We start from the raw sequence: 55977 nt of genomic DNA, 5'->3' as shown, positions 1-55977 counted from the left end.
TCCGGGCCTCCTCCTGCGTCTGACGGTAAGACTTGTCCTGCTCCTTCTGAGCCTGGAGGGCCTGGTCGTAGGCAAGCTGCGCACGCTCGCGCTGGAGATCGGTGGCTTTCGGGTCGGCCAGGACGCGGTTCAATTCGTCCTGCGCCTCCGCGACCCTGAGGACGGAGTCACGCTGGTTGAGCTTGCCGTCCGCGAGCTTGTCGTCGAGGGCGGCGAGTTGGTCGGCAGCGTCCTTCCGAGCCCGGGTGAGGGCCTCTTCAGCGTCAGTCGACTGACGCTTGGCGTCGGCGAGGGAGCGCTCTGCCCGCTCGACGTTCTGCGCGGACTGCACCCGCTGATCAGCGGCACGCTGCGCGGCTTGCGCGACGGCACGCTCAGCGTCCTCCACCTGTCGGTTGGCCTGAGCGATGGACTGCGCGGCGTTGCGATGGGCGGCCGTGAGTGCCTGTTGTGCACCGGCCATCTGAAGGGCGTTCTGTGCGGCGCGGACGTTGGCGGCAGCGCTGTTGTCCGTCGAGGAAGCGGCTTCCTTCTCCGCTGCTGTCTTCGCCTGAATGACGCTCGTGACGCCCTTGATGGCCGGAATGGCCACGAGGGCCAGGGCCCCGACTCCTGCGCCGGCAGTTACGGCCGCCGATGCGATAGCGCCGATGCCGGCGGCTGCGATCGGGACGAGCGGCAGGGCTGCGACGGCACCGATTGCGCCACCGAGCGACCTCAGCGCGGACAGCGCGCCGGCCGTATCCGCCTTCACTCGGATGGTTACTGACCTTCAAAGCGTGGTGTCGTCAGGGCTGACGTCTCATGATCCCTGCGGTATGCCGACTGCATGAGGTATGCACAAGGGGGCGGACTGACCGACGAACGGCGGTTCTTCCGCGAGAAGTTGAGGATGGAGGCGGCCGAGCGGTTCCGGCAGGGCGACGAGAACCCGATCATCGCTCACGACCTGCGGGTCAGCGTCCGGTCGGTACAGCGGTGGCGCAGGGCCTGGTCGCAGGACGGTCCGAGAGCCCTGACCTCGAGGGGCCCGGCATCGCTGCCGCTGCTCAGCGACGAACTGTTCGCCGTGCTGGAGAGGGAACTGGCCAAAGGGCCGGTGGCACACGGCTGGCCGGACCAGACCTGGACCCTGTCGCGGATTAGGACGCTGATCGGGCGCCGCTTCCACAAGAGCTACACGTGGCAGGGGGTGGCCGCCCTGCTCAAGCGGCACGGCTGGAGCTGCCAGGTCCCCGCCCGGCGGGCGATCGAGCGGGACGAGACCGCGGTGGCCGGCTGGGTGAAGGAGACCTGGCCGAGCGTGGAAGGACCGTGGCGGCGCTCGACGCCTGGCTCGTCTTCGAGGACGAAGCCGGCTTCTCGATGACGCCGCCGACCACCCGCACCTGGTCCCGCCGCGGCCACACCCCCGTGATCCGCGTGCGGGGCCGCTCCCGCCGCCGCTTATCGGTGGCCGCCCTGGCCTGCTACAAAACCGGCGAACCCTCACGACTGATCTACCGGCCCTGCCCGGACGCCCGGCCCGACGGGCGCAAAAGCTTCTCCTGGAAGGACTACCGCGACCTGATCCAGACCGCCCACCAACAGCTCGGCGGCCCCATCGTGCTGGTCTGGGACAACCTCAACACCCACCTCACCGCCGGCATGCGCCGCTACATCGCCGACCGCGACTGGCTCACCGTCTTCCAACTGCCGCCCTACTCACCCGACCTCAACCCGGTCGAAGGCATCTGGTCTGTCCTGCGACGCACCACCACAGCCAACCGCGCCTTCGCCGACCCCGACGACCTGATCACCGCCGTCCGACGCGGCCTCCGCCAGCTCCAGTACCGCCCCGACGTCCTGGACGGCTGCCTCACCGGCACCGGCCTCCGGCGCCAGCCACCATGACGACATCACGCATTGAAGGTCAGTAGGTCGATTTCTGAGCAGAAAAATGGCTCCCCGCCCGGGAGTAGCGAACGCGGAACATCAACGGCCCACAGAGGGGGAGCCGGTGCTCTACGCGCCCCTTGCGGAGCCGGGCGGGGAGCCTTCAAGCGTGCCGCCGGAGGAGAGGGCAACGGCACGCGGTTCGGGAGGCTTCAACGGCCATTGCGGTGCCGGAGTCTCCACGAAGGGCAGTAGGAGAGGGGCGACTCGTCGCGGATACGCCCCTCTCCATAGTTAATACAAAGGCGCACACATCACGCGCCGTCGGAGCCCCTCAGTCGTCGCATACGGTCCCGCAGTCGGGCCCGTGCCCATTCCGCAGAGCACACGTCGCCACAGAGGGTCCGCCAACGTCGACGCTGCGAGGCAGGGCGACGCTGCTCGAAGGGCTTCGAGCACTGAGCGCAAGAGCCCCGCCAGGTCTTCTCTGGACCCTCCACCGTCACGACGCCCCCCGCGGATTCGTACGTGAGCGTGAGCACTGCCTCCGCCTGGCGGGCCGCATAGGCGGCTGCTATCTCCGGGTCTACGCGGACCGTCACTGCGGACGTGACCGGCGGCACTATGTCTACCGTGCGGCCCGACGGCCGGCGTCGGATCGGGCGCTCCTCGTCGACCTCCCCGGCGTCATGCCAGGTATGCCACAGGCGCTCGTTGAACTCCTCGTCCGTCTCGACGTCGAGCGGATCACTGCCCGAAAATCCAAGCCAGTGCGTCCGCGTCGGCGAGACGTACGCCCCGCATTCCTCCAGCTCCATCCCGAGATAGCGAAGCTCCTCCAGCTCCCCCGTGTATCGAGTGCGCCGGCGTGCCGAAGTCCCGTACTCGTCCTCGTACATGGCTTTCCCCTCCGTCGTAGGCGGCGCCACACGCGAGGTGTGCGCCTTACTACACACGTAATGGGGGAAATGGAGCCGGATGTTTGGTCCGGGATCGAAGATCTTCCAAGACGCCAACACCCTGTGTAACAATGGCTGGGACGGCCCCGTATGGCTTTAAGACGCGAACGGGGCCCGGTTGGCACTCTACCGCCTGCCGCACCTGTAGGCGCTTAGAAGGTCGCACAGGGGCCCTCTCGGGCATCCTCCGCCTCGTCAGCCTCCGTCGGGGCCGGCTCGGCGTCCTCCGGGGCGGACTGGTGTCCAAAGTGTCAAACTGAACGGTGTTCTCAAGAGCCCCTAAGACGTGTTAAGGGGAACCTGGAACATACCTCTAATTTGACCAATCTGACCTAAGAAGAAGTAGTAATGGCCAGTTGACCTGCTACTTTGCGGCGAACGAGCAGGATCACGGTTTGACCCAAGTCTGGCCAACTTTGACACCGGACGAGGGTGGAGGCCGGTCGATGTAAGGAGCACACACCCTCTTGGTGCTTACCTTCCCGGAATGGCACTCTCCGGTTGCTGGTCGATCTTCCCCCTCCGACGCACGAAAGCCCGTCGCCGGCTAGAGCCAGAGACGGGCTTTCGTTACGAGGAGTGACTGACTGTCGGAGGCGTCAGACGGCGACGGGGAGGACGCCGACGAGACCCCCGCAGGCGTGCGCCTCGACGCAGGAGGGGCAGACCGACGTCGTCCAACGTCCGTCGAGCCACACCGGGGCCGCCTCCGGGTCGACGTCGCCGCAGTGTCCGCAGCGGATGGTGATCGGGTGCTCGTAGACGTCGCTCGCCAGCATGACGCACATGTCCTCGCACAGCGCCTCGCACCCCAGTGCGGCCGACTCGAAGGACGTCTCCCAGCCGTCGGCCAGGACGACGCCTTCGTACTGTGTCAGGTCATGGTCACGGCCGACGGCGACGACGGCGGGGAGGCGAAGGCGGTCAGCCACGTCACAGGCGAAGGCACGGACGTCGGCGTAGCTGTCGGGGGTGGTGGTATTTCCGACGACGAGGGTTGGACGGTGTGCGAGCATTGTGCTTCTCCTCTTGGAGAGGTGGGAGGCTCGTCGTCCGCCAAAGACATTTGGGCGAGCCTCCCACGCCAGTTGCGTCGGGGGGTGGTTAACCACCTCGATAGTGGCACAGGGTCGACAGGTGGTCCGTGCGCGCATGGATGGATTACTTCCTGCACCGAACAGACGAACTCCCAGAGCGTCCGCCGGCCGGACCGTGGAGCGCGCCGCCCACGGAATGACGAAGGCCCCCGTCGGTACACGACGGGGGCTCCTTTGTGTGCGGCTACTCTTCCGCGGGTGTGGCCCACTCGATGATGCATCGGGCGTCACCGTCGAACGGGGCGCCCCGTCGCGCCGCCTGCGTCACGGTGATCTTCTCGATAGCGACGCGGAGGAGGTCACGGCGCATAGGCAAGTCGGCCGCCTCCCACGCCTCTTCGAGGAGTTCGGCGTCATCGAACATCGTCAGGTCGACGTTCCCGCCAGTTAGCCCGTTAGCGCGTGCCTGTGCTTCCTTCAGTGTCTCCTCTGCCTCCGCGACGAGGCGGGGGAAGTACTTGCCCATGGCGCCGTCATACAGCCCCTTCGCACGGTCGTTGGCGAGTCGCTCGACGGCCGCCTCCGCAGCCTTGACGGCGCCTAGCGCTTCCTGCGCTTCCTCTGTCTCCTCTGGAGCTACGAGAGCCGCCCACCGCTCCGCAACAGCGATCATCAGCGGGTCGCCTGCGTCTACGTCGGCAGCGCTGACGGCCCCGACCCACGCCCGGTAGACGTACTCCTCGACGCGAGCGCGCATGGCCGACGCAGGCGCCGGGCACGGCTTGCCCATGGCGTGACCGTTGCAGACGTAGGAGCGCCCGCTCGTCGGCATCTTCGCCCCACAGCCAGCGCACCGGAGTAGGTCCGTCAGGAGATGCGTCGCCTTGCCGACGCGCGGTCCTAGTGCTCCGCGCTGGTGGCCGGCGTGCACTCGCCTTGCCTTCGCGACGAGATCCGCAGGGACCGGGTCGACACCGTCAGCAAACACACGGACCCGCTCTCCAGCCTCGTTGCGATACGCCACGGGCCACGTGTGCTTGCGGGACAGCGCAACGACTTGCCATCCCTCGTACACAGGGTTGTAGACAATGCGCCGGACCGTCGACGCGTTCCAGGGTCCGCCCTTCGGGGAGGCTTTGCGGTCACTCGTCAGCCGCCGGGCGACGACGCGGGGCGCGTACCCGTCGGCAACGTCCGTGATGACGCGGAGGACTGTGTCCCAGTGCGCGCCATGGTGCAGCTTCCCTTTCTTGTCCTTGCTCAGCCCAAATGGGGCGGCTCCCAACCACTCACCCCGCCGTCGCTGTCCCTGCTTCGTGTCGCGCACACGGTGCGACAGGAGATCTGACACGGTCTTGGCGCGTTCGGCGTCGTTGATGATGCGCTCTCGGTCACGTGGGACTGCGCTGTCGAGCCGCTCGTAGTCGAAGATGATCCGGGCGCCCGCGTCGAGTAGCTGAATGACAGAGCCGGCCCCCTGGCGGTCGAACCGGTCCACCGCGTAACACCACAGTGCGGGCACTTCTTTACGCCTGAGCGCTCCCAGTGCCTTCGTGAAATCGGGACGCTTGACGTCCGTCCATGCGCTGAGGTTGTCCTTCCACACCTTGCGTACTCGGTAATTATGCTGGTCTGCCCACGCTCGCCCGCGTTCCTCCTGTGTCGTGAAGGTCAGAGCCTCCACGCCTTCCCGTGTGATCTTGCTTCGACGTAGATACAAGTCGATCTCGTCCACGGTCCCGCCCCTCTGCTACCGAGCTACCAATATGACAGGGTGCGCAAACCACGTAGTCGGCGTGCCCGGGCATGTCGACATGGGCGTAGTGCCGGGTGTCGGTCTCGTACTCGACGTGCGTGAGGTTGATGGCGATGCCGCGGGCGGCCTCCTCGGGCGCGCGGTCGATGCGGTCGAACGGCACGAAGGTGCCGGTGCCGCGCTCGGCGAGGACCTTGGTGATGGCGGCGGTCAGGGTGGTCTTGCCGTGGTCGACGTGACCCATGGTGCCGATGTTCAGGTGCGGTTTGGTGCGCACGTAGGCCGTTCTGGACATGGCTGTACCTCGGAGCCTCTCAGCCGGGATGACAACGCGGGGACCCCTGGGACCCGCCGACCCTCCCCCTGCGGGGTCCGCCGGACTGTCCGGAGAGGGTCAGCTTCGGGCGCCGCCGGGAGCGGCCACGAGGAGCGCGACGGCAGCCTTCGGTGCGTCCGCGACGGCGGATGCTGCGAGGAGGAAGGCGAACCGGGACATGCCGTCCATCATCACCGACGGTTTGTCCGGCGTCGAACCCTTTTCCACGGTGGGCGAGTTCGGACCATACAGCGATCACACACGCCCGTCGGTTAGTGTCACCAGATGCTCGATGCCAACCGCTCTGGCACCGCCGCGGCCTCTCCCCGGGCCGCCGGCACGGAGCTCGCCGTCCCCCTGACCGCCCCCACGGCCGCGGCCGTCACCGCGGGTGCCCCCATGGCCACGCCCGTCCCACCGCTGCCCCGTTCGAGATTCGCCGCCCGCTGCGCCCGTGTGCTGCGGTCCCCCCACGCCCGGCTCTCGCTGCTGTTCGCCCTGCTCGCGGGCGGCGTGGTGGCCGTGGTGCTGTTCGAGCCGCAGCGGCTGCTGACGCACGGCTGGCCGCCGCAGCTCGGCGGGGTCGCGGCAGCCGTCGTCTTCTCGGCGGCGTACGGGCTGTGCACCGTGGCGTTCGTCCCGCGCCCCCTGCTGAACCTGGCCGCGGGCGCGCTGTTCGGCTCGCAGCTCGGGCTGTCGACGGCGCTCGCCGGCACCGTGCTGGGTGCCGGGGTGGCGTTCGGGCTGGGCCGGCTGCTCGGGCAGGACGCACTGCGCCCGCTGCTGCGGGGCCGCTGGCTGAAGGCGGCCGACGGGCAACTGAGCCGGCACGGGTTCCGGTCCATGCTGATCGCCCGGCTGTTCCCGGGGGTGCCGTTCTGGGCCGCGAACTACTGCGCGGCCGTCTCCCGCATGCGCTGGCTGCCCTTCCTGCTGGCGACGGCCCTGGGCTCGGTCCCGAACACGGCCGCCTACGCCGTCGCCGGCGCCCGCGCCTCGACGCCCACGTCCCCCGCCTTCCTGATCGCGATGGGCTGCATCGCCCTACCGGCGCTGGCCGGGTCGGTGGTGGCCTGGCGCAAGCGCCACCAGCTCCGCGGCCGGTGAGCCGTACCGGCGGCCGGGGAGTCGGCTCAGCCGATCGCCGCGGCCGGCCGGGGAGGACGACCCAGCCGAGGAGGATGTCCCGATGTGACCCAGCATCATCGCCGTCGTCGGCACGCTGCTCGGTGGCGCGCTCACCGGGCTGATGCAGTCCAGGCACGAGCGGGCCGCCCGCGCCGACCGCAGGGCGGATGCGCTGCGGTCGGCGCTGGGCGAGCTGGTGGCCGCGCTGGGCGACCACCGGCGGGCCATGTGGCACCGTGAGGACCTGCGGCTGAGCGGCGCGAGCGCGGAGACCGTCGCGGCGGCCCGGGCCGCGTCCCACGCCACCCGGTCCGCCGTCACCGCTCCCCTCGTCTCGGTCTCGGTGCTGGAACCGTCCCTGGCCGAACCCGCCCGCAGGGCCGCGCTGGCGGCGTTCGGCATCCGCGACGTGACCGACCACACCCTGCTGGCCGCCCGCCGTGAGGCCGCCATCGCGGCGACCGACGACCTGGTCGCCGCCGCGGGTCGTGCCCTGGCCTGACGGCCGGACGGCGCTGCGGGCGGCACCGGCGCTGCGGGAGGCGCCGACGTTGCGGGGGGATTCCCGGCTCAGACTCCTTCCAGGATCATCGCGTTGGCGAGACCGCCCGCCTCGCACATGGTCTGGAGGCCGTACCGGGCGCCGCGTCGGCGCATCGCGTGCACCAGGGTGGTGGTCAGCCGGGTGCCGCTGGCGCCGAGCGGGTGGCCGAGGGCGATCGCGCCGCCGTGCACGTTGACCCTGTCGAGGCCGGCACCGGTCTCCTGCTGCCAGGCCAGCACTACGGCGGCGAACGCCTCGTTGACCTCGAACAGGTCGATGTCGGCCATGCTCAGGCCGGCCCTGCGCAGCACCTTCTCCGTCGCCGGGACGACACCGGTGAGCATCAGCAGTGGGTCGGAGCCGGTCACGGCGAAGCTGTGCAGGCGGGCGAGCGGGCGCAGGCCGAGCCGGGCGGCGGTGTCACCGGAGGTGATCAGGACGGCGGAGGCGCCGTCGTTGACGGGGCTGGCGTTGCCCGCGGTGACGTTCCACTCGATCTGCGGGAAGCGCTCGGCGAAGCCGGGGTCGTGATAGGCGGGCCTGAGGCCGGCGAGGATCTCCGGGGTGCTGTCCGGGCGGACGCACTCGTCGCGGGCCACGCCGTCCAGCGGCGCGATCTCGTCGTCGAACAGTCCGTCCCGCCACGCGGCGGCGGCCTTGCGGTGGGAGGAGACGGCGAACTCGTCCATCCGCGCCCGCGTGAGGGAGTGCTTGGCGGCGATGAGTTCGGCGCTGATGCCCTGCGGGACGAGGCCCTCCGGGTAGCGCTCGGCGACACCGGGCCCGAACGGGTCCGCGCCGGCGGGCACGTTGGACCACATCGGCACCCGGCTCATCGACTCCACACCGCAGGCGACGACGAGGTCGTACGCGCCCGAGATGACGCCCTGCGCGGCGAAGTGCACGGCCTGCTGGGACGAGCCGCACTGGCGGTCCACCGTGGTCGCCGGCACGGACTCGGGGAAGCCGGCGGCGAGAACGGCGTACCGGGTGGTGTTCATGGCCTGTTCGCCGACCTGGTCGACGGTGCCGCCGATCACGTCGTCGATCAGCGCGGGGTCGACGCCGGAGCGCTCGACCAGGGTGCGCAGGGTGTGGGCGAGGAGCTGTACGGGGTGGACGTGGGCGAGGGAGCCGTTCGGCTTGCCCTTGCCGATGGGGGTGCGTACGGCTTCGACGATGACGGCGTCGCGCATGGGGCCGGCCTCCTGCGGTGATCGGACGGGCTACCGGTGAGTAGGAAATCCGGACTCACCCTAACTCGGTAAGTTGGAAATTCCAACCCTCCTCTAGACTGGCCTCATGGCCGCCACGAAGGACCCGCGCCCCTGCTCCATCGCCGACGCCCTCGCACTGGTCGGCGAGAAGTACTCGCTGCTCGTCCTGCGGGAGGTGTGCCTGGGCAACGGCCGTTTCGACCAGCTCGTGCGCAACATCGGCGCCCCACGCGACATCCTGGCCACCCGGCTGCGCCGGCTCGTGGAGGCCGGCATCCTCACCAAGCGCCTCTACAGCGAACGCCCCCAGCGCTTCGAGTACCGGCCCACACAGGCGGGACTGGAGCTGGAGCCGGTCCTGATGACCCTCAAGGAGTGGGGGGACCGCCACCTCCGCAAGGGCGCCGACCTGCCGATGGCCGTCGAGCACGTCTGCGGCAGCGAACTGGTGCCGGTGGTCACCTGCCAGGCGTGCGGCGACCCCGTGCGCCACGAGGACCTGACGGCCCATCCGCAGGCCCCGGGCTGGACCGTGGCCGGGCCGACGGCCGCCTGAGGGCGCCGTCCGGCCCCTGTTTCCGCACTGCCATCCGGGCCCGCTACGCTTCGGTCGTCACATGATCACCTTTTCTCCCCAGCGCTTGGACGCCGTACCCCCATGTCTTGGTTCGAATCCCTCGTCCTCGGACTCGTCCAGGGACTGACCGAGTTCCTGCCCGTCTCCTCCAGCGCGCATCTGCGGCTGACCGCGGCGTTCTCGGGCTGGGAGGATCCCGGGGCGGCCTTCACGGCGATCACGCAGATCGGCACGGAGGCGGCGGTACTGATCTACTTCCGCAAGGACATCGGCCGGATCATCGCGGCCTGGTTCCGGTCACTGTCCGACCGCGCCATGCGCCGCGACCACGACGCGCAGATGGGCTGGCTGGTGATCGTGGGCTCCATACCCATCGGCGTGCTGGGCGTGACCCTGAAGGACCAGATCGAGGGGCCGTTCCGCGATCTGCGGATCACCGCCACCATGCTCGTCGTCGTCGGCGTGGTCATCGGCGTCGCCGACCGGCTGGCGGCCCGTGACGAGACGGGCGGCCGGCACCGCGCCCCCAAGCAGCGCAAGACACTGGACGACCTGGGCGTCAAGGACGGCCTCGTCTTCGGCCTCTGCCAGGCCTGCGCCCTGATCCCCGGCGTGTCCCGTTCCGGCGCGACCATCAGCGGCGGCCTGTTCATGGGCTACCGGCGCGAGGCCGCGGCCCGCTACTCCTTCCTGCTCGCCGTCCCGGCCGTCCTCGCCTCCGGCGCGTTCGAGGTGAAGGACTCGCTCGGCGAGGGTGAGGTGGCCTGGGGACCGACCCTGTTCGCCACGGTGATCGCGTTCGCTTCGGGATACGCGGTGATCGCGTGGTTCATGAAGTGGATCTCCAACAAGAGCTTCATGCCCTTCGTGATCTACCGGATCCTCCTGGGCATCCTGCTGTTCGTGCTGGTGGGAGCCGGTGTGCTCAGCCCGCACGCGGGCGAATCCGGCGGCTGAACCAGGGCCGCACAGGTAGCGCTATCTAGCATTTCCTAGCGCCTGATTGCAGCACCCCGCCATGATCATCTCCCACTTGTCTCCCACTCATCTCCCACCGGGGAGGCGGGATACGCCCCACTAGGGCGTGTGCGTCCGCAAAGTAGGGGATGACGCGGAAGGGCCCGCACTGCCGTGCGGGCCCTTCCGTACAGAGGGTGGAGCGGGTCAGCTGGGGTTCATGTCCGGCCTAGGCCGCGACCCTCGCCACGAGGAAACGCAGCCGCGTATCCACCGTGTCCCAGGCATCGCCGGTGAGGTCGTCCAGTGCGGCGGCGGCAGTGAGGATGAGCAGGCCGAGGCGCGCCTCCACGTCCTCCCACGGGAACCAGCCGCACCGCCCGAAGCCCTCACCCAGATCTACGGTCGCACTTGGATCAGCGCGTGGGTACCGCTCGTACGCCAGGCGGCCCCATCCAGTTCGAGAGCATCCACGGTCTCCTGCTCCAGGCCGACGATGACATCGGACTTCAATGTCCGGAGCACCGCGACGGCCCCGGGGAAGTACTGGGTGCGATCGGCGAAGGGTGTCGTGGGGTGCCACAGCTGGTCGCCCACCAGACGGCGGTAGTTGAGGTCGCCCTTCAGGATGGTGAGCGTGGCGCTCTCGAACTCGACGCGAAGGTCCTCGGGCATCTCCTCGTACGGCAGCGGAGCACAGAAGAACGGGTGGGTACGGACCTCCAGGGTTCCGACCGCCATGGCCTTCCAGAGGCGGCCGCCGATGCGGCTGGCTTCGCCGGGCGCCTGGGTGAGCACAGAGGTCACGGCGTCAGTCGTTCCCGGCTCCCCCGCCGAGAGGCTGAAGCCGAGGTCCGCGCGGTTGCCCCAAAGCGACGCGTGAAGCAGCGCCGTTGCCCGCTCGTGGGGCGGAGCGTCGGCGAGCGCGTCCAGGGCCCGCAGCTCCTCCTCCACCGCCTCGCCTCGCAGTTCGGCCTGCTTGAACGGCGCGAACGGATCCACTCCCTGCCACGGCCCGGCGCCGAAGTACCCGACCACGCCGAGGAGCCTGCGGTAGAAGTAGCTCTCCGCCCACAGGAACGGGGCGTCGTACCACGAGCGCCCGAAGTACTCCCGCCTCCAGTCCGCCCAGCGCTCGTTGTCGCGCTCCAAGGGGCCAAGCGGCTCGATCACACCGTTGGTGATCTCGTCCAGCAGGGCGTCGAGGGCCTCGCGCTGTCGGCGGCCGTACGGGAAGGCGTCTCGTACCTGCTGGATGAGGGCAGGGTGGCGCTTGGCCAGCACGCCCCAGGCGAACGAGCCAGGCTCGTTGCTCAGGATGGCTGGAGCACCCATAGGGCCGACGTCGCGACTGGCCTCTTCGTCCGAGGCGCGGGAGGTCTTCTCTGTCATGGTGTCCAAGCCCTTCGCATGTCGCTCACGTGGCGGTGATCCCCAGGGATGTGCTCGCTGTCAGTCCAGCCCGCCGGTGACTTCGAGATGAGCGAGGAAGGTGGCCACGAGGCGGGGGCGGGGTACTTGGGGGACGAGAGCGTCGGGCAGGCCGGCTTCCAGGCCCCACTCCGTGTTGAAGGTGATGCTGCTGCCGTCCGGGACGATGCTGCCCCACAGCCACTTGACGAACTCCGCCGCGGCAAGCGCCGTGCAGTCCTCGATGGCAATGCCTGCCGGGGACAGCTTGGCCATGCCCTCCAGCTCCTCCTCGCCGACCGTGATGCCGAAGTGCATGACGGACCCGCGAACGGGACCCTCCTCCCCCTCATCGATACGGACGAACGTATCCGTCTCCCGCTCACGCAGGTTGGCCTCGATCCCCTGGTAGGTCAGGCCCCATGTGGAACCCTCGGCGGGGCCGAAGACGTACATGGCGCGGAGTTCGGCCAGTTCGGACGCGTCCACGCGCTCGCTCCCTCATCGTGTGCTGCCATTGGTCAGGGTACGTATCGGGCGTAGCCCTTGACGCCGTAGGCGGCCATCATCACGCGCCAGTAGGCCACGGAATCAGCGTTGTTGGTGACCGTCTCCACGCCCCGCATCTCCTTGTTGCGCGGGTCGTTGAGAGCGGCGTTGTACTTCGTGAGTTCCTTGCGGACCTTGTCGTACAGGAGGTCCTTCTTGCCGGACTCGTGGCTCGCGCGAAGTTCGTCGAGCGAGCGGTAGCACGGCTTGTTCGGCTTGTTGACGTACTTGGCCTCGATCGCCATGCCGTCGCGGTCACGGAAGCCGTCGACCATCAGCGTGCTGTTGGCGCTGATGCCCGGCGGGATGGGGACCTCGTACTCGGGGTATCCGGCGACCCGCTTCTGGTAGGTGACCTCGGCGGGCTTCCCGCCGGACACGTCGCCGACACGCAGAGAGTTCAGCCATGTCTGGAAGTTCTGCTGCTCAGGGGCGCTGAGGGGCGGGAAGCGCGGGTCAGAACGTGTCAGTGGGGCTTATCGGCTGTACGCGAGGACCGTTCGGCGGCCGGTAGCCCACGGGGACCAGGAGGGGCACCCGGATCAGCGGGGCGAGGAAGGGCGGCAAGGACGAAAGGGGCAGGAACCCGCCCCCGTCCGGCTGCGGCATGGGGACCTTGGCCTGCGAGCTGTCGAGCGCCGGCGGGATGTTCCCCAGGCGCGCGATGCGCATGTCGCCGGTGACGAGTTCGTGCAGGCCGCCGTCGTGGCCCTCGCCACCGAACTGCGGTCGTTCCCAGATGGCAAGTGGCTCGCCGAAGAGGGGGCTTTCCTCGTCCGGGATCCTCTGCAGCGCCGTTTCGATGTGCTCCGCGTACACGTCGCAGGCGTGGGCGATCATGCGGCAGGCGGACGGCAGGTTCGCCATCAGGGTCTCGTCCTCGCCCACCTCGGAGGGAGGTGGTGTCTTGCCGACGAACACGGTGAAGAAGGTCTGGACGGCTGCGGCGGTCTCGCCGAGCTGCTGGGCGGTCGCGGTGCGCCAGGCGCTTTCGGAGTCCCAGTAGGCGTCGTCCAGGATGCCCGCCGCCGAACGCCAGGCGTTGGCCGTCCTGCGGAGCTTGTCCCGCTGGCCGTGGAAGCGCGAGCTGAGCAGGTACTGGTCGGTCCAGACTGGTCTCGCCGACGACCTCGGGCAGCTCCTCGGCGTTGTGGCGGCCACGCGGGTTGCAGTCGGGCCGAGGGCTTGGCGCCGATGTCGGGCGGTACGCTCTGGCCGAGCAGGGACGCGGCGATCGCGCTCTCCTGCTTGAGGAAGTCCTCGGTGGCCTTGAGCATGGCGCCCGCTCCGTTCGCCATCACCTGGTGCGCGAGGCCGGCCGCCTCGAAGACGGTCTTCACGGCCGGCTTGTAGACGGCGGCGAAGGCCCGGCCGGCGTTGTCGTCACCCGCCATCCCGCCATGAGCGCTGAGCTCCGTGAACAGCAGACCCAGCATGTCGTAGATCAGGTCCCGCAGCCGCACCATGGACCACGAAGCGTTGACGTGGCTCCCCGCCTTGTGCTGAAGATTCACAACTCCCCCGTGTCTTCGGCCACCAGGCTGTTCGATGGACCGTACACGTTGGCGAGGGGAGGAGCTCCGCCGCACCGGGCACGTGGAGCATCTGTGGCCGATTCCTGCCGGAGGCGGGCTTGACCGCTGCCATCGTGGGATTCTGATGTGCTGTCAAGCTGCCAGAGCCTCGGCTCATTCCCGAACCGGGATGCCCGAGTGCCGTCAGCGTCACTCCCGTCGGACGAGTCTGGCAACGCCGGGGCCAGCACAATCCAGGCGGCCTTGGCGCCACGTTCCGTGACGTGGAACCCCCATTGCCCCTGGGCCAGCTCGTTCACGATGCGCAGACCCCGGCCACGCTCGACGAGCAACCCGCTCGCCTCCTCGGCCGGTTCGGCGTCCGTCGACGACGTGGTACCGCGGTAGAGGCCCGTGGGGAGCAGAGGGTCCCCGTCATGGATCTCGCAGATGTACCTCCCGGCGGCCGAGCGGACGTGCACCTCGTACGGGCCGCACGCGTGCTCGTGCGCGTTCGCCACGAGCTCCGAGACGGCCAGGACGCCGTCACTGACGACGTCCCCGGACAGCCCCATGTCCTTGAGGACACGTCGCAGGACCGCGCGGGCTTCGCCCGTCGGGTTGGGAGTGCGGTCGGTCCAGCGGTACACGAGGCCGAGAGCGGCGGATGGCGCGCTGATCATCGGGCGACGGACCTCCTGTGGGTGACAACGATGGCCTTCTCCCGGGGCTGCGACGTGGTCGCGGAAGCGCGGCCAGTACGCCGCTGAGAGGCATACCGCCGCAGGAAGCACCTGGCTTCGTGCACGCGGCCCCGGAAGGATCGTGGCTCAAGGACCAGCCACGAGGCAGGTCGCGAGTCAGGCACCCAACGATGGATGCCGGTGTCCCTGATGCTCATGGGCGTTTATGAGCGCAGGGGCTGCGAGCGGGCGACAGGGCGACCCGCCGCCGGCCTTCGCTCCGTCCCTCTGATCTCTGGGAGTATGGGCGGGTGGGTGCTGACGTGTTGGGACGCTGGGTGCCGGATCGTCCCGAGGATGTGGCCGCGGTCTTCGCCAAGGCGGACTTCCCGTGGTGGATCGCCGGTGGCTACGCGATCGAACTCGCGGTCGGCCGCGAGCTGCGCGCACACGGCGATCTCGACGTCCTCGTCCTCCGGCGCGACCAGGCCCTCGTACGTGGCCTGCTGGCCGACTGGGACCTGCACGTGGCGGACCCGCCCGGCCAAGGGGAGCTTCGGCCGTGGCGTCCCGGAGAGGTCCTTCAGCCGCCGCTCCACGACATCTGGTGCCGCTGCACGCCCAATGCGCCCTGGTCGGTGCAGCTCATACTGGACGAGGCCGAGGGCACCCAGTGGGTCTCTCGGCGTGACCCGGCGATCCGCCTCCCGATCGACCAGCTCGGACGCACGACCGAGACGGGCATCCCGTATCTCGCGCCCGAGGTCCAGCTCTTCTACAAGGCGAAGGCGACCCGGGACAAGGACGAGACCGACTTCGAAGCGGTGCTGCCGCTGCTCGACGCTCCGGCACGCGCCTGGCTGGCGGACGCGATCAAGGTGATCGCGCCTGGCCACAACTGGCTCCGCCGGCTCCTGCCGGTCAGCCGAACGTGAGCAGCGGCACGTCGTAGAGGTCGGCATTTCGGGGCCGGGTCATCGTGGGCGACGTGACCTCCACGATCAGCAGCTCGCTGAGGAACTGGACCTTGGCGCTGAGGAGGTGGCTCGTCCTGCCGTCGGCCGACTGGGCCTTCAGACCGGCGGAGACGTGGATGTGCGGGAGTATCCCGCCGGTGGCCGGGTCGTGAGCGAGGGTGCCGGCGCCGAACGCCTCGACATTGGTGACGTACGTCTTCGCCCAGACCGGTGCGTCCGGGTCTTCGAGCTTCTCACAGGCACCCACGATCTCGGCCTCTGCGAAGGCTCCGATGAACGAGGGGATGTAGCCCTGCCGTACGCCGTTGTCCCGGCAGCAGGTGGACAGCGCCTCGAAGAAGTCCTCCCCGTGGTCGAAGGTGACGCCGAAGGTACGGCCTACAGTCAGCTCGTGAGCACGCATGCGCGGGTGTCTCCTGAAGAGGTGGGTCAGCGGGCGAAGGCGGTGGTGAAGGTCTCTCGGACCGCAGCCCCGTCGGCGCCCTGGGCGAGCAGGGCCTGCAGCAGGAGCCGGGCGTGGTACGGGCCGATGTCGCCAGCGCCGATGAGTCCTCGTCCGAGGAGGTCCTTCTCGGAACCGGGGAAGCCGTACGTGTCCGAGAGGACAGGCCCGTTGCCGATGCGGGAGGCGAGGACCACGGGGATGCGGGACGCGAGCTTGGTGAGCCCTTCGACCAGACGCTCCGGGACGTGGCCGACGCCGAAGGCCGCGACCACGAGCCCGTCGCAGTTGCCGTCCCACAGGTCGAGCAGTGCGCCGTCGTCGCCAAGGGTGACGACGTAGAGCCCGACACGCGCCTCACGGTCGGGGGCACCGACCATCGGCCCGCGGGGCGGTAGGGCGCCCACCATCCGCACCCGGTTCTCCGCGACCCGCGCGATCGGTCCGCACGACGGTGAGGTGAAGGCGGCTGGGCTGGTGGTGTGGGACTTGCGGACGGTCCGGGCCGAGTGGATCTCGTCGCCGAGTACGACGAGGCAGCCGGCGCCCCTGAGTCCAGGGTCGGCCGCGGCCAGGACAGCGGCGTACAGGTTGGCCGGACCGTCGGCGCCGGGCAGGGTGGGGTTGCGCATCGCGCCGGTGACGACGACCGGCTGCTCGTGGCCGTGGTAGAGGTCGAGGAGGAAGGCGGTCTCCTCGATGGTGTCGGTGCCCTGGGTGATGACGACGCCGTCGACGTCCCCGGTCTCCAGCTCCACCGCGATCGCGGCCGACAGTGCAGTGAGGTCCTCGAAGGTCAGGGAGGCACCGGGGAGGCGTCGGAAGTCCCGCACCTTGAGGCCGATTCCGCTCGTGGCCAGGGCGGGCACCGCGGCGAGGAGTTCGTGGGCCGAGAGCGCGGGTACGACGCCTCCGATGGTGGGATCGGTGGTCATGGCGATCGTGCCGCCGAGGGAGAAGACCGCCACGTTCCTGACCGACTCCGTCATATCCCCTGCTCCCCTGTCCGGACGCCGCCGAGCGCGGCCTCGCGAGTGGTTCACGCAGGCTATCGGGTCGGCGCCGTCCGGGTACGCGGAACGATCACCAACTGCTCGGCCACAAAGCGGCAGGCGGCCTCCAGCCCTTCGAGGCCGAGCAACCGGCTGCGCGGCCGGGCCAGCCGCTCCGTGCCGACGGCCGACACCTGTGCGCACCGGCGACCGAGCCAGGAGGCGTTGAGGCCGAGGTACTCCGCCGTTGCCGCGAGGCGCTGTCCGGCCTGCTCGGCCGCCGTGGCCGAGTGGTGGCTGACGTGGCCGGTCACGTCAGCGAACGTGCGCAGGGCCCCCGGCCGCACGGTGACCGCGAGGTGCGACGCCCCCTCGGTCCGCACCCATGAGGCGATGACAGCTCGGCGCCCGTGGGAGAGGGCGAAACCGTCGGTGTGTGCGAAGCCTCCGTCGTCCGTCACCCACGTACGGATACCGAAGGACTCCATGAGCGCGATGGCCAGGAACATCAGAACGCGCTCGTACGCCGGCGAGGAGGCGACCGCCGTCTCCGGGACGCAGAACCCCCGGCCGCTGGTACCGCCTGGACGCAGGGGCGCCATTCGTTCGAGGTAGCGGTACTTGTGCCGGAAGAACAGCCAGGTGGCGGCCTCCTCACCACGCTGTTCCCTGGTCCAGAAGACGGGTGCGTCGCCCAGGTGGTCACGGTGGCCCAGGATGTACCGGGCTGCGGTCTCCGAGCCGATCAGCATCGTGGACACTTCGGTCAGGCCGTGGTCGGAGGCGAGCGGCGAGCCTGGGGAAGCGGTGAGCGAAGCCAGCGAGGCGTGCAGGGCCTGGTCGTCGCCGAGCAGCGCCGCCTCGAATCCCGACATGGCCCATAGGATGCCGTATGTCAGGTCGTCCAGTTCGTACGCGGCCGGGACGTCGACCGGGTTGGAGGCGGTGCCGCGTACGCCGCTCGGCCTGTTGTCGGTGACGAACTGCCGGACCGCCCCGTCCACCGTGCGGTTCGCGACGACGAGCGCGCGCATCGGCATGGTGCGCCAGGCGTCCAGCTCCGGGCGGGAGTCGAGTCGCAGGCTGTCCCCGATGAAGGAGGCCGCGGGAAGGGTCAGCACGGGCAGCGCCGTCGTCGAGACGGACCGGCCGGCGGGTAACAGAAGCTGGCCTGGGCCTTCGGGCAGCGCCACGTACCCACGGGCCCCGGTGTCCGCCGTTTCTGGTCGGCTCGTGGCGTCCGGGGTGTGCGGATCGGCCGTGGGCAGGAGCCCGAGCAGTTCCTCCGGAACTCCCAACGCATCGGTCCACTGGACGAACTGCCGTCGGTCTCGGATCCGTTTGAGCCCGCGCTCGAGTCTGCTGACCTCGGCTTGGTCGATGCTGACCATCCGCGCCACGCCGGCCTGGGAGAGGCCCGTGTGCTTCCTGAACAGCTTGACGACGGTGCCGAGTTCCCAAGCGGCCACGGCTCGCCGGACCGTCGGATCACGCCAGAAGGCCGGGTCGGCCCGCCGGGCCGCCAGCCCGTCCTGGCACGAGGCGCATCGTGTACCGGCGTTGAAGCGACTGAGAAGGGCACCGCAGCGCGTGCACCGCCGCTGTCCGCTGTCGACCATGGTCGGCATTCTCCCTCGCTCCGCGACCACCCGGACACGTTCCGCTGGTGGGGCTCATAAACAGTCATAGGCGTCGGCCTTCGTGGCGGCCATCGTTGTGGGGCACCACCGATCGGAGCCGCGTGCCGCGACTCCCCGGACGTGAGGATCCGACCTGTGACCTCCTTGACCCTGCCGCCACTGCCCCCCGGTTCGCCGCCGCTGGCCCACGCCTGGCAGACGCTGGCGGACGGGCTGCTGACCCAGCGGCTCCATCTCCATCTCGACGAATGGCGGGCTGCCGTCGCCGAGAAGAAGGCGCTGCCCGACGTGCCGGGCGCCGATGTCTCCGTGCTGGCCCAGCGCCCGTCCCTGCTGGCGGCAGGCGACGAGTCCGCGATGGCGTTGTTGGAGGACGCCGGGCTCGGCTTCTGGTGGGAGCTGCCCCAACGACACGGAACGGAGTCGCGGGGCCAACGCGGGGCACTTCACCGCGCCGCCGACACCGCTGCCCAGAGCATCCTCGCGGAGCAGTCCGAGGTGGCGTGGTCCGACGCCGTGACCGCCGCCAGCGCCGCCGCCGCGTGGTGGGCGGGCTTCTTCACGGTCATCCGCCACCGCGGGGTGCACCACATCACGCTGGAGCCGCACCCGAGCCCGCTCCACGAGCAGGCCCTGAGCACCGCGGTGAGCGTCGTGGCCCACGGCATGGCCACGCGGGTGCTGGAGGCAGCGCTGCGTAACTCCGACGATAACCCGGCCCTCCGCGCCGCGTACTGCCGGGCAATCGAGGCCGGCATCTGCGCCGAGCCCGAGCTGCCCCGCCTCATCGACGAGTTGGCGGAGCTCCGGCTCGTGGACCTGGTATCCACCACGGCCCGCTGGCGAGGCCGCTTCACCAAGTACGCCGGCGGCACGGGAGCGGGGCAGGTCGAATGAACCACCGCTATCCGTTCATCGTCATCGAGGGGCTCGACGGCACCGGCAAGACGACGCTGCGTAAGGGCCTGTTCCGGCTCTGGGAGGGGCTCTACGGCGTCACCCCGCTGTGCATGCTCACCACCAACTTCCTCGCCGCCGACCAGGCCGCCGCCATCGTCACCGGCAAGTACCAGCCGAACACCGGGAACCGTGACGCCTACCTGTCCGCGATCGCGACGGACAAGCGGGCCACGCTGGATCGCCTCGTGCTCCCCCAGCGGCCGGCCCGGCCCGTGATCGCGGATCGCTGGCTCCTCAGCGAGCTTGCCTTCTTCGCCGTGAAGCACGGCAGGAGGGCGTCGGAGACGTACGAGACGCTGGCCGCGCACCTCACCGTGGCCCCCGATCTCACACTCGTCCTGGACCTGGAGACCGACGCCTCGATGAGCCGGGCGCAGGCCCGCCAGGGTGACGCCGTCCGGGCCGACTGGGACGTGCACGACGTCCAGAGCCGGGTGCGCGAGACCTACGAGGCCGTGGTCTCGAAACCCGACGAGTTCCCGCTCCTCGGCGACGTGGTCCGCCTGGACGCCCGCCGGCCTAGGTCCGAGGTGCTGCTCGCCGCCTGGGACGTACTACGGCAACGGCAGCTGGTGCCGCCGGTCGCCGCCCGCACGGAAGGAGCAGAGACCCATGGCTGACGGCATGAAGGCGATGCATCTGCGCAAGGCCCTCGCCGACAGCGAGCGAAAGCACCCGCTCCTGGCGATCGGTGCGGTGAACGCGCTCGCCGCGCACGTCGCGGCGGAAGCGGGCTTCGACGCCCTGTGGGTGAGCGGTCTGGAGGTGTCCGCGGCCTCCGGGCTGCCGGACGCCAACGTCCTGGGCCCGCGCGACCTGTCCGACGTCGTCGCCTCGCTCGGCCGTGTCACCGAACTGCCCGTCATCGTGGACATCGACAACGCGGGCGGTTCGGGGCGCACGGCGGAGCGGTTCGCGTCCGACCTGATGCGCGCCGGAGCCGCGGCGGTGTGTGTCGAGGACAGCGCGTACCCGAAGTGCAACAGCTTCGCGGCCCACCGGGCCCAGAACCTAGCCGACCGGGACCTGCTGTGCGAGCAGGTGGGGCGCATACGGAAGATCGCCGGTGACGGCCTCATGGTCGTGGCCCGCACCGAGGCCCTGATCGCCGGTGAGGACATGGCCACGGCGATCGCCCGTGCCGAGGCGTACGCCGAGGCCGGAGCGGATGCGGTGCTCATCCACTCCAAGGACGCGACCGGTGAGCAGGCGCGGGTCATCGGGCGAGCTTGGAGTCACGGAGAGCCGCTGGTCAGCGTGCCCACGGCGTTCCCCGACCTGAGCGCCGCCGAACTCGGCGAGGCCGGCTTCCACCTCTGCATCTACGCGAACCAGCTCAGCCGTGCCGCCCTCGCGGGTATGCGTGCCGCCGCCCGTCAGTTCCGGCACGGAGGGAGTTTTCGCTCCACCGTTGCGGGGTCTCTGGCGGAGGTCGGCGACCTGATGCGCGTCGGCGAGCCGGAGGCGCTGTCGTGCGTCTGACACCCGAGCTGCCTCGGATCAGTGTCTCCGTGAAGGCGGCGATCGTGCGCGACGGCGCCGTCCTGCTGCTGTCGTACGACGACGAGGCCGGGTTCCACTACAACCTTCCCGGCGGCAAGGCCCAGGTTGGCGAGGACCTGCGCCAGGCCGTGAACCGCAAGGTCGCGCAGGAGACCGGCCTGCAGGTCGTGGCCCGGCGTCTGCTGTGCGTCGTCGAGTACGTCCCCGAGTCATGGCAGGGCGAGTTCGGAGACGTACAGAAGGTCCAGTTCAACTTCCTCGCGGAGCAGGTGGACGACGCAGAGCCGCGCATGCCGGAACCGCCGGACCCCATCCAGGTGGGCTTCGAGTGGGTTCCGCTGGAACGTCTGAGCGACGTCTACCTCTTGCCCCGCATCAACCACCCGCTGTCGGCGGCGTTGAACGGGGAGCTCGCCGACCCCTTCGTGGACAGGTGGTGACCTTCATGGATCCAATGCTGAAGGATCTGCGGGAGTGGCTGCTACGGGAGCACGCCGGCACGGTCTGTGCCGACCGGCTCCGCGTGATCGCCGCCGAGCTCGCCGACCTGACCGCTCGCCGTCTGCCGGGACCCGTGGTGGAACTCGGCTGCTACAGGGGCGCGATGGCCCTCTGGATCCGTAGCGTGCTCGAATCGCTGGGCGACCACGACCGCGAGATCCATATCTACGACTCCTTCCAGGGCATGCCCGCGCCCGGTGCCGAGGACTCGGATCATCTGGCGGCGGGCGAGCTCCGGTCGTCTCCGGACGACGTGCGCGCCACGCACGCGGCCTGGGGCAGGCCGGCACCGGTCATCCATCCCGGGTGGTTCGACGAGACCCTTCCCAAGGAGCTGCCCGACGAGATCGCGTTCGCCTACCTGGACGGCGACTTCTACGACTCGACCCTCACGGGCCTCACGCACTGCGTCACTCGCCTGGTGCCGACCGGCGTGCTGCTCGTCGACGACTACGCGGACACGGCGGTCAACCCGCGGGCCTGGGACGGGCTCCCGGGGGTGAAGCGCGCCTGCGACGTGTACTTCGGCGCGCTTTCGCCCGTGACCGTCGTCGTCGGCGAGGGCGATCTCGCCTTCGGCCGGTACGAGAAGCCGGAGTTCCCCGGATGAGCGCTGTCCTGGTGCTACGCGGTGCGGCGGACGCGAGCGCGCTCCGCCGCGCCCTGCCCGATGTCCCCGTAAACGAGTTGCCGAACCTGGACTCCCCTCTGCCCGCCGACACGGCCGTGCTCGTCCTGCGTTCCGGCGTCCGTGTCGGCGAGAGGGAGCTGGACGCGCTCCCTCACCTGCGGCACGTCGTACGGGCCGGCTCCGGCATCGACCACATCGACGTGAGCGCCCTCCGGCACCGTGGCATCACACTGCACCGCAACGCCGAGGCCGGGGCGGGCGCGGTGGGCGAGTGGGTCCTCGCCGCTGCCCTCGCCCTGGCCCGGCGGATCCCCTTGGGCCATCACGCGCTGCTGCTCGGCCAGCACGAGAAGCAGGCGTGTATGGGAGCGTCACTCGGCACCCTGGCCGCAGCCATCTGGGGCGCGGGCCCGGTGGGGCTGGCCGCCGACTGGGCCCTCGCCCCCTACGTGGGCCGCACGGCCTTCGCCGCGTGGCCGTCGAACCCTCCCGGTCTGCGAGAGCTGTCGCCTACAGCCCTTGTGGAGCAGTCGCAGGTGCACGTGATCGCTCTGCCGCTGCGCCCCACGACCGAACAGCTCATCGGCGAGGACTTCCTCGCACGCGTCGCACCGCAGCGGCCTCTGCTCATCTGCGCAGGTCGGCTGGAGACCCTCGACGTGGCCGCCTGCCTGCGGGCACTGGCGGACGGGAGGCTCTCGGGCCTCGCCCTCGACCCGGTCGAGCGGGAGCACCTGCCGCTCCTCACCGGCTCCACGACGCCGCTCAACCTCCTGGCCTCGCCCCACATCGGCGCCCAGCGCTCCGACGTGCGCAGCGTGCTCGACCGATGGGCCGTCGATCTCCTCAAGGAGATCACCGCTGACAACAGGGTCCTGATCGAAGGAGGCCACCGGTGAACCTATCGGCACGATTGCGCCGGGAGATCGCCAACAGAGTCGCCCAGGCGCTGGTCGCGTCCGGCGAGGCCCGCGAGGTCTGGCTGGAGGGGGCCCTCGCCTGCGGCTTCGCCCACGCAGCGAGCGACATCGACCTGCGTGGCATCGTGGACGGCGCCCTTCCGGTGTGGGAGTCGCGCATCGTGGACGGCGTCCGTGTCGACCTCCAGGCGACGGCGCCGCAGCGGGCCGAGGAACTCCGTCACCTGCTCCGCTCCTTCGACGTCCGCCGCGACGACCTTGGATCGTTCCGCCGGGTACGCGCCTCGATGCACGACCTCATGTGTCTGCGTACCGCCCTCTCATACGGCTCCGGGCGCTGGGATCCGGTACTCGCTCCCGAGGAGCGCCAGGGCTACCGGCGCTGGGCGGTCGCCGACCAGGCCGAGGTCGCGGCAAGTCTCGCGGAGGACCTGACCGGCCTCGTCGAGGACGGCCTGGCCGAATCGGCCGGCGTCGTGTGCCGGAAGCTGGAGACCTGCCTCACCGCACTCGGCTGCGCGGCGGTCGGCCACCCGGTCCTCGGCGACAAGTGGCTGCCGCTGCTCGACGCGCAGCCCCGCCCGTCGATCGACGCGGCTCGCGCAGAGACGTGGGAGTGGTTCCGTCCGGTTCAGCGACACGTGACCAGAGCGCTCCTGGACTGCTGGCCCGTCGACGACCCGATGCAGAAGCCTCCCAACCTGGGTGCCCCTGACGCCGGCTGGCTGCCCCAGCGGTACGCCGACGGGTGGTTCCTTCGCCGTGGCGACGTCCACATCCCCATCGCCGGCGGACAGCTTCTCGGGTGGCTGTCCATGGTCTCCACCGATGGCGCGTAGACCGCGCCCCTCCTCCTCCGGAGTCCTCTGATGCCCGTCACCCGCACCGCCTCCATCGACCTGGAGAGTCTCTACGCCCCGCTGTCGAGCACCGGGCCGGACACGGCCGTCTCCGTCATCCTCAAGCTCCGCGGCGAGACCTGCGACATCGACTGCCTGTACTGCTTCGAGAAGCGCAAGGAGTCACCGGGCGGCGCCCGGATCAGCGCGGCACAGGTCCACCGCCTCGGTTCGATCTTCTCCGGGCGTCCGCTCAGCGTCGAACTCCACGGCGGGGAGCCCCTGGCCGCCGGCCGGGAACGGATCGCGGAGATCCTGGACGCGCTCGCCGGTCAGCCGAACGTCATCCGCGTGAGCCTCCAGACCAACGGCCTCCAGCTCGACGACGCCTGGCTGGACCTGTTCGAGCGGCACTGCCCCCAGCTGGAGATCGGCCTCTCCCTCGACGGGGACGCACTGGGGAACTCGTGGCGTGTCGGTTACGACGGCCGCCCCACGTACCCCCGAGTGATCGAAGCCCTGGAACTCCTCGGCCGTCGGGAACGTCGCGTCGGCGTCATCTGCGCCGTCACCCCGTACGTCCTCGGCCGGGCCTCCGAGGTCATGGAGCACCTCGCCTCATTTCCCGCTGTGACGACGGTCAGCCTGGTGCCGTGCTTCGACGCGGCGGTCACCCGTTCGACCACGGTGGCGGGATCCCGTACGCCGACCAGCCGGGCACTCCAGCGACGGGCCATCGGCCCCACCGGCCCGGCATGGGCCGTCACGCCGCGTCAATACGCCGACTTCGTGCTGGATACCGCCCACCACTGGGTCGCCGACGGTCTTTTCCGCCGGGTCAAGCTGGAGCCCGTCGTCTCCGTCATCCGCCGCCTGAGGGGTCTACAAACCCGTTCCTGTCACTTCTCCGACTTGAAGTGCGACCACGTCCTCACCCTTTATCCCGATGACCGCCTGGGAAGCTGTGACGAGCTGCCCTGGCCGCAGGCCGGCCTGGCCGCGCTCGGTGACGTACACGCTGAGGCGGACGTCGCCAGCGCCCAGGGCAGCTCTGCCCTGCTCCGGCAGGCACGCTCCCTGATCACGAAGTGCACGACCTGCGACTACCGCGACACCTGCGGCGCGGGCTGCCCGGCGGTCCGCCTTCGCTTCGCCGCCGCGGGCGACGAAGACGCGTACTGCGACCACCGCATGCGCCTGATCGACGGCGTCGCCGCCCTGCTCACCCAGCCGGATCTCCCGCCGGGCGCCTCCTGTTCCCGGCTGCACTGGCGTCCCGTCCGCCCCAACGACATGCACGACGTCGTGGCGTTCCTGGCCCGCTGGGATGACCCCTCCGCACCACGCCCGCCAGCACGCCTCCAGGTAAGCACCCACGGCAACATCAACACGGTCGGCCTCCCCGGCATTCACGAGGCGGACGACCTCGACCCGCGACACCCCCAGTGGTACGAGGGCATCGAGCCCGGCGTCCGCCCGGTCCTCGACGCGCTCACCGCGGGCTGGAACACCGTCACCTATGACAGCTGCCAGGGCCACGCATACGCCGACCTCCCCGAAGCCGAGCCCCGGTTCCTTTCGGTCGGCATCCTGCCGCGCGACCGCGCCGAGTGCGCGCGAACAGCGGCGCGCCTGTGCCGTGCCGCCGGCCGGGCCGAGTCCTCCCTGCCCGGAGCGTGTTCGTTGGTCCTCGGCCGCAACGAGCTCATGTGCCGCACCACCGGCCGGGTGTATCCGACGCTCGACCTCTATCTCGTACCCTCTGCCGGCACCACGCCTGCCGAGTACTTCGAGGACCTCACCGAGGCCGTGCACGTACTCACGGAAGCCCTGGCCGAAGCCGCCTCTGCCCTGCCGTCCGCCCTCTGCGCCTGCGCCTGCGCCTGCGCAACCGAAGCCCACTCCAGCGATGGAGGCGAGCAGTGATCCACATCGCCGAGACGCTGTCCATCCGGACCGTGGAGGGCTTCCTCAGACCGAACGAGATCGAGCGCCTCAACGACGTCATGGACGACGCGCTCGGCCCCCTCGGGCGCGACCGGTACGGCGCGGGCCGCCATACGACCATCCACGAGATCCCCGGTCACTCCCCCGCCGAGGCGCAGGACGTCTACGAGCCGGCCGGCCGGATCGAGATGACCGACATCCCGTACGAGGCGACCACCCTCCTCGACCAGGCCCTCAAGCTCCACATGGCCGCCATCACGCGCACCCTTCCGTCGGTCACCGGCCACCGGCCGTGGATCTACCTCGAGTACGGCGCCGGCCAGTACATCACCCCGCATGCCGACGGCATCGCCCCCGATCCCCTCACCCGTCCCCGGCAGATCGCCGCCGCGACGGTCACGCTCACGGACATCCAGGACACAGGCGGGGCGTTCTACGTGGAGACCACGGGCAGCGACGCCGCCTGGACCGCCGACGAGGCGCCGACCGGGTCGGGTTACGCCCCGGGTATGCGCTTCGCACACGACGGAACAGACATGTCCTCCCCCTGGTTTCGTGCCATGCCCCGCACCCGCTGGAGCGTCGCACCCGCTCCCGGCACTCTCGTGGTCTTCGGCAGCCAGCTCGTCCACGGCACCGAACCGGTCCGCGTCGGCCGCGTTCGCAAGTTCCTGACGCTCTTCGTCTCCGAGTAAGGAGCCATGCATCCGTGACCGGCCCCCGCGGCCCGCCCGCACCAGCCCTTCGCCCCGACCCACCGCCCCTACCTGAGGAGAGAGCGAGCAGTGGCAGACGACAAGACGTTCGACGAGTTCCTGGAGGCGGTCGCGTCCCTGCGTGACAGCGACCCCGTGCGCACCACCGCGCACACCTCCAACGCGGCCACCGAGACCTGGCTGGCCACCACGGTGCAGCCTGACGCCGCTGAGCCCACGACCGAGTCCTGACCCGCCACGGGGCCGGGCCCGTCCCGGTCCGGCCCCGTTCTACTCCCGGAGCCCCAGATGAGCGCTCTCTCCCCGGAAGCTCTGGTCGCCCTCGGCGGTATCGCCGACCACCAGCGCCAACGGACCAGACGTATCGCCTCCGTACTCGGCAACCGCCTCGGCTCGTCCGCCCTCGACTACGCGGTGGCCCACCACCTGCTCGAAGGCGCCGAACATGCGGCGCGCGCCCGGGACGCGGACCGCCTCGCCTGGTACCGCCGTACGACGGTGCGAGACCTGACCCACCTGTCGGTCGGCCCGCACATCGTGCTCAGACCGCGCCCCGCGGACCTGCTCCGCTCGGAGATCTCCGAGACCGCGTACTACCTCGTAGGCCCCGACGCCAGCCCTGCCCCACCCGAGGCCCTTGGACTCGTTCGTGCCGCCCTCGCCTCCGCGACCGAGCACGGCTTCGGCGCCCTGCTCACCCAGCACGCCCCCGTCATCTGCCTGCTCAACCGCCGCCGACTCGACGAGACCCTCCACAGCTGGGCCCTCACCCGCCTCCCGGGCACGGTCTTCACCGACTACACCGCGCACCCCGAGGTCCTGGCCCGCGACCTGATCCACGAGGCCGCCCACAACTGGCTCAACGACGCCTTGGCCGCACACGACGTGCATCTCCCCGCCGACGTCACCTTCTTCTCCCCCTGGCGGGGAACTCCTCGTCCCGTCTACGGCTTCCTTCACGCCTGCTGGGCCTTCTCCCTCACCGTGCTGTACACGCGGCAGGCCCGCTGCAGCGCCACAGGTGCGTTGGTTCACTTCCTTGATGCCCATCTGCGCCAGCAAGAGGGCCAGTTCGCCTCCGTGTCCGACGCACTGGCGGAGGCGCTCTCCTACGTGTCCGCCAAGGTGGTCCGTGATCACGTCAGCCGCGCTGTAACGAGGGCCCTTCAACCGGCATAGCACCAGCGTGCTCTTGTCGGCACCGCATCCTCGCTGGGGCAACTGGTGACGGCATTTCATGAAGCCCCTGAAGATGCAGCGGCGAAGGTCTCCCACCTCCACTCGATCAATCGGCGCTTCACGGCGCACGCGCCAGAGGTGCCATCGGTCGCTGATCTGGACCGCGTCGGGCAGGGCGCGGCGGATGGTCTCTGCGTAGGTGGCCGAGCCGTCCCGGCAAACGATCTCGATACCAGGATGTTCGCGCAGCCAGGACTCCAGCGTTGCGGCCTCTCGGTCAGGCAGGACTGCGACGCGTCGGCCGGTTTCGGCGTCCGTGATGATCGTGGCGTAGCGGTGGCGACGCCGCAGGGCGAAATCGTCCACGCCGATCACCTGCGGGATGGCCTGCTGCGGCAGCGGCAGGCGCCGCAGGTGACGCAGCGCGGTGCTGCGCGAGACGGGCACGGCCAGCAGGCCGGCGAGGCGTGCGGCCGCCCGCCTCAAGACCCGCACCCTCTACAACGAGGCCACCGCCTGGTCACACCACGCAACCCTCCCAGCCGCAGCTTGACAGCACTACGCGTGGGATGTCTGACAGCCGGACCCCGACCCGACGAAGACCAGAACGGAGGGAACCCGCAGTCTCCGGCCCCGTGGAACCCGGCGCAGCCGCAGCGACACGCGACGACCTCGCCCGACACCCTCGGGACAAACTGGGGTGAACTGATCACCTCAAGAAACAGCGATCACCGCCGACGCATCGAGGCTGACCATGGAGCAGGAGATTGCCGATTCGCTGCAAACCAGGTGGCTGCGCTTCCTGGCCGGCGAGGGAGAGCACTGGAAGGTGCCATCTCCCACTACTCTTCGATTCGATCTTGAAGAGTGGTGGAAACAGCAGGTCAAAGCCGCTCAGGACCTCGACGCATGAACTGGTTCATGAAGTGGATCTCCAACAAGAGCTTCATGCCGTTCGTCTGGTACCGCGTCGCCCTCGGCATCGTCATCATCGCCCTGGTCTCGGCGGGCGTCCTGAGCCCGCACGCGGCCGAGTCCGCGAGCTGACCCCGGCCCGCGCGAACCACCCCCGCGTTGCCTGGAGCGCCGTCGCGCGTCGGCGCCCGACTCCCCCGCCCCGCTGCCGTTTCGGACATCTCCCGCGCCCTTCCGCCCGGCGCGCCAGACCGGCATATGCCTTCTGGGCTGGGTGGACGTACGGGACCGGGGGTACGGCGCAGGCCTCGGCCGTGACCGAGCCCATACCTGCTGTGTAGCCATTCGGTGGCGCAGGGTCAACTCCTGCCCCTAGGCTGGCCCGCATGTCCCCCGATTCCCCGCCCCCTGGTTCCGTGCGGTCCGCCGCCGAGATCAACGACCAGATCCGGGCGCTGTGGCTGCGCGCGGGCGGCACCCTGTCGGCCCAGGAGCGCGCGGAGTACGAGCTGTTGGTGGTCGAGTGGGCGGCGGCGGTCCGCGGGCAGGTCGTCGAGGCGGCCTGATCGGCCGCCTACGCCCGCAGACGCGCCAGCACCTCGTCCGCCACCGGGTACGGCCGCTCCCCGGGCAGCAGCCCCCTCGCCCGCTCCTCGTCGCCCGCCCGCACCAGACCGTGGATCTCCGTGGCCAGCGGGGTCACGTCCTCGATGCCGACGATCCACTCGTCGGCGTACCGGACGGCCGCTTCCCCGCCCAGCCCGAGCTGCAACGACCGGTACGGCAGCGGGTTGTGGTGCAGATCGCGCTCCGGGTCCCACTGGACGCGGGCGGGACTGCGGGCCAGCTCCCGTTTCCAGGCCGCTCGGTCCGGGTGCAGGGCAGGCGCGTGATGGGACAGACAGGCGTGCCGCAGGGCCCACTCGAAGCCCTCCCGCCTCACCTCGACGGCGAGGACCGTCTCCTGGCCCTCCTTGGTGCCCCAGCCGCAGCGGTACATCATCCACAGGAAAGACGGCTTGATCCAGGTCATCCGGTCCCGCTTCCAGGTGGCCGGGAAGCGTCCGTTGCGGGCGGCCGGGCGGCCGATCCCGGGGCGGTAGGCCTGGTAGACGACGACCGCGGAGTCGGTGTGCCGGGCCCGGACCCGGAACTTGGGCTCGGTTTCGACGGGTTGTTCGTTCACGGGGACAAGGTTCGGGTGCCGGCCGCCCCGCGCACCACCGAATATCGGGCGCCCCCTTGGCGCCGCGTCCCACGTGCCCAACACTGTGCCGATGACGCAGCGTGCGGAACTCGCGATCGTGATGGACCGGCTGGCCGTGGACGACCTGGTCACCGAGTACGCCGTGGCGGTGGGCGACGGTGACTGGACGGCGTACGAGGGGCTGTTCACGGCGGACGGGCGGGCCGACTACCGTGCGGCCGGCGGCATCGAGGGTGACGCGGGGCAGGTCGCCGGCTGGCTCGCCGAGAGCACGGCGCCGTTCGCCGTCCGTCAGCACCTGATCGTCAACCGCCGGGTCCGGTTCGGCCTGTTGGACCACGACACCGGTGACACCGCCCGGGTACGGGCCGACTACCTCACCCCGACGCGGTTAACGGACGCCGGCGCCCCCGCCGCGCCGGACCTGATGTGCGGGGGCCGCTACGACTTCGCGCTGCTGCGCACACCGCAGGGCTGGCGGCTGCGCGAGGCCGTCGCGCACGAGAAGTGGCGCCGACCGCCGGCCGCGGAGGTGCCGGTGCCGTAGCGGCACGGGAATCCGGGGGCACAGGCCCCCGCCTCGGCCCCCCGGGCACCCCCGCGCGTGCGGCCCGCGGCCATCACACCACCCGGCCCCGGCCCTGCGGCGCGCCCGTTCCGGACCCCCTGTCACAGATCGGACTCGCACACGCACACTGGAGCATTCGCTGGGTAGGGAGGGTCCCTATGAGGATGATCGACCGCTGGCTGACCTCCCCCTGGCCGCGCTCCGGCGCCGCGGCCCTCGCGGGTGCCCTGCCCGTACTCGCGTTCCCGGCGCCGTCGCTGTGGTGGTTCGCGTACGTCGCCCTGGGGCCGTGGCTGCTTCTGGCCCGCACGGCGCCCACCGGGCGGCGTGCGGCGTACGACGGCTGGTGCGGCGGTTTCGGCTTCCTCGTGGCCGTGCACCACTGGCTGCTGCCGAGCCTGCACATGTTCATCTTCCTGATAGCCGTCCTGCTCGGCGCGCTCTGGGCGCCCTGGGGCTGGCTGGTGCGCCGGTTGCTCGGCGGAACGCCGTCGCCGGGGCGGGCCGCCGCCGCGCTGCTGGTGCTGCCGTCCGCCTGGCTCGGGGTGGAACTGGTCCGCTCCTGGCAGGGCCTGGGCGGGCCGTGGGGCATGCTGGGCGCCAGCCAGTGGCAGGTCGGTCCGGCGCTGCGGCTGGCCTCGGTCGGCGGGGTGTGGCTGCTCAGCTTCCTGGTGGTGGCCGTCAACGTGGCGGCAGCCGTGCTGGTCTCCGTCCGCGCCGCCCGCCTGCCGGCCGTGGCCTCGCTGGTCGCGACGGCCGCCGCGGCCTCGGCCGCCTGGTCGTGGGCGCCGCGCCCGGAGGTCGACGGCCGGGTGCGGGTCGCCGTCGTCCAGCCGGGGGTCGTGGCCGGCCAGGACAGCGGCGAGAAGCGGTTCGACCGGGAGGAGCGGCTGACCCGGCGGCTCGCCGGGCAGGATGTCGACCTGGTCGTGTGGGGCGAGTCCAGCGTCGGTTTCGACCTGGACGACCGGCCGGACCTGGCCCGGCGGATAGCGGCCCTCGCCCGGCGGACCGGCGCCGATGTGCTGGTCAACGTGGACGCACGCCGCTCCGACCGGCCCGGCATATACAAGAGTTCGGTCCTGGTCGGCCCGGACGGGCTGACCGGCGACCGGTACGACAAGATGCGGCTGGTCCCGTTCGGCGAGTACATACCGGCGCGTTCCGTGCTCGGCTGGGTCACCTCCGTGGGCCGCGCGGCCGGCGAGGACCGGCGGCGCGGCAGCGGACAGACGGTGATGAAGGTGGGGCACGGGCTGCGGATCGGGCCGCTGGTGTGCTTCGAGACCGCGTTCCCGGACATGAGCCGGCATCTCGCCGAGAACGGCGCGGACCTTCTCCTCGGCCAGTCGTCGACCTCCTCCTTCCAGCACAGTTGGGCGCCGGAGCAGCACGCCTCGCTGGCCGCGCTGCGTGCCGCGGAGACCGGCCGCCCGATGGTGCACGCCACCCTCACGGGTGTGTCGGCGGTGTACGGCCCGGAGGGGCAGCGCCTCGGGCCGTGGCTCGGTACCGGCGCGGACGCCGCCCGCGTGTACGACGTACCGCTCGCGCACGGTGTCACGCCGTACGTCCGCTACGGGGACTGGCCGATGCCCGCCGCGCTGCTGGTGCTGGCCGTGCTGTGCGTGACCGAGTGGGCGCGGGCGCTCAGGCTGCGCCGCAGCGGTCCCGCACCGCTCGTACGACCCGTTCGCACAGTTCGTGAGTCGCCAGTGCGTCCCGGGCGCTGAGCGTCCTTCCGGCCCGCACGGCGTCGAGGAAGGCGAGGGCCGCCTGCTCGATGCCGCGCTGCCGGGCCACCGGCACCCAGTCGCCGCGCCGGCGCACGGTCGGCTGTCCCTTGTGGTCGATCACCTCGGCGAGGTTGAGCACCTGGCGCTTGCTGTCCTGCCCGGAGACCTCCAGGATCTCCTCGCCGGAGCCGCTGAGCCGGTTCATCACGCCGAGCGCGGTGAAGCCGTCACCGCCGAGCTGGACCACGACGTGGTGGAGCAGCCCGTCCTCGGCGCGGGCCCGGACGGTCACGTCGTCGATCGGGCCGGGCGCCAGGAAGCGCAGGGTGTCGAGGACGTGGATGAAGTCGTCCAGGATCATCGAGCGTGCCTCCTCCGGCAGCCCGATCCGGTTCTTCTGCATCAGGATCAGCTCGCGCGGGTGGTCCAGGCACTGCGTGTACCCCGGGGCGTACCGGCGGTTGAAGCCGACGGCCAGCGTCACACCGCGCCGGTCGGCGAGGTCCACCAGCCGTTCGGAGTCGGCGAGGTGATAGGCGAGCGGCTTGTCCACATAGGTCGGCACGCCCGCCTCGAGCAACCGCGTGACGATCTCGGGGTGGACGGCGGTGGGGGCGTGCACGAAGGCCGCGTCGAGACCGGCGGCGAGCAGCGCGTCCAGGGTGGTGTGCCGCCGCTCGGCCGGCAGGTGCAGGGTGTCGGCGACACGGTGGAGGGTGGCGGGCGTACGGGTCTGCACATGCAGGTCGATCCCCGGCTGCGCGCCCAGCACCGGCAAGTACGCCTTCCGCGCGATGTCCCCGAGTCCGATGCAGCCGACCTTCACGTGCTCTCCCCTACCGCTGCCGATGTGCGCGTCCCCGGCAGCATACGGGGGCCGCGGGTCGGCGATGCCGTCGTGACCGAGCGGGCAGAGCACGGGTCCGGCCTGCGACGGGGCCGCGATCACGGTGTCGCGTACGGCGACGACGGCGCGGTTGCCGGCCAGGCCGCGCCGCGCGGACGTGCGCTAGCTGGGGCGTTGTCGCGGTGGTGACCAGCCGTCGTCGCCCGGGGTGTTGTCCTGGCCCAGCCGGAGTTCTAGCCGGCTGATCGCGGACCGCACGCCCGCGCCGTAGCCGTCGTCCGCCAGATGGCCCGCGGCGCCGCGGGCGCGGCGCAGGTGGCTGCGGGCCGCGTCGGCGCGGCCCAGCTTGACGTAGTCGGCGGCCAGGTTGAGGTGCAGGGAGGGCAGGAAGCCCTGGACGCTGTCCGGGTCGCCGGCCGCCCGTCCGTCCGACAGCTCCTCGGCCGCCGACAACGCGCGCAGGTCCCAGGCCAGTTCGTCCGCCGGGTCGTCCTGGGTGTCCGCCAGGTAGTGGGCCAGGGTGCAGCGGTGCAGGGGGGCACCGTCCTCGCCGAGCTCCGCCCACAGGTCCAGGAAGCGGCTGCGGGCCTCCTCACGGTCGCCGCCGTGGTGCAGCATCACGACCTGACCGATCCGCGTCAGCACGGCATCGGGCGCCGCCTGTCCCTGTCGCTCCGCCACCGCGCCCTCCAGGCCGTCGTCGGCTGTTCGTCCGGTCAGCCGTCTGCCCCCGACGCTAACCGGCGCCGCCGGCAATCCCCGGCAGGCCGCCCCGGACGGCCGGTAACGGGCTGTCGGCGGACCGGCGCGGCCCCCCTGGTTCCGGACCGCGCCGCGGCGGCCGTCAGGCGTCGGCCGTCAGCCGTCAGCCGTCAGCCGTCAGGCACCAGCCCTCGGCCATCGGCCGTCAGCCGAGGTCCGGGATGCGCCAGTCGACCGGCTCGTGCCCCTGGCGGGCGATCGCCTCGTTGATCTGGGTGAACGGGCGGGAGCCGAAGAACTTCTTCGCGGACAGCGGCGAGGGGTGCGCGCCCTTGACCACGGCGTGCCGGGTCTCGTCGATCAGCGGGAGCTTCTTCTGGGCGTAGTTGCCCCACAGGACGAAGACCGCCGGGTCGGGGCGGGAGGCCACCGCGCGGATGACGGCGTCGGTGAACCTCTCCCAGCCCTTGCCCTTGTGCGAGTTGGCCTCGCCGGCCCGGACGGTGAGGACCGCGTTGAGCAGCAGCACGCCCTGTTCGGCCCACGGCATCAGATAGCCGTTGTCCGGGACGGGCAGGTCCAGCTCGTCACGCATCTCCTTGTAGATGTTCCGCAGGGACGGCGGGGTCCGCACACCCGGGCGGACCGAGAAGCACAGGCCGTGGCCCTGGCCCTCGCCGTGGTACGGGTCCTGGCCCAGGACGAGGACCTTGACCCGCTCGTACGGCGTCGCCTGCAGCGCGGCGAAGACCTCCTCGCGCGGCGGATACACCGGTCCCCTCGCCCGCTCCTCCTCGACGAACTCGGTCAGCTCCTTGAAGTAGGGCTGCTGCAGCTCGTCACCCAGAACCCCGCGCCAGGACTCGGGCAGCATGGCGATGTCGGTCACGTCAACGTCCTCACGATGTGCGGTCACTTCCAGGCATCCGAACCTACAGGCGACCACTGACAACCGGTGTCCCGATGGCGGTTCACCAGCTGGTCTTGCGGTGCAGCGTCCACATCATCATGATCGTCGACGGGTCGAGGGCCTGCTCGCCGCCGGAGATGTCGTCACTGGCCGCCACGAACTGCCGGCCCTGCCACAGCGGCACCAGTTGGGCGTCGTCCACCATGATCTGCTGGGCCCGCTCCACGTCCTTGACGGTCTGGGCGCGGTCGCTCTCCGCGCGCGCGTGGGGCAGCAGCCGGCCGGTGATCTCCTTGGCCGGGTAGGGCGTGCCGAGCGCGTTGTGCTCACCGACGAACGGGGCGATGAAGTTGTCGGCGTCCGGGAAGTCGGGGAACCAGCCGCGCCCGAACACCGGGTACTCGCCGTTCTGGTAGCCGACCACGTAGCTCTTCCAGGGGCGGCTTCGCAGGGTGATGCGGAACAGGCCGCTGTCCTCGAGCTGCCGCTTCAGCTCCTGGAACATGCGGCCCGTCTCGGAGCCGTAGCGGTCGGTGGTGTACCAGAAGACGAGCGGGACGCGCTGGGTGATGCCCGCGTCGGAGAGGATCTTGCGGGCCTTGGGGACGCTCGGGTCGCCGTAGTCGTCGAAGAAGCCGGTGGCGTGGCCGGTCAGGCCCTTGGGGACCATCGAGTACAGCGGGTCGACGGTGTCCTTGTAGACCTTGTGCGCGATGGCGCCCCGGTCCACGATCTGGGCGATGGCCCTGCGCACGGCGGGCTGCTTGGCCCAGGGGTCCTTGGGGTTGAACACCAGGTAGCTGATGTCGGTGCCGGCGCCGTCGACCAGTTGCAGGTTTCCGGTGGTGTGCTGTTGCAGGGCGAGGATGTCGTCGGCGGCGAGACCGCGGTAGGTGACGTCGATCTGCTTGTTCCGCAGCGCCTTGACCATGGCGGCGGAGTCCTGGAAGTAGCGGATGGTCACCGCCTTGTTCTGCGGCTCGGCGAAGCCCCGGTAGTTGCCGTTGCGGACCAGGACGGCCTTGTCGTTCTCCGTGTACGACCCGAGCTTGTACGGGCCCGAGCCGTGGACCGAGGTGTCCTTGCGCAGGGAGGCCGCCGGGTAGTCGTCGGGGTCGACGATCGACATGGCGGGGGTGGCCAGCACGAACGGGAAGGTGGCGTCGGACTTGTTCAGGTGGAAGACGATTTCACGGTCGCCGGAGGTCTCGACGCGGTCCAGGCTGCCGAGCAGCCCGGCGGGGCCACCGGAGGCGTTGATGGTGCGGATGCGGTCGATGGAGTGCCGTACGGCCTTGGCGGTGAGCGGGTCGCCGTCGGAGAACTTCATGCCGGCCCGCAGCTTGCAGCGGTAGGTGCGGCTGCCGGCGTCGGTGAAGGCGCAGCTCTCGGCGGCGTCCGGCTGCGGGGTGGTGGCCCCGTTCGGGTAGGCGAGGAGGGTCTGGAAGATGTTCCGGTACAGCTCCCAGGAGCCGTCCCAGGCGCCGGCCGGGTCAAGCGTGCTCGGGGCGCTGGTGGTGCCGACGACGATCGGTCCCTGGCTGTCGGGGTCGCCGTCGGAGAGCAGACCGCAGCCCGCCACCAGGGATATGGACGCGATCGCCGCGACTCTTCGCAGGAATCGGTTCCGGTTGAACACGCGCACGCTCCTCGATCCGCCATGCCAAGGGTCGGCAGACGATACCGCAGCGTCCGGCCCCCTGAACCTCCCCGGAAACAGGCCTTCTTGATCGACTCGGCGATGACGACGTTGTCAGTCCGCTGGGCGGAGTCCCGACGGTGTTCCGGGCGCCGATCCGTCCGAAAATCGGCGCCCGGAAGAGATGCTCAGTGCACGCCGGCGTTGAGGAAGATGCCGCCGTCCACGACGAGCGTCTGACCGGTGATCCAGTCGGACTGCCCGGAGGTGAGGAACGCGGCGGCGCCGCCGATGTCGGAGGGCACGCCGAGCCGGCCGAGCGGGTAGGGGGCCGCGGCCTCCTCCTCCCGGCCCTCGTACAGGGCCTGCGCGAACTTGGTCTTGACCACGCCGGGGGCGATCGCGTTGACCCGCACCTTGGGCGCGAACTCGTGCGCCAGCTGCTGGGTCAGGTTGATCATGGCAGCCTTGCTGATGCCGTAGGCGCCGATGAACGGGGAGGCCGAGAGGCCGGCGATCGAGGCGATGTTGACGATCGCGCCGCCGTTGTCCTTCTGCCAGGCGTGCCAGGTCTTCTGGGCGAAGCCCAGCGCGGAGACCACGTTGGTCTCGAAGACCTTGCGGGCGACCTCCAGATCGAGGTCCGCGATGGGGCCGAAGACCGGGTTGGTGCCCGCGTTGTTCACCAGGAAGTCGACGCGGCCGAAGGCCTCCATGGTGCGCTGGACGGCCTCGCTCTGGTGGTCGAGGTCGTGGGCCTTGCCGGCGACGCCGATGACCCGCTCGGCGCCGAGCTTGCCGACGGCCTCCTTCAGCGCGTCCTCGTTGCGGCCGGTGATGCACACGCGGTCACCGCGGGCGACCAGTGCCTCGGCGACGCCGTAGCCGATGCCGCGGCTCGCGCCCGTGACGAGGGCGACCCTGCCGGACAGCTCCGGGAGTTCAGTCATGTCCGTGCTACCTCTGAATCCCTAGTTGAGCGGTCCGCCGGCGACGTACAGCACCTGGCCGGAGACGAAGCCGGCGGCCTCGCCGGTGAAGAAGGCGATGGCGTTGGCGATGTCCTCGGGCTCGCCGACGCGCTGCACCGGGATCTGGGTGGCGGCGGCCTTCTTGAAGTCCTCGAAGCCCATGCCGACGCGGTCCGCGGTGGCCTTGGTCATCTCGGTGGCGATGAAACCGGGCGCGACGGCGTTGGCGGTGATGCCGAACTTGCCCAGCTCGACGGCGAGGGTCTTGGTGAAGCCCTGGAGACCGGCCTTGGCGGCGGAGTAGTTGGCCTGGCCGCGGTTGCCGAGCGCCGAGGAGGAGGACAGGTTGACGATCCGGCCGAAGCCCGCCTCGACCATGTGCTTCTGGACGGCCTTCGTCATCAGGAACGAGCCGCGCAGGTGGACGTTCAGGACGGTGTCCCAGTCGGAGACGGTCATCTTGAACAGCAGGTTGTCGCGGAGCACGCCCGCGTTGTTGACGAGGATCGTCGGGGCGCCCAGCTCCGCCACGATCCGGGCGACGGCCGCCTCGACCTGTGCCTCGTCCGACACGTCCGCGCCGACCGCGACGGCCTTGCCGCCGGCCGCGGCGATCTTCTCGACGGTGTCCTTGCAGGCGGCCTCGTCGAGGTCGATCACGGCGACCGCGTGGCCCTCGGCTGCCAGTCGTACGGCGGTGGCGGCGCCGATGCCGCGCGCCGCGCCGGTGACTACCGCGACCCGCTGTTCAGTGGTGGACATTGCTGCTTCTCCTCGCCCTTGAGAGAACTGCCGGGGCTCCGGGGGAGAGCCCCTCATGCGGTGAGCGACCGCTTAGTACCTTCAGTACAGGTGACGCTAGAAGCCCTGGCACCCGGTGTCAACGGCACACCCGGCCGGTGTGATCCATTACCTCACCAGGAGGTCCAGCAACCGCTCCGTCTCGGCGGCCGGGTCGGCGGTCAGCCCGGTGTGCACGGGGCCGGGCTGGACAACCGTGGAACGGGGCGCGATCAGCCAGCGGAACCGGCGCCCGGCGTCGTCCTGGGCCGCCTGTCCGGCCTCCGCCCCGCCCGCACACACTTTCTCCACGGCACCGAGCGCCGCGCGGACCCCGGCGACGTCGGCCCGCGGGTCCAGCGCGAGCAGCCGCGCCTCGTCCAGATGGGTCCGGGCGCCGACATATGCCCGGGCACGGCAGTAGACGACCACGCCCGCGTTGACGCACTCCCCGCGCTCCACCCGGGGGACGACCCGCAGCAGCGCGTACTCGAAGACGTCCCGGTCGCCGCCCTGGCCCGCGCGGGTGATGTGCCGTTCGGTGACATGGCCGGCCATGTGGATGTGGCGCTCGCTCACTTGCCCTCCTCGGTGCCGATGCCGGTGATGCGCCCGGCGATGACGGCCGCCCGCGCGAGCAGTGGCCGGATGTAGGCCCGGCGCAGGTCGTCCGGGGTGTCGAAGCCTGGCTCGCCGGCGAGCCAGGCGTCCGGGATCTCGGCGGTGACCTCGGCGAGCAGGTCCTCGGTGACCCGGGGGGCCAGCTCGGCCGCGGCGGCGCGCACGTCCGGGGCGAACCGGGCGAGAGCGTGGTCGCCAGCGTCGTAGGGGCGGGCCGCGGAGACCTCGGCGGAGGGCCAGTTGTGGTGCCAGATCATGGTGGCGCCGTGGTCGATGAGCCACAGCTCGCCCCGGTGCAGGAGCAGGTTGGGGTTGCGCCAGGACCGGTCGACGTTGTTGATCAGCGCGTCGAACCAGACGATCCGGCCGGCTTCCTCGGGGCTCACCGGGAAGGCGAGCGGGTCGTAGCCGAGGGCGCCGGAGAGGAAGTCCATGCCGAGGTTGGTGCCGCCGCTGTTGCGGAGCAGGTCCTGCACCTGCTGGTCGGGTTCGCCGAGCCCGAGGACCGGGTCCAGCCCGACGGTGACCAGGCGGGGCATCCGGAACCCGAGGCGCCGGGCGAGTTCGCCGCACACCACCTCGGCCACCAGGGTCTTGCGGCCCTGTCCGGCGCCGGTGAACTTCATGACGTAGGTTCCGAAGTCGTCGGCCTCGACGAGCCCCGGCAGCGAACCACCCTCACGCAGGGGCGTGATGTAGCGGGTCGCGGTGACCTCTTTCAGCATTTTCCCAGGTCATCCGTCTCTTCAGCCGTGCAACACAAGATCAGCTCGTCGGCGAGAAGTGCCCGCGCCCGCGCGCCGGGGTCACAACGGGCTCTCCCGCCTCCAGCATGATCGAGGCACAAGTGTGCCGCAGTCCGTGGGTGCCGTCCTTCGGGGCCGCCGCCCACTGCCGGCGTTTCGCTGTGGTGATCCCCGGGAAGGCGGGCGCGTCACCGCCTGCCTGGCGGCGGCCCGGTTCCGGTCCTTCTCGGTGCCGGCCCGGGCTACCACGGCGGTGAATACCCGCTCGGCGTGCGGTGGTGGTCATGCCATCATGACCATGCCATCGGGGGAGGCGGTTCGGCGCGTGGGCTGTCCTCCGCGTAAACGGAAGGGCAGTGCATGAAGTCGGTACTCGTCAGGACATCCGTCGCCGTCATAGCCGTCGGATCGCTCACGGCGTGCAGTGACGGATCAGGAGGCGCGAACACCTCCGGCAACGGCAAGAAACCTCCCGTGCACATCACGACATCGGCGCCCTCGCTGAAGCTCCAGGTACCCGCCGGGTACGACGCTTCACGGGGCTGGCAGCTCTCGGGGGACCAGCTCGGTACGTACGCCGTACTGCCGCATGCCGGTGCGATCGCCACGATGACCGGCACGGGGTCCGCCTACCGCGTGACCCTGCGCGATGCCGCGACGGGCCGGGTCCGCTGGACGGGCAAGCCGTTCAAGGACCTCTCCGAGAGCGAGACTCCCGGCCTCGTCGTCGTTCCCGTCGGCGGCAAGGACCGCCTGGTGACCTGGTCCCGGGGCGAGACGGGCGGTGACGCCCTGTCCAAGGCCGAGCAGGAGTACGCCGTGGACATCTACGCCGCCGACGGCTCGGGCGACGCCGTCGCACCCACGCACCATGTCGAGGTCCCGGCAACCGACTACGGCACGGGCCGAGTCACCGCCGCAGGGGAACGGCTCCTGGTACCCGTCACGGACAAGCGCAAGATCGCCCTCGACGTGGCCACCGGCGGGACCACGACGTACGACACCGGGTCGCTCGAGGTACCCGGCTGCTCCTCCTGCTCCTACGGCAACGAGGTCGCGGCCCTGACGGAGCAGGATCCGGTGGTGCTCAACGAGGGCGAGGGCGCGTTCGGCATCCCCGGTTCCTGGGACGACGACCGCATCGCGCCGGCCGAGGCCGATCCCGCGACCGGAATGGTGTGGCCGGGCAGCGACGGGCACCTCATCGCCCGCTGGGAGGAGAAGAACAGCGGCAGCCACAACGTGTGGGCCGTGCTCGACGACCGGACCGGCCGGGTCCAGGCGTCCGTGCTGTGCGCCAAGCCGTCCATCGGGTCGGGAGAAGCCCCCGGCTCCGCGCTCTCCCCGAACGGCCGCTATCTCGTCTCGGAGCACCTCGCCTTCGACCTCCGGTCGAAGAAGGGGTACTGCTTCGAGGAGACCGACGACCGCAAGCCGCTCACCTTCACCTCCGTCACCGACGACGGCATCGCCTACGGCACCTCGCTCACGAAGGGCCACAGCCTGACCGGGACCACGGCCCCCGTCCAGCTCGCGCTGGCCGCGGGTTCCCCGAAGGCGCTGACCGGAGTGGAGCAGACACCGCTCGCCGACCTCGACGGCGTCGGTGTCTTCACGCACCGGGCGGACAATGAGCCGTACCTGGTCGTCTACCGGCACAAGGCGTAGACACCGGAACTGCGGCCACGGGGCGTGTGCGCGGTGCGGGCGGCGGTCGTGGGGGCCCTCGACCGCCCGGCGTCGTCCGGTCGGCAGCTACCGACGGGGCTTCCCGGTGTGGTCGGTCAGGGCAGGAGCTCGACGTACCCGTCGGTTCCGTGCACACGGATCCGCTGCCCGTCCCGGATCAGCCGGGTGGCCCGCTCCACGCCCACGACGGCCGGCAAGCCGTACTCCCGGGCGATCACCGCGCCATGGGTCATCAGGCCACCCACCTCCGTCACCAGGCCCGCGATGCCGACGAACAGCGGTGACCAGCTTGGGTCCGTGAAGGTCGTGACCAGGATGTCGCCCGCTTCGAGGTCGGCCTGCGCCATGTCGAGGATGACACGGGCCCTTCCCTCGACGGTCCCGACGGAGACCGGCAGGCCGACCAGGGCACCGGCCGGCACGTCGTCGCGCCGGTACGCCCCGCTGACGGCCTCACCATCCGATGTGAGCACCCGGGGGGGTGTGAGCGCCTGGTACGACCGGAACGCGTCCTTGCGCTGCTGGATGAGCCGGTCGTCCACCTGGTTCGTGCGTACGACGTCGCGGAGTTCCTGGAACGTGAGGTAGAAGATGTCCTCCTTCTCGGCCAGCACGTCGGCCCGCACGAGGCGCTCGGCCTCTCTCAACAGCGCCTGCTTGTAGACGAAGTAGCGATTGATGATGCCGTACTTCGGGTACTCCCGGTACCCGATGAAGGTCCGGACCCGGTCGATCATCCGCTTGGTCTCGTCGGCCTTCCGGTCCCCGTCCGGCAGGGCCCGCAAGCGTGACAGCACGTCATGTTCCTTCTGCAGCGCCCTCTGCCGCCCTTGCTCGAAGCGCCGCCCGGCGGCGCCCGGCTCGAAGTTCCTGACGTGGTCGAGGATCACGGGCACGAGCGTGCCGGGGCGCTCGCGCCAACGCGGCCTCGTGATGTCGATCTCGCCGACGCAGCGCATGCCGTACCGGTAGAGGTAGGACTCGATGGCGTCGCGCGCTTCGGTCCCGCCCGCGAGCTTCGCCAGCCCGTCCAGGAAGTCCTCGTCCTCGACGCCCCGCAGGAACGCCACCACCTCCCGATACGGACGGATCACGTCCGCGACGTCGAGCAGCGCCAGTCCCATCTCCGACGTGATGTTGCCGGGGGCGGACAGCGTCAGCGTGTCGGCCGTGTTCCGTTCGCCCAGCCACTCCCGCAGCTTGTCGTTGAGCCACCAGGTGGCCTCCATCCCCGCCATGATCACCTGAAGATTCAGCGGATCACCGAGGACTCGCCTGTGCTCCTCGAAGGCCTCCAGCAGGAAGTCGAACAGCGCCGGTCCGGTCTTCGTCCGGATGTCGCGCTCCAGGGCGGCGACGGACGCCTGGCTGCGCTCGATCAGCCCGGTGACGATGGCCGGATCCGTCTCGATCGGGCTGGAGGCGCCGCCGGCCGGCGGCCCGCCGGGACCCGCGTCCGGGAGTGACGGGACGAAGCCGTCGCGGTCCAGGACGGTCTCCAGCGCGTCCCTGGTCAGCGGATCACCCCTGCCGATGAGGTCCAGGAGGCCGGCGCGGCTCGCGGGTGAGGCCAGGCGCCGGGTGACGTCGACGAACAGCCTCCCGCCGGCCTCGTGCACGGGCACCATGGCCGTCAACTGCCACACGGAGAGGCCGAGGGGCTTCATGGGGTCGGTCATCATCTGCTGGTGACCGACGGAGACGTAGACGTGGTTCTCCTGGTCGCCGGTCTCGGGGACGGGGAACAGCGTCGTGATCGGCCGGCTCTGGACGAACCGGAAGCCGTCGTCGACCAGGCACCATTCGATGTCCTGCGGGCGGCCGAAGTGTGCTTCGATCCGCCGCCCGAGCCGCACGAGCCGCACGGCCTGCGCATCCGTCAGCGCCGGCTGCCCCTGCAGCGGCGGGTCGACCGCCACTTCCCGCGTGCCACCGGCCGGCAGGGCCTGGAGGGCACACTGTTTCGCGGCGACCGCCCTCGCGACGACCTCGCCGTGTCGCACCGTGAAGACGTCCGGGTTCACCAGGCCGGAGACCAGGGCCTCGCCGAGTCCGAAGCCGGCCTCCACGGTGGCGACGCTCCGGTTGCCCGTGAGGGGGTCGGCCGTGAACAGGATGCCGGCCGCCTGCGGGAAGACCATCCGCTGCACGACCACGGCCATCTGGACCGTACGGTGGTCGATGCCGTTCCGCCGGCGGTAGGTCACGGCCCGCTCGGTGAAGAGCGAGGCCCAGCACCGGCTGACGTGCCGGAGGACCGCCGCCGGCCCCACCACGTTCACGTACGTGTCGTGCTGGCCGGCGAAGGAGGCCGTCGGCAGGTCCTCCGCCGTCGCGGAGGACCGGACGGCGTAGGCGGCCTGCTCGCCGAGCCGGGCCAGCGCGCGGGTGATCGCCTCCGTGAGATCGCCAGGGACGGCGATCCCTTCGATGATCCGGCGGATCTCCGCGCTCAGCGCGCGGATCGCCTGCCGGTCGTCCGGGTCCAGGCGCGACAGCCGGTCGAGCCGGTCGTCGATCGACGGCGCTTCGGCCATGACCCGCCGGAAGGCGTCCGTCGTCACGCAGAAGCCGGCCGGCACGCGGATGCCTTCGATCCGCGACAGCCCGCCCAGGTGAGCGCCCTTGCCGCCGACGACCGCGACGTGCGTCCCGTCGACCTCCCGAAGGTCCCGTACGTACTGCTCGGTCATCGCGACACCTCCGAGGCAGTCGTGTCCGGTTGCTGCCCCGCGCCGGCCGATCGCGTCAGCGGTGCCTCCCGCTCCGCCGGGACCCTTGTCGAGCACGTCCTCGTCTCCGGCCGCCCTCCCTCTGGCTGCCCTCCCTCCGACGAGCCGTTCCACCGCTCCGCCGGTCCCCCCGCCGGTTCGACGTCATCGCGTCCCCCGTACATCGCCACCACACGCACGTCGCGCCCCCCCCAATTCCGCAGGTCGTAGCCTCGGCCGACGATTCTGCGCCCCCACCCGGGCCTTGCCGCAAGCCCCCCGGTGCGCTATACGTTAGGAGAGGCGGGAAGAGAGATCTTCCTGCCTTTGTCTTTGCCGCGTACGAGTACGCGGCGCCGACCCGCCCGGATGTCCCGTCGGCCCGCGGATCGCAGCCACGGAACCGGACGTTCTTCCCTCGTGGAACAAGCGCCCGCCGATCACCCGACGACAGGGATCCGGCAGCCCGTCTGAACGGCCGCCGTCTTCCGGCCGTACCCCATGGCGGATCAGGCAGAAGCTCCGCGGAAGGGAATCCCCACATGACCAGCGCTTCGCTCCCGCCGGAAACGGCACCGGCACCGGCCCGCCGAACCGTCATGGCGGCGGCCGGAGCGTTGGGGCTCGCCGCCGCACTGACCGCCTGCGGCTCGGGCGACGACTCGTCCGCCGGCTCCGGTGCAGGTGCCGGTGCCGCCGGGTCCTCGCAGGACAGCGGTTCCCCGGCCGGCGGCACCGCGCTCGCCAGGACGTCGGACATCCCCGAAGGTGGCGGCAAGATCTTCAAGGACCACGGTGTCGTGGTCACCCAGCCGACGGCCGGCACGTTCAAGGCGTTCTCGTCCAAGTGCACCCACCAGGGATGTGCGGTGGGCAGCGTGGCCGACGGCGTGATCGTCTGTCCCTGCCACAACAGCCACTTCTCCGCCGAGGACGGCAGTGTGAAGAAGGGCCCCGCGACCCGGGCGCTGCCCGCGGCCAAGATCACGGTCTCCGGTGACGAGATCGAACTGGCCTGACCCGGCTCGGCCCCGCCCGCACGCCCGCATCGGGCCGCCGGGCACCGGACGCGACGCGCTGCCGTTCGGGACGGTGACAGCGACCGCGTCCGGGGCCGAGCACAAGCCGGAGCGTTCCCTTTCCTGACACGATGTCAGCGGATCGGCGCAGCAGGGGGCGTTCCTCTGGTACGACATGGGAGAAGAGGGGGCCGCATGACCGTCACGCAGCAGCGCCGGGGCCGGAGGATCATGATGACGCCCGGCGAGCTGGACGAGTTCCTCACCGCACAGCGCACCTGCCGGGTCGCGACCGTCGCGTCCGACGGCACCCCGCACGTGAGTGCGCTGTGGTTCGCCTGGGACGGCACCTCACTGTGGCTGTACTCGGTGGTCCGCAGCCGGCGCTGGGCACAGCTCCGCCGCGATCCGCGGGTGGCGGTCGTGGTCGACTCCGGCGAGGAGTACGACCAGTTGCGCGGGGCCGAGCTGTCCGGCCGGGTGGAGTTCGTGGGCGAGGTCCCTCGCACGGGCGAGCTGTGCGCCGAACTCGACACGGCCGAGACCCTGTTCGCGCGCAAGAACTTCGGCCTGGACGAGATGCCGCACGACGGCCGGCACGCCTGGGCCCGGCTGACCCCGGAGAAGATCGTGTCCTGGGACTTCCGGAAGCTGGGCGGGGCCTAGTACTCCAGCAGCGGTTCGCTGTCTGGCCTGGTCAGAGGCGTCGTCCGGGAGTGTAGTTGGCTGGAGGTGCGTCGGGGGCGGTCTTGCCGGACCGCCCCTCCAACATCGCCGGGGTGAACCAACTCGAGCGGCGCACCGAGCACGTCGCCGCTCTCAAGGCTTCCTGACCAGCCGACCGCCAGCAGCGTGCGCGCCCAGTCTGCCGGGTTGAGCAGGGTGTCGCTCGCCGAAGCTTCCCGGGAGTTTCCGCTCCGCAGGTCACTACCTCCCCTGGATTGGGGCAGGGCCACGGGGGCACGTGCACCTCAGGACGGTGGAAGGGTGATCGACAATGGCCGAACGATCGACGGCGGCAGCGAAGCAAGGAGCCCGGACAGCGGACCGTGAGGACGCCCGGACGCCGCCGTTGCGACCCGGCGGCTACGAGCCGGCCGATTACGCGGCAGTGGTGGTGCGCAGTGCCCGGGAGGCCGGGGTCTCGCCCCTGCTCGTGATGACGGTGCTCCACAACGAGGCGTACAAGCCGCACCATCCGCTGCTGGAGCGGTTGTGGCAGTGGTGGAAGCCCGGGGCGTCCTTCGGCCTGGCCAACATGCACCGGGCGACGTTCGAGCGGGTCCGGCGGACGCACGGTCTGCCGGGGCGATGGCAGGACCTGCGCGACGACCCCGCCTTCGCCGTCCGCACGGCTGCCCTGCACCTGAAGGACCTCGACCGCAGCCTTGCGAGGCGGCATGTACGCCGTTACACCCGCGACGAACTCCTCGCCCTCGGCTACAACACGGGCGAACGCAACATGCGAGCCTTCGCCCGGGGCGTCCCGCCGGGCCCCATGGCACGGTCGTACCTGCGCCGCTTCCGCGCCTACCGAGAACGGGCCGCCGAGGCCCTGGCCGACGGCGGCGAGCCGCGCGACACGGTCACCGGCTGATCGACCACCCGCGAGGACCGGCCGCCTGCGGCGGATGCCGACAGTTGCCGTAGTTCCCATGATCTCGGTCAGCGGTGCATTGCGGTCGAGCGGGTCCTGGCCGGCAATGCCCGGGTGTACACGAAGAACACCTGGCGTGAGCCGAGACCTGGGCATCAGCCCCCGCTGGACCAGGCCCTGACGGCCCCGGACCAACAGCGAGGTCGAACGCTTCCACCGCACCATGCCCGACGAGTGGGCCAGCCACCAGCCGGCCGCATCACCAACCTGTCCGAACAGCACACCTAGGCCCCGCCCAGCTTCCGTGCCGCCGCGCGCAGCGCGTCCACCGCCGCACGGATGGAGGGGCGGCGGTCGGCGTCCGCGCGCCAGACGACGTACACATGCCGCCGCACCCGCTGCCTGAGCGGCAGCAGGACCACCCCTTCGGGCACCGGTTGGCGTCCCAGCAGCGGCGCGATGCACACACCCAGACCGGCGGCCACGAGCCCGAGCTGGGTGTGGGTCTCCCCCGCGCGGTGGCCGACGATCGGCTCGACGCCCTTGGACCGCAGGGTGAACATCAGCCACTCGTGGCAGAACTCGCCCTGGCCCCAGGTGATCCACTCGTCGTCGGCGAACTCGGTGAGGTCGACCTCGTCCCGGTCCGCGAGCGGGTGCCCGGCCGGCATGGCGACATCGGCCGGGTCGTCCAGCAGGGCCGCCTTGACCAGGCCGTCGGGCACGGGCATCGGTTTGTTGTACCAGTCCAGGACCACCGCGAGGTCGAGGTCGCCGCGGACGACGCCGGCGATGCCCTGCTCCGGCTCCAGTTCGCTGGAGCGCACCCGGAGTCCCGGGTGTTCGGTGCGCAGGGCGCCGAGCGCGTCCGGGAAGAGCCCCCGGGCCGCGGTCGGGAACGCCGACAGCCTGAGTTCGCCGACGACCTGGCCGCGGTGCGCCTCCAGGTCCGACTCGGCCAGCTCCACCTGCGACAGGATGCGGCCCGCGTGTTCCGACAGCAGACGGCCGGCGTCAGTGAGCCGTACGCCCCGGCCGTTCCTGGCGAGGAGCTGCTGGCCTGTCTCCCGCTCCAGCTTGCTTAGCTGCTGCGACACCGCGGAGGTCGTGACGTGCAGCGCGTCGGCCGCCGCGCTGACCGAGCCGTGCCGGGCGAGGGCGTCGAGGGTGCGCAGGCGCTCCAGGTTCAACATGTAAGTGATTCTAAGAGGTACCCGGTGGAAAATCTCGATTGTGCTACGAGGTCCGCTGCCGCATCGTTGAAGCCATGAGCACGGTCACCGCACCCCGGACCCGGTCCGCACCCCCCGCCCGCCCCGGCACCCGCCTCGACTGGAGGCTGCGCTTCGGCGCCCTGTCCGCGATCTGGGGCTTCAGCTTCCTGCTGATCAAGGTGGGGACGGACGGGTACGCCCCCTTCCAGGTCACCCTGGGACGGCTGGTGTTCGGTACGGCGGTGCTGATGGCGGCCATGGCCGCCAAGCGGCAGCGGCTGCCGCGCGGAGCCCGGCTGTGGGGGCACATGACGGTCGCCGCGTTCCTGCTGAACGCCCTGCCGTTCTCCCTGTTCGCCTACTCGGAGCTGACGATCCCGTCCACGCTGGCCGGCATCTGCAACGCCACGTCCCCCCTCTGGGGCATGGCCCTCTCCCTGGTCGCGCTCTCCGAGGACCGGCCGACCCGGGTGCGCGTCGCCGGCCTCGGGCTGGGCTTCCTGGGGGTGCTGACCGTACTGGGGGCCTGGCAGGGCTTCGACGGCCTCGACGCGAAGGGAACGGCGATGGCGCTGCTCGCGTCGTTCAGCTATCCGGTCGGGTGGATCTACGTCCGGCGGACGCTGGCCGGCACCGGGAACTCGCATCTGGCGATGACCGGAGGCCAACTGCTGCTGGCGACGGCTCAACTGGCCGTGGTGACACCGCTGTTCACCGATGTGCCGCAGCGTTTCGCGCTCGTGCCGCTGCTGGCCGTCGCCGCGCTGGGCGCGCTCGGCACCGGGCTGGCCGTGCTGCTCCAGTACGGCCTGGTCGCCGAGGTCGGGCCCACCACCGCCCAGATGGTGACGTACTTCATCCCCGTCATCGCCACGGCCGCGGGAGTGGCGATCCTCGGAGAATCGCTCCGCTGGAGCACCCCGGTGGGGGCGGTGATCGTGCTGGCGGGCGCCGCGCTCACCCAGATACGCACGAAGAGGGGCTGAGGGGGCGGGGCGGGGGCCCTGCGAGTGCGGAACGGCCGAGCGGGCGGGGGCACGGTCGCGCACGAGCGCGGGGCGCCCACACGGGCGGGACACAGTCGCGTACGAGCGCGGGCACCCCGGTGCCTGCCTGCGATCCGGTGCCCGCACCCGGTGCCCGCGCCCCTTCGGCAGCCCCTAACCGTAGGTCCGCGCCGGTGACGGGCGTACCGCTGTCGCCACCGCCTCCGCCAGCGGGATGACGTCCTCCTCGGTGAGCGGGGAGACCGTGATGCGGATGCCGGGGGGCGAGGTCAGGCGGAAGCGGGCGCCCGGGGCCGGCGCCCAGCCCGCCTGGACGAGGCGGGCCACCGCGCCCGTCTCGTCCGGGACCGGCACCCAGACGTTCATGCCGCTGCGGCCGTGCGCGGCGACCCCACGCTCCGCCAGCGCGCCGACCAGGGCGTCCCGGCGGGCGCCGTACGCCCGCGCCACCGCAGCCCGGTCGATCGCGTCGTGCGTCCACAGATGGGCCACGGTCCGTTGCAGCAGCAGGCTGACCCAGCCGGGTCCGAGGCGCTGGCGGCCCCGGACCCGGTCGACGGTGAGGGGGTCCCCGGCGAGGACGGCGAGGCGCAGGTCGGGTCCGTAGGCCTTGGCGGCGGAGCGGACGAAGGCCCAGTGGCGGGTGACGCCCGCGAGGGGGTGCAGCGGGAGGTCGACGATGCCGTGGCCGTGGTCGTCCTCGATGAGCAGGGTCCGCGGGTGGTCGCGCAGGACCGCGCGCAGGGCACGCGCGCGCGTGGCGGTCACGGAGGCGCCGGTCGGGTTCTGCGCGCGGCCGGTCACGATCAGGGCGCGGGCACCGGACTCCAGGGCGCGGCGCAGTTCGCCGTCGAGCGGTCCGTCATCGTCAACGCCGACCGGGGCCGCGTGCAGGCCCAGGGCGGGGATCAGGTCGAGGAGGCTGCCCCAGCCGGGGTCCTCGACGGCGACCGTGTCCCCCGGCTTGAGATGCGCGGTCAGGACTCGTTCGACGGCGTCGAGGGAGCCGGACGTCACGGCCAGCGGGCCCGCGGGGACGCCGTCGGCGTCGAGTTCGGTGCGGGCCACGCGTGCGAGGTCCGCGTCGACGGGGTCGTCGCCGTACAGGACGGGCCGCCGGCCGGCCACCTCCGCCGCCGCGGTGACGGCCGGGCCCAGACCGGGCAGCAGGGCCGGGTCCGGGTTGCCGGTCGACAGGTCCCGGCCTCCGGCGGGCACCTCCACGCGCAATTGCTCGCGTCCGGTGGTGGCCGGCCTGGGACGGATGCGGCTGCCCCGGCGGCCGGCCGTCTCGATCACCCCGCGCTCGCGCAGGCTGCGGTAGGCGGCGGCGACCGTGTTCGGGTTCACCCCCAGCCGGGCTGCCAGCTCCCGCATGGGAGGGAGGTGCTGGCCCGGCCGCAGCTCCCCCGCGCCGACCGCGCGTTCGACGTCGGCCGCGATCTCGGCTGCGCCACGCCCACTGATCCGATATTCTCCTAGCACAAAGACCATTATGCACTAGTGCGATCTGGATCGCACGCTCAGGCCGCCATGGAGGGGACCGTCATGCAGGGCACGACCGAAGACACACAGGCCGAGGACACCCGAGCCGCCGCCTACACGCCGACCGGCCGGACCGTCCCGACGCGCTCGGCGGACCGCGCGTCGTACGACCGGGAACTGGTGCACGCGATATTGGACGAGGGGTACGTCTGCCACCTCGGCTTCGTGCGGGAGGGGGCCCCGGTGGTGCTGCCGACGCTGTACGGCCGGGTCGGCGAGCGGCTCTACGTCCACGGGTCCACCGGCTCCCGGCCGCTGCGGATGACCGGCCAGGGCGACCCGGGTCTGCCGGTGTGCCTGACGGTCACCCACGTCGACGGTCTGGTGCTGGCCCGCTCCGCCTTCCACCACTCGATCAACTACCGCTCGGTGGTGGTGCACGGCATCGCCCACGAGGTCACCGACCCGGAGGAGCGGCGCCTCGCCCTGGACGCGCTGGTGGACCATGTCGTCCCGGGCCGGTCCGCCGACTCCCGGCCCGCGAACAAGAAGGAGCTGGCCGCCACCGCGGTGATCCGCCTGGATCTGGAGGAGGTCTCGGCCAAGGTCCGCGCGGGCGGCGCCGACGACGAGCCCGAGGACCTCGGCCTGCCGCACTGGGCCGGGGTCGTCCCGCTCCGCAAGGGGTACGACACACCGGTCCCCAACGCCGACCTGGCGCCCGGCACCGGTCTGCCGGACTACCTGACGGCGCGGTGACGACGCGGCCTGACAGTGCGGTGACGGTACGGCCTCACACCGTCACCGGCTCCGGCTCCGGCTCCGGCAGCATGATCACGGAGACCGTGGCGGACCGTACGACGGCCGCTCCCGCGAAGTAGAGCGCGTACGCGAGGGCCGTGGGCACGGCGGCGACGTAGAGCAGCAGCCCAGCAGCCGGGCCGGGTGGTCGGTGTGCGGGAGCAGACCCTCGTGCACCGCGAAGGGCAGCAGGCACAGGGCGGTCACCGCGAAGGCACCCGCGGTCGTACCGGAGGCGTCGGCGTCCCCGGCCCGGCCCCACCACCTGGTGAGCGGGGTCATGGCGCCGTAGCCCGAGGCCGAGACGAGCGCGAGGAGCACACCCGCCGGGCGGACCGTCGCGGCGGAACCGCCGAGAGTGAGCACGGCCAGCCCGGCCGGCGCGCCCGCAACCGCCACGACACCGCCGGTGCCGAGCCGCTCGCCGAGCAGCAGCCGGGCGCCGAGCGCGATGAGCACGGGACCCGCGCCGAGGGTGACGACGGTGGCCACGGCCAGTCCCGTCGAGGCCACGGCGGCGAAGTGGGCCGTCTGGAAGACGGCGAGCCCGACCCCGGTGGCCACCGCGCGGGCCACCCTGCGGCGTACGGGCACCGGCACGGGTTCGGGCACGGGCGCGGACCCGGCGACGGCCACGGTCTTGCGCGGCCGGGCGCGCGGGCGCAGCAGGCGGCCGGCCGGCAGGAAGGCGAGCGCCAGGGCGCAGCGCCAGAACGACAGGCCGAAGACGCCCATGTCGCTGGCCCGGGAGACCAGCGAGGCGGCGGCGCCGACGGTGCCCCAGGCGGCACCGGTGATGATCAGGTAGAGCAGGCCACGCCCGACGGGCAGGCCGGAGGCAGTGTTCGACAAGGGAATCTCTCCGCAGGAACGCACGCGAGGTGCGGAAGCTCGGGGCGCCCCGCTTCGGCGGGACGCGCGGACTTCGTCTGCGGGCAGCACCGTCCGGCCCCGCGCGGATGCGCGGGACCGATCTCCCGGAGGCCCGCCTCAGGCGGCCGGAGGCGGAAGGACTAGTGCGTTCGACGGCATGGGGGGACCCTATGCGGCGGTGCCGCGGGCGGACAACTCCCGTTCCGCACCGCCCGGAGCGGCCGGCTCCCGACCGTTCTCGGCGGGGGCCGACGTCTGGGCGATGAACGCACCGGCCAGGACGACCGCGCCGCCGAAAACCTGGGGCGCGGAGAGGTGTTCGCCGAGCAGCACCCAGGCCAGCACGGTCGCGATGACGGCCTCCAGGCAGGCCACGACACCGGCGACCTGCGGCGACAGCCGCCGCACGGACAGCACGCCGGTGACGTACGCGAGGACCGTGGCGACCAGGACGATCCAGGCCAGCAGCGCGACGGCCGGCACGGCGGTGCCGTTCAGCCGGGCCGAGCCGGCCAGCACCGACCAGTCCATGCTCCAGGGGCGGGCGACGACCGTCAGCACGGCGGCGCCGACGAGGAGTCCGTAGGCGATGACGCCGAGCGGATCCGGCGCGTCGGCGCCGGCATCGCTGCCCTGATCGGACAGCACGAAGTAGCCGACCTGGCAACAGGCGGCACCCAGGGCCAGGAGCAGGCCCACCGCGTCGAGGCTCAGGCCCGACCACACCTCCACCACACAGGCGAGACCGCCGGCCGCCAGGACCACACCGGCCGCGGCGGCACGTGTCACGGGCCGCCGCTGCACGAACCGCACCCAGCCCAGGACCAGCGCGGGGGCGAGGTACTCGATGAGGAGTGCCACGCCGACCGGGATGCGGGAGAGCGCGGCGAAGTAGCAGGCCTGGACACCGGCGACCGCGAGCAGCCCGAACCCGGCGAGCAGCAGGGGCCGGCGGCGCGGCAGGGCGCGGTGCCGCACGGCGAGCGGCAGCATCACCAGGGCGGCGCCAGCCACCCGCAGCCACACCACGTGCAGCGGGTCGAGTCCCGCCTCGATCAGCGGCTTGGCGGCCACCCCGGAACCGCCGAAGGCCAGCGCCGAGACGAGCGCGAGGCCGAGCCCGACGCCCCTGCCGGGGCTGTCCTGACTGCTCACAGACGTATGCACCGGCACATGATGACAGGCGACGACAGCAGCGTCACCCTCGTTGACACCTGTCTCAGGTGGTGGACGGGGGGACGATCAGGGGGCGGTCCGGCCGTCGTCGGCGCGCTCGTCGGCATCGGTCCCGGCCCGCGCGACCAGCTCGGAGGCGGAGATGCCGGCGCGCGCGAGGACCTCGACGGCCCGGGACCCCGGGTCCGTGACGAGCGCCGCGAGCAGGTCGGTGCCGGTGACCTGGAGCGCGCCCCGCCGCCGGGCCCGTCCACGGGCGTCCGCGAGAGCGGCCGATGCGGCGGGTGACCACCCGCCGGCCTCCCTGGCCCCACCGTCATGGCCGGCCGGACCGGCGGACGCGACCGGACCTTCGCCGCTCGCCGCATCCTCGCCGTCTGCGGGATCCTCTGGGTCCCCTGGGTCCGCGGTGCGCGCGGGGGCCGTGGGGTCTGCGAGGTGTGCGGGGTCCGCCGGTGCCGGTACGACGGTGATCGGCCCGGAGTCCTCCACGCTGCCCTGCCAGCGCAGCCCGTAGCCGATGCTGCGCTGGACGAGGTAGCCGAGGAGCCGGGCGAGCCGCGCGGGGCCGCCCACGGCGGCACGGGCCTCGGGGTCGTGTTCGAGCAGGGAGTGCAGCAGATGGGCGGTGTCGGTCTGCCGGTCCCCGTCCCGGAGGGCCCTGCGACGGGCACCGGTGACCACCGCTGCCAGCTCGGCACCGAGCACGGCGGTGCCGTCCGGGTGCGGAACCGGCTCGTGGTGGGCGGTCCGGTGGGCTGTACGGGTGTGCACGTCCTCTACCCCATCAGCCGGACGGGGGCGGGTCATCCACGAGGGGAACCATTCTCGCGTCCCACGCAGAGTGGACATCGGCGACCGGAATGTCATCCTTGCGGAGGAGATCCAGCCGGCCTCCATCATGGGGCGCACGCGACCCACCCGCGCGCCCCGGCCACACCGCTTCCCCGGGCCCGCGCGTCACTGCTCGTCGGCGAGGATCAGGTACAGCTTCCTGCGGGCGTCGTTGATGACGGCCAGCGCCTTCTCGCGCTGTTCCTTGCTACCGGTCCTGAAGACCTGCCCGAAGGCTTCCATCAACCCGGAGCCGGCCTGGCGGATCTCTCCGAGAGCCTCCCAGTCGACCCCGCGCGAGGCCTCCTCCCAGGGAGCCTCCGCGCCTTCCTCGGCGGCGCCGCGTCCACTCCCGGTGAGGGAGAACAGCTTCTTGCCGCCTTCGCTCTCGCTCGTGATCAGGCCCTCGTCCTCCAGAAGCTGGAGGGTGGGGTAGACCGAGCCGGGGCTCGGCTTCCACGCGCCACCGCTGCGTTCGGCGATCTCCTGGATCATCTCGTAGCCGTGCATGGGCCGGTCCTTGAGCAGGGCCAGGATGGAGGCGCGCACGTCCCCGCGCCGCGCACGTCCCCGCCCCCCGCCCCGGCCCCGCGCCCCCCAGGGGCCCGGCCCGAAGCCGGGGCCGCCGGGACCGAATCCCGGCCCTCCCGGCCCGAAGGGCCCGAAGGCGGCCCGCCGGCCGTCGAAACCGCCCATGCCTCGGCGGCCGGGACCCTCGTGCCGATGTCCACGTTCGAATCCGTGGGTACGCATCGCGTTCACTCCATTCAATCGATGATCTGTCGCGTTCGTATCGCGTGTTGTCCGCGATGCCTCAACGATATATCGGAAAGATTCCCAGGACAACCCTCCCCACCGACCTGATTGTCCTGTGACAGCGAATCTCGTTCGATTGCCACTGAAGTTTGACGACCGGTACTTTCCTGCCACTGAACTTTGACCGTCGCGGTTGGAGGCACGGTGGGGGAACCGGCTCATGCGTACGGAGATCCGGCGTTATCCGCCTTTGAGCTGGACTTTCTTGAGTCTGGTGAGCGTTGTCGCGGGTCGTTGGGCCAGTTGTGGAGTACGCGGTTCGAGGGCGTCCAGCCGGTTCGTGAGTTCCGGTGGGCGAAGGGTGGGGAGAGCTTCCCGGGCTGGTACTTCGCGGCGACGACCGGTAGTCACGTGGGCTACGAGTCGTGGCTGGAGCGGGACTGCCTGATCTTGCTGGACCGTGATCCGAGGGTGGTCGGGGTCGCCTCGCAGCCCTTCTGGTTGCACTGGCAGGACGGTCCGGAACAGCGTCGCCATGCGCCTGACTACTTCGTACGCCTTGCTGACGGGCGGGCCAGGGTGGTCGATGTCCGGTCCGCGGACCGGCTGGACGATCGGACCGGGGAGGCGTTCGCGGCGACGCGTCGGGCCTGTGAGGCGGTGGGCTGGGAGTTCGTGTGGATGGGCACGCCCGAGCCGGTGTTCATGGCGAACGTGCGCTGGCTGGCCCGCTACCGGCGGACCCGCTCGGGGCGCCCGGAGGGGGTGGCGGCCGCGCTGGTGGAGGCTTCGAGGAGCCGCTGCCGTTGTGGTCGGGAGCCCGGCAGGTGGGCGACCGGCTGCAGGTCCTGCCGGTGCTGTTTCATCTGCTGTGGTCCGGGCGGCTGGGCACGGACCTGGAGTCCGCGGTGCTGGGGGCGGACACTCTCGTCTGGACCGAGGGGCGGGCGGCATGGGCAGGATGAAGCGGTCGGTGCGGGTCGCGGTCGGTGACCGGGTGCGGTTCGAGGGCCGGATCCGCGGAGTGCTCGCCGTTGCTGCCCAGGCGGTGACGCTGACGGACGGTGAAGAGCCGTATCGGGTCATGCCGTTGCTCGAGTTGTTCGCGGCGGCCGATTTCGAGGTCGTGAACAGCCCGGTTCGGATGCCGTTGCCGGCGGCCTCGCTGCTGGAGGCGTTTCCCGCCCGGGAGGTGGAGAGGGCTCTGTGGTGGGAGGGCCACATCCGGAGGTCCTGCACGGGTTGCCGCCCGAAGCCGGGCCCGGCACGGCGGTCCGGCCCGAGTACGGGCCGGAGCGGTCCTTGACCTCCCGGCAGCGGGCGAAGGCATCTGAGCTGACTGCCGCTGGTCACAAGGTCTCTGCCAGTACGGTCGCCCACCGTCGGCGGCGCTATCAGGAACGC

The 55977-nt window shown here is 71.1% G+C and carries 57 protein-coding genes and 6 pseudogenes (1 of these 63 only partly in view); 31 read left to right on the top strand and 32 right to left on the bottom strand.

Translation table 11 applies throughout. The features are described 5' to 3' along the window. A protein-coding gene (locus D9753_RS30415; protein WP_121789908.1) for an aggregation-promoting factor C-terminal-like domain-containing protein crosses the window boundary here: on the bottom strand, positions 1-754 show its start. The gene continues 3386 nt to the left of window position 1, outside the view; 754 of the gene's 4140 nt are visible here — the first part of the coding sequence; it begins with the start codon at positions 752-754; the stop codon falls past the left edge of the window. Between the two features lie 75 nt (positions 755-829). Here D9753_RS30415 and D9753_RS39710 point away from each other — a divergent pair. Next, positions 830-1893, top strand: a protein-coding gene (locus D9753_RS39710; RefSeq protein ID WP_449455846.1) for an IS630 family transposase whose coding sequence is annotated in 2 segments (ribosomal slippage) — positions 830-1273 and positions 1276-1893 — 1062 coding nt in all. Because the reading frame shifts where the segments join, the coding sequence is not laid out codon by codon here. A 296-nt stretch (positions 1894-2189) separates the two neighbouring features. Here the strand turns inward: D9753_RS39710 and D9753_RS30400 are convergent. From D9753_RS30400 to D9753_RS30385, 4 genes and pseudogenes are all read right to left on the bottom strand, one after another. Next, complete coding sequence (locus D9753_RS30400) at positions 2190-2774, bottom strand: hypothetical protein (RefSeq protein ID WP_121789906.1); 585 nt, start codon at positions 2772-2774, stop codon at positions 2190-2192. A gap of 659 nt (positions 2775-3433) precedes the next feature. Beyond that, the gene (locus D9753_RS30395; RefSeq protein WP_121789905.1) at positions 3434-3850 is read right to left on the bottom strand and encodes a hypothetical protein; all 417 of its coding nucleotides are present in this window, start codon (positions 3848-3850) and stop codon (positions 3434-3436) included. 265 nt (positions 3851-4115) lie between these two features. Then, on the bottom strand, positions 4116-5606 hold the full coding sequence (locus D9753_RS30390) for a recombinase family protein (RefSeq protein ID WP_121789904.1): 1491 nt from the start codon (positions 5604-5606) through the stop codon (positions 4116-4118). Positions 5607-5655: 49 nt separating this feature from the next. After that, positions 5656-5922: pseudogene (locus tag D9753_RS30385) on the bottom strand (GTP-binding protein); the annotation flags it as partial. 306 nt (positions 5923-6228) lie between these two features. On the opposite strand from D9753_RS30385, the gene D9753_RS30380 reads away from it, so the two are divergent. Further along, the gene (locus D9753_RS30380) at positions 6229-7050 is read left to right on the top strand and encodes a TVP38/TMEM64 family protein (RefSeq protein WP_121789903.1); all 822 of its coding nucleotides are present in this window, start codon (positions 6229-6231) and stop codon (positions 7048-7050) included. Between the two features lie 142 nt (positions 7051-7192). Then, the gene (locus tag D9753_RS30375; RefSeq protein ID WP_163010832.1) at positions 7193-7573 is read left to right on the top strand and encodes a protein kilB; all 381 of its coding nucleotides are present in this window, start codon (positions 7193-7195) and stop codon (positions 7571-7573) included. A gap of 68 nt (positions 7574-7641) precedes the next feature. On the opposite strand, the gene D9753_RS30370 is transcribed toward D9753_RS30375, so the two are convergent. Beyond that, positions 7642-8811, bottom strand: a complete 1170-nt coding sequence (locus D9753_RS30370) for a thiolase family protein (RefSeq protein ID WP_121789902.1) — start codon at positions 8809-8811, stop codon at positions 7642-7644. Positions 8812-8917: 106 nt separating this feature from the next. Between D9753_RS30370 and D9753_RS30365 the strand changes: the two genes are divergently transcribed. Beyond that, complete coding sequence (locus tag D9753_RS30365) at positions 8918-9388, top strand: winged helix-turn-helix transcriptional regulator (RefSeq protein WP_121789901.1); 471 nt, start codon at positions 8918-8920, stop codon at positions 9386-9388. 102 nt (positions 9389-9490) lie between these two features. Continuing rightward, complete coding sequence (locus D9753_RS30360; protein WP_121789900.1) at positions 9491-10366, top strand: undecaprenyl-diphosphate phosphatase; 876 nt, start codon at positions 9491-9493, stop codon at positions 10364-10366. A 229-nt stretch (positions 10367-10595) separates the two neighbouring features. On the opposite strand, the gene D9753_RS38790 is transcribed toward D9753_RS30360, so the two are convergent. From D9753_RS38790 to D9753_RS30335, 6 genes are all read right to left on the bottom strand, one after another. Continuing rightward, positions 10596-10718, bottom strand: coding sequence for a hypothetical protein (locus D9753_RS38790; protein ID WP_276209449.1), 123 nt, complete (start codon positions 10716-10718; stop codon positions 10596-10598). A 47-nt stretch (positions 10719-10765) separates the two neighbouring features. Continuing rightward, the gene (locus D9753_RS30355) at positions 10766-11758 is read right to left on the bottom strand and encodes an ARMT1-like domain-containing protein (RefSeq protein WP_121791366.1); all 993 of its coding nucleotides are present in this window, start codon (positions 11756-11758) and stop codon (positions 10766-10768) included. 60 nt (positions 11759-11818) lie between these two features. Continuing rightward, on the bottom strand, positions 11819-12265 hold the full coding sequence (locus tag D9753_RS30350) for a hypothetical protein (RefSeq protein WP_121789899.1): 447 nt from the start codon (positions 12263-12265) through the stop codon (positions 11819-11821). Positions 12266-12297: 32 nt separating this feature from the next. Further along, positions 12298-12705 carry a restriction endonuclease fold toxin-2 domain-containing protein gene (locus D9753_RS30345; protein ID WP_240468320.1) on the bottom strand — a complete coding sequence of 136 codons (408 nt, stop codon included), beginning with the start codon at positions 12703-12705 and terminating at the stop codon, positions 12298-12300. Positions 12706-12781: 76 nt separating this feature from the next. Further along, on the bottom strand, positions 12782-13486 hold the full coding sequence (locus D9753_RS30340; RefSeq protein WP_121789897.1) for a hypothetical protein: 705 nt from the start codon (positions 13484-13486) through the stop codon (positions 12782-12784). Positions 13487-13835: 349 nt separating this feature from the next. Next, positions 13836-14522 carry an ATP-binding protein gene (locus D9753_RS30335; protein ID WP_121789896.1) on the bottom strand — a complete coding sequence of 229 codons (687 nt, stop codon included), beginning with the start codon at positions 14520-14522 and terminating at the stop codon, positions 13836-13838. A gap of 311 nt (positions 14523-14833) precedes the next feature. Between D9753_RS30335 and D9753_RS30330 the strand changes: the two genes are divergently transcribed. After that, entirely contained in the window at positions 14834-15457 is a 624-nt protein-coding gene (locus D9753_RS30330; protein ID WP_121789895.1) for a nucleotidyltransferase domain-containing protein, read from the top strand. Here the strand turns inward: D9753_RS30330 and D9753_RS30325 are convergent. Genes D9753_RS30325 through D9753_RS30315 form a run of 3 tightly spaced genes read right to left on the bottom strand, consistent with a single transcriptional unit; the run spans position 15444 to position 18402 of the window. Then, entirely contained in the window at positions 15444-15902 is a 459-nt protein-coding gene (locus D9753_RS30325; RefSeq protein ID WP_121789894.1) for a PPC domain-containing DNA-binding protein, read from the bottom strand. The genes D9753_RS30330 and D9753_RS30325 overlap by 14 nt on opposite strands. Before the next feature lie 26 nt (positions 15903-15928). After that, positions 15929-16930, bottom strand: a complete 1002-nt coding sequence (locus tag D9753_RS30320) for an asparaginase (RefSeq protein ID WP_121789893.1) — start codon at positions 16928-16930, stop codon at positions 15929-15931. Positions 16931-16989: 59 nt separating this feature from the next. Next, complete coding sequence (locus D9753_RS30315; protein ID WP_163010831.1) at positions 16990-18402, bottom strand: helix-turn-helix domain-containing protein; 1413 nt, start codon at positions 18400-18402, stop codon at positions 16990-16992. Between the two features lie 306 nt (positions 18403-18708). On the opposite strand from D9753_RS30315, the gene D9753_RS37185 reads away from it, so the two are divergent. The 11 genes from D9753_RS37185 to D9753_RS30265 all read left to right on the top strand — a co-directional run bounded on the left by D9753_RS37185 (position 18709) and on the right by D9753_RS30265 (position 27769). Continuing rightward, positions 18709-19470, top strand: coding sequence for a hypothetical protein (locus tag D9753_RS37185; protein WP_205614301.1), 762 nt, complete (start codon positions 18709-18711; stop codon positions 19468-19470). Continuing rightward, positions 19467-20153, top strand: a complete 687-nt coding sequence (locus tag D9753_RS30305) for a dTMP kinase (RefSeq protein WP_121789891.1) — start codon at positions 19467-19469, stop codon at positions 20151-20153. Before D9753_RS37185 ends, D9753_RS30305 begins: the two co-directional genes overlap by 4 nt. Further along, positions 20146-21015 (top strand): isocitrate lyase/phosphoenolpyruvate mutase family protein, encoded by an 870-nt coding sequence (locus D9753_RS30300; RefSeq protein WP_205614300.1) that lies wholly within the window; start codon positions 20146-20148, stop codon positions 21013-21015. The genes D9753_RS30305 and D9753_RS30300 overlap by 8 nt, the downstream gene beginning before the upstream one ends. After that, positions 21006-21476 carry an NUDIX domain-containing protein gene (locus D9753_RS30295; protein ID WP_121789890.1) on the top strand — a complete coding sequence of 157 codons (471 nt, stop codon included), beginning with the start codon at positions 21006-21008 and terminating at the stop codon, positions 21474-21476. Before D9753_RS30300 ends, D9753_RS30295 begins: the two co-directional genes overlap by 10 nt. A 5-nt stretch (positions 21477-21481) precedes the next feature. Then, the gene (locus D9753_RS30290) at positions 21482-22147 is read left to right on the top strand and encodes a TylF/MycF/NovP-related O-methyltransferase (RefSeq protein ID WP_121791363.1); all 666 of its coding nucleotides are present in this window, start codon (positions 21482-21484) and stop codon (positions 22145-22147) included. After that, positions 22144-23067 carry an NAD(P)-dependent oxidoreductase gene (locus D9753_RS30285; RefSeq protein ID WP_121789889.1) on the top strand — a complete coding sequence of 308 codons (924 nt, stop codon included), beginning with the start codon at positions 22144-22146 and terminating at the stop codon, positions 23065-23067. Before D9753_RS30290 ends, D9753_RS30285 begins: the two co-directional genes overlap by 4 nt. Next, positions 23064-23927, top strand: a complete 864-nt coding sequence (locus tag D9753_RS30280) for a hypothetical protein (protein ID WP_163010830.1) — start codon at positions 23064-23066, stop codon at positions 23925-23927. Before D9753_RS30285 ends, D9753_RS30280 begins: the two co-directional genes overlap by 4 nt. Before the next feature lie 30 nt (positions 23928-23957). Continuing rightward, a complete protein-coding gene (locus D9753_RS30275) occupies positions 23958-25853 on the top strand; it encodes a radical SAM/SPASM domain-containing protein (RefSeq protein WP_121789887.1) in 1896 nt (631 codons plus the stop codon). Then, positions 25850-26569, top strand: coding sequence for a 2OG-Fe(II) oxygenase (locus tag D9753_RS30270; RefSeq protein WP_121789886.1), 720 nt, complete (start codon positions 25850-25852; stop codon positions 26567-26569). Before D9753_RS30275 ends, D9753_RS30270 begins: the two co-directional genes overlap by 4 nt. A gap of 90 nt (positions 26570-26659) precedes the next feature. After that, on the top strand, positions 26660-26821 hold the full coding sequence (locus D9753_RS36750; RefSeq protein WP_158718651.1) for a hypothetical protein: 162 nt from the start codon (positions 26660-26662) through the stop codon (positions 26819-26821). Positions 26822-26878: 57 nt separating this feature from the next. Beyond that, positions 26879-27769 (top strand): aKG-HExxH-type peptide beta-hydroxylase, encoded by an 891-nt coding sequence (locus tag D9753_RS30265; RefSeq protein WP_121789885.1) that lies wholly within the window; start codon positions 26879-26881, stop codon positions 27767-27769. 99 nt (positions 27770-27868) lie between these two features. On the opposite strand, the pseudogene D9753_RS30260 reads toward D9753_RS30265, so the two are convergent. Then, positions 27869-28249: pseudogene (locus D9753_RS30260) on the bottom strand (ISL3 family transposase); the annotation flags it as partial. A gap of 274 nt (positions 28250-28523) precedes the next feature. Here D9753_RS30260 and D9753_RS36745 point away from each other — a divergent pair. The 3 genes and pseudogenes from D9753_RS36745 to D9753_RS30245 all read left to right on the top strand — a co-directional run bounded on the left by D9753_RS36745 (position 28524) and on the right by D9753_RS30245 (position 29250). Then, a complete protein-coding gene (locus D9753_RS36745) occupies positions 28524-28682 on the top strand; it encodes a hypothetical protein (RefSeq protein WP_163010829.1) in 159 nt (52 codons plus the stop codon). Between the two features lie 2 nt (positions 28683-28684). Beyond that, positions 28685-28816: pseudogene (locus D9753_RS30250) on the top strand (undecaprenyl-diphosphatase); the annotation flags it as partial. Positions 28817-29070: 254 nt separating this feature from the next. Beyond that, entirely contained in the window at positions 29071-29250 is a 180-nt protein-coding gene (locus D9753_RS30245; RefSeq protein WP_121789883.1) for a hypothetical protein, read from the top strand. An 8-nt stretch (positions 29251-29258) separates the two neighbouring features. Here D9753_RS30245 and D9753_RS30240 read toward each other — a convergent pair whose 3' ends face one another. Continuing rightward, complete coding sequence (locus D9753_RS30240) at positions 29259-29870, bottom strand: DUF4291 domain-containing protein (protein WP_121789882.1); 612 nt, start codon at positions 29868-29870, stop codon at positions 29259-29261. 91 nt (positions 29871-29961) lie between these two features. Here D9753_RS30240 and D9753_RS30235 point away from each other — a divergent pair, with 91 nt between their 5' ends. Both D9753_RS30235 and lnt read left to right on the top strand, forming a co-directional pair. Then, entirely contained in the window at positions 29962-30438 is a 477-nt protein-coding gene (locus D9753_RS30235) for a nuclear transport factor 2 family protein (protein WP_205614299.1), read from the top strand. A 179-nt stretch (positions 30439-30617) separates the two neighbouring features. Further along, positions 30618-32192: an apolipoprotein N-acyltransferase gene (gene lnt / locus D9753_RS30230; protein WP_121789881.1), complete on the top strand. Its 1575-nt coding sequence runs from the start codon at positions 30618-30620 to the stop codon at positions 32190-32192. On the opposite strand, the gene D9753_RS30225 is transcribed toward lnt, so the two are convergent. The 8 genes from D9753_RS30225 to D9753_RS30190 form a co-directional block, all read right to left on the bottom strand. Continuing rightward, positions 32110-33021, bottom strand: a complete 912-nt coding sequence (locus tag D9753_RS30225; RefSeq protein ID WP_121789880.1) for a Gfo/Idh/MocA family protein — start codon at positions 33019-33021, stop codon at positions 32110-32112. The genes lnt and D9753_RS30225 overlap by 83 nt on opposite strands. Positions 33022-33204: 183 nt before the next feature. Next, positions 33205-33723 (bottom strand): tetratricopeptide repeat protein, encoded by a 519-nt coding sequence (locus D9753_RS30220; RefSeq protein ID WP_121789879.1) that lies wholly within the window; start codon positions 33721-33723, stop codon positions 33205-33207. Between the two features lie 226 nt (positions 33724-33949). Next, positions 33950-34633 (bottom strand): uracil-DNA glycosylase, encoded by a 684-nt coding sequence (ung, locus tag D9753_RS30215; RefSeq protein WP_121789878.1) that lies wholly within the window; start codon positions 34631-34633, stop codon positions 33950-33952. An 82-nt stretch (positions 34634-34715) separates the two neighbouring features. Then, positions 34716-36293 carry an ABC transporter substrate-binding protein gene (locus D9753_RS30210; protein WP_121789877.1) on the bottom strand — a complete coding sequence of 526 codons (1578 nt, stop codon included), beginning with the start codon at positions 36291-36293 and terminating at the stop codon, positions 34716-34718. Positions 36294-36481: 188 nt separating this feature from the next. Continuing rightward, positions 36482-37243, bottom strand: a complete 762-nt coding sequence (locus tag D9753_RS30205) for an SDR family oxidoreductase (RefSeq protein ID WP_121789876.1) — start codon at positions 37241-37243, stop codon at positions 36482-36484. Positions 37244-37264: 21 nt separating this feature from the next. Beyond that, entirely contained in the window at positions 37265-38026 is a 762-nt protein-coding gene (gene fabG, locus D9753_RS30200; protein WP_121789875.1) for a 3-oxoacyl-ACP reductase FabG, read from the bottom strand. A 147-nt stretch (positions 38027-38173) separates the two neighbouring features. Next, the gene (locus D9753_RS30195) at positions 38174-38623 is read right to left on the bottom strand and encodes a DUF3037 domain-containing protein (protein WP_121789874.1); all 450 of its coding nucleotides are present in this window, start codon (positions 38621-38623) and stop codon (positions 38174-38176) included. After that, complete coding sequence (locus D9753_RS30190) at positions 38620-39390, bottom strand: HipA family kinase (protein WP_121789873.1); 771 nt, start codon at positions 39388-39390, stop codon at positions 38620-38622. The genes D9753_RS30195 and D9753_RS30190 overlap by 4 nt, the downstream gene beginning before the upstream one ends. A gap of 381 nt (positions 39391-39771) precedes the next feature. Between D9753_RS30190 and D9753_RS30180 the strand changes: the two genes are divergently transcribed. Continuing rightward, positions 39772-41079 carry a hypothetical protein gene (locus D9753_RS30180; protein WP_121789872.1) on the top strand — a complete coding sequence of 436 codons (1308 nt, stop codon included), beginning with the start codon at positions 39772-39774 and terminating at the stop codon, positions 41077-41079. Positions 41080-41195: 116 nt separating this feature from the next. Here D9753_RS30180 and rph read toward each other — a convergent pair whose 3' ends face one another. Beyond that, complete coding sequence (rph, locus tag D9753_RS30175) at positions 41196-43793, bottom strand: rifamycin-inactivating phosphotransferase (protein WP_121789871.1); 2598 nt, start codon at positions 43791-43793, stop codon at positions 41196-41198. Positions 43794-44353: 560 nt separating this feature from the next. Here rph and D9753_RS30170 point away from each other — a divergent pair. The 4 genes and pseudogenes from D9753_RS30170 to D9753_RS39470 all read left to right on the top strand — a co-directional run. Beyond that, positions 44354-44830, top strand: coding sequence for a Rieske (2Fe-2S) protein (locus D9753_RS30170; RefSeq protein ID WP_121789870.1), 477 nt, complete (start codon positions 44354-44356; stop codon positions 44828-44830). A 195-nt stretch (positions 44831-45025) separates the two neighbouring features. Further along, on the top strand, positions 45026-45496 hold the full coding sequence (locus tag D9753_RS30165; RefSeq protein ID WP_121789869.1) for a pyridoxamine 5'-phosphate oxidase family protein: 471 nt from the start codon (positions 45026-45028) through the stop codon (positions 45494-45496). Positions 45497-45827: 331 nt separating this feature from the next. After that, entirely contained in the window at positions 45828-46427 is a 600-nt protein-coding gene (locus D9753_RS30160) for a lytic transglycosylase domain-containing protein (RefSeq protein WP_121789868.1), read from the top strand. A gap of 78 nt (positions 46428-46505) precedes the next feature. Next, positions 46506-46689, top strand: a pseudogene (locus D9753_RS39470) (IS481 family transposase); the annotation flags it as partial. A gap of 22 nt (positions 46690-46711) precedes the next feature. Here the strand turns inward: D9753_RS39470 and D9753_RS30150 are convergent. After that, on the bottom strand, positions 46712-47620 hold the full coding sequence (locus D9753_RS30150; RefSeq protein WP_121789867.1) for a LysR family transcriptional regulator: 909 nt from the start codon (positions 47618-47620) through the stop codon (positions 46712-46714). A 74-nt stretch (positions 47621-47694) separates the two neighbouring features. Here D9753_RS30150 and D9753_RS30145 point away from each other — a divergent pair, with 74 nt between their 5' ends. Continuing rightward, on the top strand, positions 47695-48627 hold the full coding sequence (locus tag D9753_RS30145) for a DMT family transporter (RefSeq protein WP_205614298.1): 933 nt from the start codon (positions 47695-47697) through the stop codon (positions 48625-48627). A gap of 174 nt (positions 48628-48801) precedes the next feature. Here D9753_RS30145 and D9753_RS30140 read toward each other — a convergent pair whose 3' ends face one another. Next, positions 48802-50133, bottom strand: a complete 1332-nt coding sequence (locus D9753_RS30140; protein ID WP_121791361.1) for an aminotransferase class I/II-fold pyridoxal phosphate-dependent enzyme — start codon at positions 50131-50133, stop codon at positions 48802-48804. Between the two features lie 63 nt (positions 50134-50196). Here D9753_RS30140 and D9753_RS30135 point away from each other — a divergent pair, with 63 nt between their 5' ends. Further along, positions 50197-50892 (top strand): pyridoxamine 5'-phosphate oxidase family protein, encoded by a 696-nt coding sequence (locus tag D9753_RS30135; protein ID WP_121791360.1) that lies wholly within the window; start codon positions 50197-50199, stop codon positions 50890-50892. A gap of 58 nt (positions 50893-50950) precedes the next feature. Here the strand turns inward: D9753_RS30135 and D9753_RS30130 are convergent. The 4 genes and pseudogenes from D9753_RS30130 to D9753_RS30115 form a co-directional block, all read right to left on the bottom strand. Continuing rightward, positions 50951-51786, bottom strand: a pseudogene (locus tag D9753_RS30130) (EamA family transporter); the annotation flags it as partial. 189 nt (positions 51787-51975) lie between these two features. Further along, on the bottom strand, positions 51976-52980 hold the full coding sequence (locus tag D9753_RS30125) for an EamA family transporter (protein ID WP_121789865.1): 1005 nt from the start codon (positions 52978-52980) through the stop codon (positions 51976-51978). A gap of 69 nt (positions 52981-53049) precedes the next feature. Continuing rightward, positions 53050-53757: a Clp protease N-terminal domain-containing protein gene (locus D9753_RS30120; protein WP_394346770.1), complete on the bottom strand. Its 708-nt coding sequence runs from the start codon at positions 53755-53757 to the stop codon at positions 53050-53052. 186 nt (positions 53758-53943) lie between these two features. Continuing rightward, complete coding sequence (locus tag D9753_RS30115; RefSeq protein ID WP_121789864.1) at positions 53944-54570, bottom strand: PadR family transcriptional regulator; 627 nt, start codon at positions 54568-54570, stop codon at positions 53944-53946. A 207-nt stretch (positions 54571-54777) separates the two neighbouring features. Here D9753_RS30115 and D9753_RS30110 point away from each other — a divergent pair. After that, positions 54778-55308 (top strand): annotated as a pseudogene (locus tag D9753_RS30110) (TnsA-like heteromeric transposase endonuclease subunit); the annotation flags it as partial. Between the two features lie 92 nt (positions 55309-55400). Further along, positions 55401-55538: a hypothetical protein gene (locus tag D9753_RS39095; RefSeq protein WP_338058020.1), complete on the top strand. Its 138-nt coding sequence runs from the start codon at positions 55401-55403 to the stop codon at positions 55536-55538. Positions 55539-55977 lie beyond the last annotated feature (439 nt).

It is taken from the genome of Streptomyces dangxiongensis (assembly GCF_003675325.1).
GTDB classification, from domain to species: Bacteria; Actinomycetota; Actinomycetes; order Streptomycetales; family Streptomycetaceae; genus Streptomyces; species Streptomyces dangxiongensis.
This window is presented reverse-complemented; position numbering and strand designations above follow the sequence as displayed.

Coding starts and splice junctions, on each gene's coding strand:
- D9753_RS30165 (WP_121789869.1), top strand. CDS start 45,026: ATGACCGTCACGCAGCAGCGCCGGGGCCGGAGGATCATGATGACGCCC.
- D9753_RS30320 (WP_121789893.1), bottom strand. CDS start 16,930: ATGACGGAGTCGGTCAGGAACGTGGCGGTCTTCTCCCTCGGCGGCACG.
- D9753_RS30380 (WP_121789903.1), top strand. CDS start 6,229: ATGCTCGATGCCAACCGCTCTGGCACCGCCGCGGCCTCTCCCCGGGCC.
- D9753_RS30365 (WP_121789901.1), top strand. CDS start 8,918: ATGGCCGCCACGAAGGACCCGCGCCCCTGCTCCATCGCCGACGCCCTC.
- D9753_RS30160 (WP_121789868.1), top strand. CDS start 45,828: ATGGCCGAACGATCGACGGCGGCAGCGAAGCAAGGAGCCCGGACAGCG.
- lnt (WP_121789881.1), top strand. CDS start 30,618: ATGAGGATGATCGACCGCTGGCTGACCTCCCCCTGGCCGCGCTCCGGC.
- D9753_RS30375 (WP_163010832.1), top strand. CDS start 7,193: ATGCAGTCCAGGCACGAGCGGGCCGCCCGCGCCGACCGCAGGGCGGAT.
- D9753_RS30290 (WP_121791363.1), top strand. CDS start 21,482: ATGGATCCAATGCTGAAGGATCTGCGGGAGTGGCTGCTACGGGAGCAC.
- D9753_RS30395 (WP_121789905.1), bottom strand. CDS start 3,850: ATGCTCGCACACCGTCCAACCCTCGTCGTCGGAAATACCACCACCCCC.
- D9753_RS30205 (WP_121789876.1), bottom strand. CDS start 37,243: ATGACTGAACTCCCGGAGCTGTCCGGCAGGGTCGCCCTCGTCACGGGC.
- D9753_RS30285 (WP_121789889.1), top strand. CDS start 22,144: ATGAGCGCTGTCCTGGTGCTACGCGGTGCGGCGGACGCGAGCGCGCTC.
- D9753_RS30115 (WP_121789864.1), bottom strand. CDS start 54,570: ATGCGTACCCACGGATTCGAACGTGGACATCGGCACGAGGGTCCCGGC.
- D9753_RS30335 (WP_121789896.1), bottom strand. CDS start 14,522: ATGATCAGCGCGCCATCCGCCGCTCTCGGCCTCGTGTACCGCTGGACC.
- D9753_RS30360 (WP_121789900.1), top strand. CDS start 9,491: ATGTCTTGGTTCGAATCCCTCGTCCTCGGACTCGTCCAGGGACTGACC.
- D9753_RS30135 (WP_121791360.1), top strand. CDS start 50,197: ATGCAGGGCACGACCGAAGACACACAGGCCGAGGACACCCGAGCCGCC.
- D9753_RS36745 (WP_163010829.1), top strand. CDS start 28,524: ATGGAGCAGGAGATTGCCGATTCGCTGCAAACCAGGTGGCTGCGCTTC.
- D9753_RS30235 (WP_205614299.1), top strand. CDS start 29,962: ATGACGCAGCGTGCGGAACTCGCGATCGTGATGGACCGGCTGGCCGTG.
- rph (WP_121789871.1), bottom strand. CDS start 43,793: ATGACCGAGCAGTACGTACGGGACCTTCGGGAGGTCGACGGGACGCAC.
- D9753_RS30150 (WP_121789867.1), bottom strand. CDS start 47,620: ATGTTGAACCTGGAGCGCCTGCGCACCCTCGACGCCCTCGCCCGGCAC.
- fabG (WP_121789875.1), bottom strand. CDS start 38,026: ATGTCCACCACTGAACAGCGGGTCGCGGTAGTCACCGGCGCGGCGCGC.
- D9753_RS30370 (WP_121789902.1), bottom strand. CDS start 8,811: ATGCGCGACGCCGTCATCGTCGAAGCCGTACGCACCCCCATCGGCAAG.
- D9753_RS30325 (WP_121789894.1), bottom strand. CDS start 15,902: ATGCGTGCTCACGAGCTGACTGTAGGCCGTACCTTCGGCGTCACCTTC.
- D9753_RS30245 (WP_121789883.1), top strand. CDS start 29,071: ATGTCCCCCGATTCCCCGCCCCCTGGTTCCGTGCGGTCCGCCGCCGAG.
- D9753_RS30265 (WP_121789885.1), top strand. CDS start 26,879: ATGAGCGCTCTCTCCCCGGAAGCTCTGGTCGCCCTCGGCGGTATCGCC.
- D9753_RS30400 (WP_121789906.1), bottom strand. CDS start 2,774: ATGTACGAGGACGAGTACGGGACTTCGGCACGCCGGCGCACTCGATAC.
- D9753_RS30180 (WP_121789872.1), top strand. CDS start 39,772: ATGAAGTCGGTACTCGTCAGGACATCCGTCGCCGTCATAGCCGTCGGA.
- D9753_RS30355 (WP_121791366.1), bottom strand. CDS start 11,758: ATGACAGAGAAGACCTCCCGCGCCTCGGACGAAGAGGCCAGTCGCGAC.
- D9753_RS30190 (WP_121789873.1), bottom strand. CDS start 39,390: ATGCTGAAAGAGGTCACCGCGACCCGCTACATCACGCCCCTGCGTGAG.
- D9753_RS30305 (WP_121789891.1), top strand. CDS start 19,467: ATGAACCACCGCTATCCGTTCATCGTCATCGAGGGGCTCGACGGCACC.
- D9753_RS30145 (WP_205614298.1), top strand. CDS start 47,695: ATGAGCACGGTCACCGCACCCCGGACCCGGTCCGCACCCCCCGCCCGC.
- D9753_RS30300 (WP_205614300.1), top strand. CDS start 20,146: ATGGCTGACGGCATGAAGGCGATGCATCTGCGCAAGGCCCTCGCCGAC.
- D9753_RS30275 (WP_121789887.1), top strand. CDS start 23,958: ATGCCCGTCACCCGCACCGCCTCCATCGACCTGGAGAGTCTCTACGCC.
- D9753_RS30170 (WP_121789870.1), top strand. CDS start 44,354: ATGACCAGCGCTTCGCTCCCGCCGGAAACGGCACCGGCACCGGCCCGC.